General features: G+C 34.3%; 41 protein-coding genes and 2 tRNA genes (1 of these 43 running past the window's edge). 27 read left to right on the top strand and 16 right to left on the bottom strand.

The features are described from left to right. From AAEO59_RS07945 to AAEO59_RS07925, 5 genes are all read right to left on the bottom strand, one after another. A protein-coding gene (locus AAEO59_RS07945) for a helix-turn-helix domain-containing protein (RefSeq protein ID WP_341700199.1) crosses the window boundary here: on the bottom strand, positions 1–28 show its 5' portion. The gene continues 905 nt to the left of window position 1, outside the view; 28 of the gene's 933 nt are visible here — the first part of the coding sequence; the start codon lies at positions 26–28; the stop codon falls past the left edge of the window. 63 nt (positions 29–91) lie between these two features. Continuing rightward, on the bottom strand, positions 92–937 hold the full coding sequence (locus AAEO59_RS07940) for a TorF family putative porin (RefSeq protein ID WP_341700198.1): 846 nt from the start codon (positions 935–937) through the stop codon (positions 92–94). 11 nt (positions 938–948) lie between these two features. Continuing rightward, entirely contained in the window at positions 949–3,033 is a 2,085-nt protein-coding gene (locus AAEO59_RS07935; protein WP_341700197.1) for an ATP-binding protein, read from the bottom strand. A gap of 172 nt (positions 3,034–3,205) precedes the next feature. Then, positions 3,206–6,592, bottom strand: coding sequence for a transcription-repair coupling factor (mfd, locus tag AAEO59_RS07930; RefSeq protein WP_341700196.1), 3,387 nt, complete (start codon positions 6,590–6,592; stop codon positions 3,206–3,208). Continuing rightward, positions 6,573–7,226 carry a hypothetical protein gene (locus AAEO59_RS07925; RefSeq protein WP_341700195.1) on the bottom strand — a complete coding sequence of 218 codons (654 nt, stop codon included), beginning with the start codon at positions 7,224–7,226 and terminating at the stop codon, positions 6,573–6,575. Before AAEO59_RS07925 ends, mfd begins: the two co-directional genes overlap by 20 nt. A 206-nt stretch (positions 7,227–7,432) precedes the next feature. Here AAEO59_RS07925 and AAEO59_RS07920 point away from each other — a divergent pair, with 206 nt between their 5' ends. Then, positions 7,433–7,807, top strand: a complete 375-nt coding sequence (locus AAEO59_RS07920; RefSeq protein WP_341700194.1) for a hypothetical protein — start codon at positions 7,433–7,435, stop codon at positions 7,805–7,807. A gap of 121 nt (positions 7,808–7,928) precedes the next feature. Here the strand turns inward: AAEO59_RS07920 and AAEO59_RS07915 are convergent, their stop codons facing one another. Both AAEO59_RS07915 and AAEO59_RS07910 read right to left on the bottom strand, forming a co-directional pair. Then, positions 7,929–9,803: a M1 family metallopeptidase gene (locus tag AAEO59_RS07915; protein ID WP_341700193.1), complete on the bottom strand. Its 1,875-nt coding sequence runs from the start codon at positions 9,801–9,803 to the stop codon at positions 7,929–7,931. Between the two features lie 67 nt (positions 9,804–9,870). After that, positions 9,871–11,502 carry a S8 family peptidase gene (locus AAEO59_RS07910; protein WP_341700192.1) on the bottom strand — a complete coding sequence of 544 codons (1,632 nt, stop codon included), beginning with the start codon at positions 11,500–11,502 and terminating at the stop codon, positions 9,871–9,873. Between the two features lie 322 nt (positions 11,503–11,824). On the opposite strand from AAEO59_RS07910, the gene AAEO59_RS07905 reads away from it, so the two are divergent. Next, complete coding sequence (locus AAEO59_RS07905; protein WP_341700191.1) at positions 11,825–16,342, top strand: RCC1 domain-containing protein; 4,518 nt, start codon at positions 11,825–11,827, stop codon at positions 16,340–16,342. Between the two features lie 2 nt (positions 16,343–16,344). Beyond that, positions 16,345–17,019, top strand: coding sequence for a glycoside hydrolase family 78 protein (locus tag AAEO59_RS07900; protein ID WP_341700190.1), 675 nt, complete (start codon positions 16,345–16,347; stop codon positions 17,017–17,019). A gap of 87 nt (positions 17,020–17,106) precedes the next feature. Here the strand turns inward: AAEO59_RS07900 and AAEO59_RS07895 are convergent, their stop codons facing one another. Beyond that, complete coding sequence (locus tag AAEO59_RS07895) at positions 17,107–17,964, bottom strand: MBL fold metallo-hydrolase (protein ID WP_341700189.1); 858 nt, start codon at positions 17,962–17,964, stop codon at positions 17,107–17,109. 282 nt (positions 17,965–18,246) lie between these two features. Here AAEO59_RS07895 and AAEO59_RS07890 point away from each other — a divergent pair, with 282 nt between their 5' ends. The 11 genes from AAEO59_RS07890 (at position 18,247) to AAEO59_RS07840 (ending at position 27,022) form a co-directional block, all read left to right on the top strand. Further along, positions 18,247–18,576 carry a HesB/IscA family protein gene (locus AAEO59_RS07890; protein ID WP_341700188.1) on the top strand — a complete coding sequence of 110 codons (330 nt, stop codon included), beginning with the start codon at positions 18,247–18,249 and terminating at the stop codon, positions 18,574–18,576. 146 nt (positions 18,577–18,722) lie between these two features. Continuing rightward, positions 18,723–20,171, top strand: a complete 1,449-nt coding sequence (sufB, locus tag AAEO59_RS07885) for a Fe-S cluster assembly protein SufB (protein ID WP_066327618.1) — start codon at positions 18,723–18,725, stop codon at positions 20,169–20,171. Between the two features lie 34 nt (positions 20,172–20,205). Continuing rightward, entirely contained in the window at positions 20,206–20,958 is a 753-nt protein-coding gene (sufC, locus tag AAEO59_RS07880; protein ID WP_341700187.1) for a Fe-S cluster assembly ATPase SufC, read from the top strand. Between the two features lie 61 nt (positions 20,959–21,019). After that, entirely contained in the window at positions 21,020–22,336 is a 1,317-nt protein-coding gene (gene sufD / locus AAEO59_RS07875) for a Fe-S cluster assembly protein SufD (RefSeq protein ID WP_341700186.1), read from the top strand. Positions 22,337–22,547: 211 nt separating this feature from the next. Further along, on the top strand, positions 22,548–23,762 hold the full coding sequence (locus AAEO59_RS07870) for an aminotransferase class V-fold PLP-dependent enzyme (RefSeq protein ID WP_341700185.1): 1,215 nt from the start codon (positions 22,548–22,550) through the stop codon (positions 23,760–23,762). A gap of 2 nt (positions 23,763–23,764) precedes the next feature. Beyond that, positions 23,765–24,202 (top strand): hypothetical protein, encoded by a 438-nt coding sequence (locus tag AAEO59_RS07865; RefSeq protein WP_341700184.1) that lies wholly within the window; start codon positions 23,765–23,767, stop codon positions 24,200–24,202. Continuing rightward, the gene (locus tag AAEO59_RS07860; protein WP_066327638.1) at positions 24,192–24,611 is read left to right on the top strand and encodes a SufE family protein; all 420 of its coding nucleotides are present in this window, start codon (positions 24,192–24,194) and stop codon (positions 24,609–24,611) included. Before AAEO59_RS07865 ends, AAEO59_RS07860 begins: the two co-directional genes overlap by 11 nt. Positions 24,612–24,695: 84 nt before the next feature. Continuing rightward, positions 24,696–25,109 carry a GxxExxY protein gene (locus AAEO59_RS07855; RefSeq protein WP_341700183.1) on the top strand — a complete coding sequence of 138 codons (414 nt, stop codon included), beginning with the start codon at positions 24,696–24,698 and terminating at the stop codon, positions 25,107–25,109. 54 nt (positions 25,110–25,163) lie between these two features. Then, complete coding sequence (locus AAEO59_RS07850) at positions 25,164–25,487, top strand: SUF system Fe-S cluster assembly protein (protein ID WP_341700182.1); 324 nt, start codon at positions 25,164–25,166, stop codon at positions 25,485–25,487. 93 nt (positions 25,488–25,580) lie between these two features. Continuing rightward, positions 25,581–26,093: a DUF2480 family protein gene (locus AAEO59_RS07845; RefSeq protein WP_341700181.1), complete on the top strand. Its 513-nt coding sequence runs from the start codon at positions 25,581–25,583 to the stop codon at positions 26,091–26,093. 77 nt (positions 26,094–26,170) lie between these two features. Beyond that, positions 26,171–27,022: a DUF3078 domain-containing protein gene (locus tag AAEO59_RS07840; protein ID WP_341700180.1), complete on the top strand. Its 852-nt coding sequence runs from the start codon at positions 26,171–26,173 to the stop codon at positions 27,020–27,022. Between the two features lie 75 nt (positions 27,023–27,097). Here AAEO59_RS07840 and hflX read toward each other — a convergent pair whose 3' ends face one another. Beyond that, positions 27,098–28,327: a GTPase HflX gene (hflX, locus tag AAEO59_RS07835; protein ID WP_341700179.1), complete on the bottom strand. Its 1,230-nt coding sequence runs from the start codon at positions 28,325–28,327 to the stop codon at positions 27,098–27,100. Positions 28,328–28,442: 115 nt separating this feature from the next. After that, the gene (locus tag AAEO59_RS07830; protein WP_341700178.1) at positions 28,443–28,931 is read right to left on the bottom strand and encodes an FKBP-type peptidyl-prolyl cis-trans isomerase; all 489 of its coding nucleotides are present in this window, start codon (positions 28,929–28,931) and stop codon (positions 28,443–28,445) included. Between the two features lie 345 nt (positions 28,932–29,276). Here AAEO59_RS07830 and AAEO59_RS07825 point away from each other — a divergent pair, with 345 nt between their 5' ends. The 3 genes from AAEO59_RS07825 (at position 29,277) to AAEO59_RS07815 (ending at position 37,179) form a co-directional block, all read left to right on the top strand. Beyond that, a complete protein-coding gene (locus AAEO59_RS07825; protein WP_341700177.1) occupies positions 29,277–35,174 on the top strand; it encodes a rhamnogalacturonan lyase family protein in 5,898 nt (1,965 codons plus the stop codon). A 35-nt stretch (positions 35,175–35,209) separates the two neighbouring features. Continuing rightward, positions 35,210–35,905: a hypothetical protein gene (locus tag AAEO59_RS07820; RefSeq protein WP_341700176.1), complete on the top strand. Its 696-nt coding sequence runs from the start codon at positions 35,210–35,212 to the stop codon at positions 35,903–35,905. Between the two features lie 155 nt (positions 35,906–36,060). Beyond that, a complete protein-coding gene (locus AAEO59_RS07815; protein ID WP_341700175.1) occupies positions 36,061–37,179 on the top strand; it encodes a hypothetical protein in 1,119 nt (372 codons plus the stop codon). Here AAEO59_RS07815 and AAEO59_RS07810 read toward each other — a convergent pair. The 5 genes from AAEO59_RS07810 to AAEO59_RS07790 all read right to left on the bottom strand — a co-directional run bounded on the left by AAEO59_RS07810 (position 37,176) and on the right by AAEO59_RS07790 (position 45,636). Further along, positions 37,176–38,516 carry a DUF5689 domain-containing protein gene (locus AAEO59_RS07810; protein ID WP_341700174.1) on the bottom strand — a complete coding sequence of 447 codons (1,341 nt, stop codon included), beginning with the start codon at positions 38,514–38,516 and terminating at the stop codon, positions 37,176–37,178. The genes AAEO59_RS07815 and AAEO59_RS07810 overlap by 4 nt on opposite strands. 18 nt (positions 38,517–38,534) lie before the next feature. Then, the gene (locus AAEO59_RS07805; RefSeq protein ID WP_341700173.1) at positions 38,535–41,372 is read right to left on the bottom strand and encodes a TonB-dependent receptor domain-containing protein; all 2,838 of its coding nucleotides are present in this window, start codon (positions 41,370–41,372) and stop codon (positions 38,535–38,537) included. Between the two features lie 332 nt (positions 41,373–41,704). Further along, positions 41,705–42,919 carry an MFS transporter gene (locus tag AAEO59_RS07800; protein ID WP_341700172.1) on the bottom strand — a complete coding sequence of 405 codons (1,215 nt, stop codon included), beginning with the start codon at positions 42,917–42,919 and terminating at the stop codon, positions 41,705–41,707. 363 nt (positions 42,920–43,282) lie between these two features. Continuing rightward, positions 43,283–44,323: a Gfo/Idh/MocA family oxidoreductase gene (locus tag AAEO59_RS07795; protein WP_341700171.1), complete on the bottom strand. Its 1,041-nt coding sequence runs from the start codon at positions 44,321–44,323 to the stop codon at positions 43,283–43,285. 239 nt (positions 44,324–44,562) lie between these two features. Next, entirely contained in the window at positions 44,563–45,636 is a 1,074-nt protein-coding gene (locus AAEO59_RS07790; protein ID WP_341700170.1) for an NADH:flavin oxidoreductase/NADH oxidase, read from the bottom strand. Positions 45,637–45,787: 151 nt separating this feature from the next. On the opposite strand from AAEO59_RS07790, the gene rseP reads away from it, so the two are divergent. The 3 genes from rseP (at position 45,788) to AAEO59_RS16355 (ending at position 47,683) form a co-directional block, all read left to right on the top strand. Then, positions 45,788–47,131, top strand: coding sequence for an RIP metalloprotease RseP (gene rseP, locus AAEO59_RS07785; RefSeq protein ID WP_341700169.1), 1,344 nt, complete (start codon positions 45,788–45,790; stop codon positions 47,129–47,131). Between the two features lie 134 nt (positions 47,132–47,265). Then, positions 47,266–47,339 (top strand) — tRNA-Asn (locus AAEO59_RS07780). Between the two features lie 59 nt (positions 47,340–47,398). Beyond that, entirely contained in the window at positions 47,399–47,683 is a 285-nt protein-coding gene (locus AAEO59_RS16355; RefSeq protein ID WP_407934926.1) for a GIY-YIG nuclease family protein, read from the top strand. A 203-nt stretch (positions 47,684–47,886) separates the two neighbouring features. Here AAEO59_RS16355 and AAEO59_RS07775 read toward each other — a convergent pair whose 3' ends face one another. After that, entirely contained in the window at positions 47,887–48,459 is a 573-nt protein-coding gene (locus AAEO59_RS07775; RefSeq protein WP_341700168.1) for an RNA polymerase sigma factor, read from the bottom strand. A gap of 153 nt (positions 48,460–48,612) precedes the next feature. On the opposite strand from AAEO59_RS07775, the gene AAEO59_RS07770 reads away from it, so the two are divergent. From AAEO59_RS07770 to AAEO59_RS16350, 7 genes are all read left to right on the top strand, one after another. Continuing rightward, positions 48,613–49,782 carry a FecR family protein gene (locus tag AAEO59_RS07770; protein ID WP_341700167.1) on the top strand — a complete coding sequence of 390 codons (1,170 nt, stop codon included), beginning with the start codon at positions 48,613–48,615 and terminating at the stop codon, positions 49,780–49,782. Positions 49,783–49,976: 194 nt separating this feature from the next. Beyond that, complete coding sequence (locus tag AAEO59_RS07765) at positions 49,977–53,438, top strand: SusC/RagA family TonB-linked outer membrane protein (RefSeq protein WP_341700166.1); 3,462 nt, start codon at positions 49,977–49,979, stop codon at positions 53,436–53,438. A gap of 4 nt (positions 53,439–53,442) precedes the next feature. Next, positions 53,443–54,819 carry a RagB/SusD family nutrient uptake outer membrane protein gene (locus AAEO59_RS07760; protein WP_341700165.1) on the top strand — a complete coding sequence of 459 codons (1,377 nt, stop codon included), beginning with the start codon at positions 53,443–53,445 and terminating at the stop codon, positions 54,817–54,819. Between the two features lie 39 nt (positions 54,820–54,858). Beyond that, positions 54,859–55,989: a TlpA disulfide reductase family protein gene (locus tag AAEO59_RS07755; RefSeq protein ID WP_341700164.1), complete on the top strand. Its 1,131-nt coding sequence runs from the start codon at positions 54,859–54,861 to the stop codon at positions 55,987–55,989. A gap of 28 nt (positions 55,990–56,017) precedes the next feature. Further along, positions 56,018–57,256, top strand: a complete 1,239-nt coding sequence (locus AAEO59_RS07750; protein ID WP_341700163.1) for a thioredoxin family protein — start codon at positions 56,018–56,020, stop codon at positions 57,254–57,256. Positions 57,257–57,450: 194 nt separating this feature from the next. Then, positions 57,451–57,524, top strand: a tRNA-Asn gene (locus AAEO59_RS07745). A gap of 60 nt (positions 57,525–57,584) precedes the next feature. Further along, the coding region (locus AAEO59_RS16350) for a GIY-YIG nuclease family protein (protein ID WP_407934928.1) at positions 57,585–57,671 on the top strand (87 nt) is incomplete at its 3' end.

Genomic DNA, 57,671 nt, shown 5'->3' with positions numbered 1-57,671 from the left:
AAAACTCGTCAATTGATTTTAGCTTCATAAAATACTGATTTGCAAAAATCAAATATACAAATAAAAGAAAACCTAAAAAGATTAAACCAAACTAATATCCAAAACTCACTCCGGCAACTAAGAAGTCTTTACCAAAAAAATCAGTGTTTTTTGTAGCAGCATTATGAACAAAATTTAAAGAAATCGGCATTGAAAACCTACCAAACAAAGGGATTTCTTTAGTTGCTTTCAAGGATAAATTAACCAAAGATGGTTTATCGTAATCAGCAAAAGTATAATAGGCTGCTTTGTTATTTAATACAACTCCCGAAGAGGCCAGCAACTCAATATTTTTAAAGAGAGTTAAAGTATACCCTAACTCTAAATAAGTAGTATAATTATGTTTCGGATTATCATTTCGGTCATATCGGTAATCATTTCCTAAAATAAATGTACTTATCGTGGCATTAAACGGATAACGATATCCTTCAGAAAAATCAAAATACAAAATAGCATCTACCGTTTGAGAACTCGTAGGACCGTAATCAAAAAGTTTATTACTTACTCCTTCTACTTTTGAAACTGAAGGCCAATAATAATCCCAAAGTTGGAATTGCAAAAAGTCATTAATTTGATAACTCAAATACAAATCGACTTCATGGTATCCTTTGTATGATGTTTCATTATCAGGATAAAAATACTCTTTTTTAAAATTAGTTGTAGCCCAAGTACCAACTGCTAATTTGGGAGAAACTGCATATTCTACAGTAGGCTGAATTGCCAGATAATTTCCTCCCCAACACTGTCCACGCCAAAGATAACGACTCATCAAATCAAGATTAAATTCCCACTTTTTACTTTCCGGAATACTATTCTCTTCTTGATTCATTTCCTGAGAAAAGCCCAAAAAAGGCAACAAAAACAATGCTTGAAAAAGGAATTTCTTAATTGTAATCATTAAAGACAGCTTTAATATTTATTAATCAACTCAAATAAACGCTCCCTGTTCAAAGGCTTGGTGATATAATCATCAAATCCGGCTTTTTCAATTTTAGCTTTATCTTCCGAAGACGAATAAGCCGTTTGCGCAATAATATGTAAATGCGGGCGTAAAGGCCTAATGCGTTCAATTGCTTCAAAACCGTTCATAACCGGCATTTTGATGTCCATTAAAACCAAATCAATATTAGAATTATTGACACAAATATCTACCGCCTCCAATCCATTTACCGCTCTAATAATTTCAAAGCCTTTGTCTTTCATCATTTTTTGGAACAATAAAAAATTGATGTTATCGTCTTCAGCTATCAAAATGACTTTATTGTCTGATTTTACAATTTCATTTTCTCGAATTGGTTTAACAACAATAGCCTCTTTTTTAGCATATTTCAAAGGCACTGAAAAATAAAAAGTTGATCCTTCGCCAACTTTAGAATCCAAACTAATTGTTCCTCCCAAAATTTCTATGTAAGCTTTAGAAATAGACAGTCCTAATCCTAATCCACCAACCGCAATGGATTGATCATTTTCTACACGCTTAAATCGGTCAAAAACATGCTTGTGATGCTCTTCATCAATTCCTGATCCTGTGTCTTGTATGGTAAAATGAATACAATTATTTTCTTCATCAATATCATACTTAAAATTCACCATTCCTTCTTCGGTATATTTTATTGCATTGGTCAATAAATTGATGATAACCTGCTTGAGTTTTATTTCATCGGTTATAATATTATAAGCAGCAGGAATTTTACTCTTATGTAATTTAAACTTTAATCGTTTCTTTTTAGGTATCGTAACCTTAATCGTTTCATACAACTCCTCGATACAGGATTCCAGATTTATTTCGGTAAAATTTGGCGCAACCTGATTAGCGTCAATCTTAGACATTTCAATCAAATCATCAATGATAGAGACCAGATTTTGTCCATTTTTTTGAATCACATTTAGATACTCAATGCGCTCAGCATCGTTAAGTTCGGTATTCAGAATAAGTTCCGTAAAACCATTGATAGCATTCATTGGCGTTCTAATCTCATGTGATAAATTAGCCAAGAAAGATGCTTTTAACAAATCCCCTTCCTCTGCCTTGATTTTGGCTTTAATCAACGCAATTTTTTGATTGTTATTTTCTTCAAATAATTTACCTATGTAACTAAACTCTCCAGAGGTTTTTTTCAACTCGGCTATCGCACTCAAACTCCCCCTTTGAAGCGCCCTACGTACCAGATACAACGGGCGATAAACTAATTTTTGTGTGTAATAAATACTAACTACCAAATACACTATAAAAACGGCAATGATGATATATAGAATTCGAATAGTATTCTCGAAATACACATCAAACTTTCTTTCAAAAAGTAATTTACCTATGAGTTTACCTCTGGAATTTTCTAAAGAATAAACGGTACTAACGATATGTCTTTGCTCAGCTTTATTTTCGTCGCTCTTTAAAAAAGTAATTTTGGAAGTTGTAATCTTCTCTAAGTTCTTTATAAATTTTTGATTGATTAAGCGAACTGCAAAAAAGTAACCAAAAGGTTTCGTTTTAACTTTTAAAGGATCATCGGATGGATGAATCGTTGCTCCTGTCACTTCAACAACCCCTTCAGGAATTTTTAAATAGAATTTTGCAACTCTTTTTTTATCCAAAACCGCCATAGCCCGTTTCGGAATAAAATCAATCGTCTTAATAACCGGAGTGGGTGTTCGGGTTATAAAATTTTTATTTTTATCATAAACACCTAAGTAATCTGCACCATAAATTTCTAATTCATTGCTAATAGTCTCATCATACCAAGTTTGATTTCTTGTAGCAATAAAATCAACAAACTCATCCCAGTTAGTATCATTTTTTAAAGCCGTAAGTATAGGCTTTGACTCTAATAGTAATAATTCATTGATTTTACTTTCGAATAATTCAACTGAATTATGATAAGCGGCTCTCTCCGTCTTATCGATATAATACAACAAGACACCATAAAGCATCAAAAAAACTATACTGGAAGAAACAATTAAAAAAAGGATTTTTGGGGACGTTTTTTTTAATGTCATATTTCGTAGTAACTAAACATTTTGTATTACAAAAGCTAAATTTATAAAAAAAACAAAGCAATACTCCTTAAATTCAAATTATTCGTCAAACTACATTGAAATTATTTCTCAACTAAAAAAACCTCCAAATTTTTAATACAAAAACCAAACAAAAAGTTAGGAAAACAACGTTTTAGACTTCTTTTCCACCCAATAGCTCCATCATTTCCAAAGCTCTTCTTGTCGATTTTACATTGTCAAAAGTCAACAACAAACGCAAACCGTTAGGGGTTTGTTTTTCTTTCATTTTACATAGTGAAGGATGTTTTTGAACAAACTGCAAGACTTTATGAAAACGATTCGACTGGTAAAAATCCGATTGCTGGTCGGACACAAAATAACCAATCATCTTGCCTTGTTTCATCACTAGTTTTTCAATCCCCACATGTGTCGCTACCCACTTGATTCGGATGCTGTTCATTAAAGCATTCGCTCTTGGAGGTAACGGACCAAAACGGTCAATTAGTTTGTTTTGGAAAACTTGTAATTCTTCCTCATTTTTAATCGTAGCCAATTCGTTATACAAATTCATTCGCTCCGAGATATTATTGATATATTCATCCGAAAACAACAACTCAAAATCGGTATCAATTTGTAAATCTTTTACGTATTCCTTGGTTTCAATATCATTCTCTACAGGATACAAATCTTTGAATTCGTTTTCTTTCAATTCTTCGATGGCCTCGTTCATGATTTTTTGGTAGGTATCAAAACCTATTTCGTTGATAAAACCACTTTGTTCACCACCTAATAAATCTCCGGCACCACGAATCTCCAAATCCTTCATCGCAATATTAAATCCACTGCCGAGTTCACTAAATTGCTCCAAAGCCTGAATACGTTTTCTGGCTTCTTCGGTCATTGACGAGTAAGGCGGACAGATGAAATAACAGAAAGCTTTCTTATTACTTCGACCGACACGTCCGCGCATTTGATGCAAATCAGACAGACCGAAATTATTGGCATTATTGATAAAAATCGTATTGGCATTAGGCACGTCCAAACCACTTTCGATAATAGTTGTAGCGACCAAAACATCAAATTCGCCATTCATAAAGGCCAGCATCAGCTCTTCAAGCTTTTTCCCATCCATTTGTCCGTGACCAATTCCCACTTTGGCATTTGGCACTAAACGCTGAATCATTCCGGCTACTTCCTTGATATTTTCAATGCGATTATTGATAAAATATACCTGTCCGTTACGTTGAATTTCATAGGAAATCGCATCACGAATCACCTCTTCGTTAAAACCTACCACATTGGTTTCAATAGGATAACGGTTGGGCGGAGGCGTTGTAATTACCGATAAATCACGTGCCGCCATTAACGAAAACTGTAACGTTCTCGGAATTGGCGTAGCTGTCAAAGTCAGCGTATCCACATTGGCAGCAATCGTTTTGAGTTTATCTTTTACATTAACACCAAACTTTTGCTCCTCATCCACAATTAGCAAACCTAAGTCTTTAAAGACTACATTTTTGTTGACCAATTGATGGGTACCAATCACAATATCCAGTTTTCCTTCGGCCAAATCTTTTAGGGTTTCTGCCTTTTGTTTGGCAGTTCTAAAACGGTTCAGATAACCAATTTTAACCGGCATGTCTTTTAATCGTTCTGAAAAAGTACGGTAATGCTGGTACGCCAAAATGGTAGTAGGCACCAAAACCGCCACTTGTTTGCTATTGTCCACCGCTTTGAAAGCCGCACGAATAGCTACCTCGGTTTTTCCAAAACCAACGTCACCACACACCAATCGATCCATTGGGCGATCGCTTTCCATATCGGCTTTGACTTCGGCAGTCGATTTGATTTGGTCCGGAGTATCTTCATAAATAAACGAACTTTCTAATTCGTTTTGCAAATAACTGTCGGGCGCATATTGATAGCCTTTTTCCAAACGTCTTTTGGCATACAACTGAATCAAATTGAAAGCAATATTTTTGACTCTCGCTTTGGTTTTTTGCTTTAAAGCTTTCCAGGCATTCGAACCTAATTTATATATTTTGGGTGGCGTTCCGTCTTTGCCGTTGTATTTGGAAATTTTATGCAGCGAATGAATACTCACATACACAATATCATTATCGGCATAAACCAGCTTAATGGTTTCCTGCGTTTTGCCTTCGACCTGAATTTTTTGCAAACCGCCAAATTTCCCAATTCCGTGGTCAATATGCGTCACATAATCGCCCACAGAAAGCGAAGTCAGTTCTTTTAAAGTAATATTCTGTTTCTTCGAATAGCCATTTTTGATGTTGAATTTATGGTAACGCTCAAAAATCTGATGATCGGTATAACAACAAATTTGATTTTCTTCGTCCACAAATCCCTGATACAAAGGCAAAACAATGGTGTTGTATTGCTTTCGGATATTCTCAGAATTGGCCTCATCCAATGTTTCAAATATATCATGAAAACGTTTGGACTGCGACTCATTCGAACAAAACAAATAATTTTTAAAACCGTTAAAATGATTTTCGCTCAAATTATTCAACAACAAATCAAATTGCTTGTTGAACGATGGCTGTGGCTGAATGTGAAATTCAAATTTCTTGGTGGTTTTAAAAATCGCTTTTGAGTTCAATTCCACAATTGAAAAATCCAATGCACGTTTTATAAATGCCTTTTGATCCAAAAACAATTGTTCCGGAGTGGCATGTTTAATCTCTTTGGATAATTTCTCAAATGCTTCTTCGGCACGGGCAAATTGTTTGTCCAATTGCGCCAATAAATTTTCGGTATTTTGAATACAAATAACCGTTTGTTCAGAGATATAATCCAGAAAACTTTCTCGATTTTCCTGAAACAATTTATTTTCTACATTGGGGATAATCGTAATTTTCTTTTGTTGCTCAATCGACAATTGGGTCGCCACATCAAAAGTTCGGATACTATCCACTTCGTTACCAAAAAACTCTATTCGGTACGGATTGTCATTGGAAAATGAAAAAACATCGACAATTCCCCCTCGAACCGAAAACTCTCCCGGTTCGGTAATAAAATCAACTCTTTTGAATTCGTATTCGAATAAAACTTCGTTGATAAAATCAATCGAAATTTTATCTCCAACGGTTACTTTCAACGTATTTTTATCCAAATCCCTGCGGGTAACCACTTTTTCAAAAAGGGCTTCGGGATAACTCACAATTACCGCCGGTTTTTTGCGCGAATTAATTCGGTTTAAAACCTCAGCACGCAATAACACATTTGCATTATCGGTTTCTTCAATTTGGTACGGACGACGAAAAGAACCCGGATAAAACAATACATCTTCCTCACCTATCATTTGTTCTAAATCGTTCAGGTAATAAGCCGCTTCTTCCTTATCATTCAAAATCAATAAAAAAGGAAGTTCTGCGTTTTTAAAAACCGAACGTATAACAAAAGAAACTGCCGAACCCAGCAAACCGCTCAAATGTAATTTGGCTTGATTTTTTTGTTGTAAGGCAGCTACAATTTGCTTCGTTTTTGGCGAAGTTTCGTAGATGGTATATAAGGCAGCTTTACTCAACTCGGGCATCATTAGGGTTAATAACTGCTCTTGTACTCGCTGGAAGCATAGACGGATTTGGCATCATGGGTCCGTTAGGAATCGCTCTTGCCGTATCCAGTAACATGCGTCTCATTTCGTCTTCACCTTCCTCAACCGGTATCTTACTTTTCTCGGTCAAAATATCCATTTGACGCTGCAAAGTGGCCAATTCTTTATTGATTTCGCCCACTAATTCTACTACTTTTTTATCAGGAATATTATCTAAATGAATGTACATATCCATCAACCGCACCTTAGTAATCAAAACCTGAATACGGCTTTTGATTTGTGGTTTATTGAACAGTTCCGGAATACTTGTATTTAATACCATTACTTTTTTAGCAATAGCATCTGATTTTTGTTGAAAAGCCCCGATGGTTTTCTTTGGTTTTTGATGTAATTCCTGCATGAATAAACGCAATTCATTCCAGGTTTTTATACTTTCTTCAGTAGCCTCATTGATAGGCTCATCGTAAAAATCCCAGCCTTTTTGAATATTTTCAAAAATGATTTTTTTCTTTTTAGCGTCTTTGGCATTTTCCGCCAATCGTTTTTGATTGTTTTCCTGATTACAGGAAGCCATCAAAATCAGCAGACTAAAAATATATACTAGTTTGTTACTCATTGTTATTTTCATTGAACCGCAAAGTTACAAAGTAAAAGCTATTTCGTACACTTCTTTAAGTAAAGAATAACAACGGAAGAATGTAAGAACTTTTTGATTAGATTTGTTTTGAAAATTCTTGCGGGCACAGTCAAAAGCCTAACGATTATGATGCGATAAAACTGCGTAATCGAACTATAATAGCAAATTAAAACTACAAAATTAGGATGAAAAACATATTTGATTATACATATTTCAGAACAGCAAAAAAGCATTTTAAAAGAGATGGGATAGAAGCTTTTACAGCTATCTTAACCATTTCCTTTATTATTTTTCTTTATTGCATACCTTTATATAGTTTTTTACTCGATATTTTGAGTTTTAAACGAACTCATCCATACGATAAATTTCTATTAATTTTTATTGGTTTATTAATTTTTTTTTCAACCAAGAAAAGATATAAAGGAAAATATTTCACATATAGAGACAAATGGATAAATGAAACTAAACGAGAAAAAATATTAGGTGAACTATTAATTGTATTTTTCTTTTTCTCCCCTTTATTAATTATGCTTATAATCCAACAGTTTTGCACTTTTTAATCTACCGACCACTCAAATATGTGCGATTCGTTAGCACAGGCATTTGCCTGTGCCCACAAAAAACAAACCCGACAGTTTTCAAAAAACTGTCGGGTTTCTAGCATAAAGGAAGAAATAAAAATTACTTCACCTCATAAGTATTATTTTGTTGTTTTACATCGGCCATTAAACCGCTTGGGTCTATGGTAATTTTTTTGATAGCGCTTTTAGGTTTTGAAATCGTCAATTCGTATTTTGGATTTGCCCAAGGCCAATCATTCAAGACTGTTCTTTTGATTGATGGATTCGGATTTTCTTTTTCAAAATACATCATTCGCAACGGAATATAGAAACTTTCTACAGTTCCATCAGTATATTCAACTTGTAAGTCAATCGGCATCGGCATGCGACCCATTCGTTCTAAACTCACTAGCGTATTTGCTCCATTTTCAGTAACAGCACTAATTCCGTAATCAATAGTGTTTGTCGTTTGTGTCCAATCGGTTAAATACCAATCCAGTTCTGCTCCCGAAACACGCTCGGCCGTGCGCTTAATATCATTGGGCGTAGGATGTTTGAATTTGAAATCCTGATAATATCTTTTTATGGTTTCGGCTAATTTGTCCTGACCAATTATATAACCCAATTGAGAAAGGAAAATACTTCCTTTAACATAAGACGCAATACTATAAGAACGGTTAAAATCATAACGGTCACCGTGTGTAGTTTGCGGTTGTTCTTTACCCGAATTCACCAAAGAATAATAGGCTTTATAATTTCCTTCAAATGGGTTTGCGGCATTTTTTCCCGTGATTGTATTCACTGCCATATCTTCTACATAGGTCGTAAAACCTTCGTCCATCCAGGGATGTTTGGATTCATTAGAAGCTAAAACATGTTGGAACCAATTATGCCCTAATTCATGCGTGGCCGTTCCAAAAACACCTTCCAAAGTCCCATTTCCTAAAATCAAAGTACACATCGCATATTCCATTCCGCCGTCGCCTCCCTGAATAAAGGAATATTGTTTGTATGGATAATCGCCGATAGTTTTATTGTAAAAATCCATCACCTTAACCATTAACGGCTGCAATTTTTTCCAGTTATCTATAATTTTAGGATTGTTTTTATATAAGAAATGTAAATCGACATTATTAGGTCCTTTGACTACATCGTGCAAATATTCCTTGTCAGCAGCCCAGGTAAAATCGTGTACTTTAGGCGCAATGAAATGCCAGGTGAGTTTTTTAGTTCCTTTTGGATATTTTATCTGAACACCGGCATCCTGATAACCATGACCTATTTTGTTTGGTTTTTGTAAATAACCAGAACCTCCTACAACATAATCTTTATCAATAGTGATTTTTACATCAAAATTTCCCCAAACGCCATGAAATTCTCTGGCAATGTAAGGATCAGCATGCCAACCTTCAAAATCAAATTCGGCTATTTTAGGATACCATTGCGTCATGGAGAGTGCAATTCCTTCGGCATTATTTCTACCCGAACGACGAATTTGCAACGGAACCTGTCCGTCAAAATCTAAAGTAAAAGTAGTTTTTGAATGAGGTAAAATTGGCTTAGCCAAAACGACTTCCAGAATAGTTCCAATAGTTTTTGTAGTGGCAGCAACTCCATTTTGCTTGAAATTAGCAATTTTCAAATAGCCAATCTCTTTAGTATTTAGTTTTTGAATGCGATTTTCTTTGATTTCTTTATCTCCGTCTTTGATTTTTTTGACCATTCGACCATCGGCATCAGCAATATGATCGGCTCTTTCGGCCATTTCGCTTCCCGGCTGAAAAGCGTTTGGATACAAATGATAATACACTTTCCTTAATGTATCGGGGGAATTATTGGTATAGACTAATTCCTGTTTTCCTTTATATTGAAAATGTTCTGTATCCATATTTACTTCCATCTTATAGTCAACAGCTTGTTGCCAGTAAGAAGTGTTTTGGGCAGTTACAAAGATTGCATTTAAAAACAGCAATGCAAGAAGTATAATTTTTCTCATAGGTTTGTTTATAAATAAAAAATGGAAGGACTCATCATCCTTCCATTTGAATGCTATAAATATAGTATTATTTTTTAGACATTTCATTTGCCATTAAAATAGCATTGTAAGCATTAACAATTTTTCCTGTTTTAGATAATTCCTTAAACGGACGAACATCATTTGGATTGCCTCCCACAACTACATTCATATCAATGGCAACACCCGATTCCATCAAAATATGTTTCACCTGAGAAGCCGTTAATTTTGGATAATACGATCTAATTAAAGCGGCTACTCCAGCAACATTTGGCGCAGCCATAGATGTTCCTTGTAGGTATTTATAAGTATTATTTGGAGTAGTAGCATAAATTTGTACTCCTGGAGCAAAAACATCTACATTGATTTTTCCAATATTGGAGAAACGTGCTACGATATTTTTATTGTTTTCGAAATTCAAAGCCCCAATCGTAATTAGATTGTCTGAAAATTCCGTTTTTTTATCCTCGGAATCATTAGGGAAATTATCATAATAATCAATATTTTTTGCATCGTTTCCTGCCGCATGCACGATTAAAACATCTTTTTTTGCTGCATATTTAATAGCATCAAAAACCCAGTTTTTATGAGGAGAAAAACTTTTACCAAAACTTCCGTTGATTACTTTAGCACCATTATCTACAGCATAACGGATAGCTAATGCGATATCTTTGTCGTACTCGTCGCCATCAGGAACGGCACGAACAGTTAAAATTTCAACATTATTACTGGCAATACCATCGCCTCCAAAATCGTTACCTCTGGTTTGAGCTACAATACCAGCAACGTGAGTTCCATGAAGCGCTTCTTCTTTATCAGGTCCTATTACATTACTGTTTCCATACTTAGTATCGGTAATATCATTTGGTTTATCACCCAGAACTTTTCTGTAATCAATATTAAGACTTTCCTTTTCATTCAACAATTCGTTTTGAGCATCGATTTGTTTTTGAATTTCTCCTTTCAAATCGGCGATAGGCATTCCATATGAAAACATTCTTTCTAAAAGCGTTTTGCTTTTTTGAACCAAAGTGTCTTTAGATTCTAATGCTTTAATTTCTTCTACTGAATAAACTTCTTTACCTAACTGCTTTTTAACAACATTATCTGCTTTATTAAGATTAGCAATTAATTTCGAATAATAATTTTGTTGACTTTGAGCATCTATTATTTTTTTATCGTAGATTTTTTTAGCTTCCTGATAAGTCGCTTCATCAACTAAACTCTTGTCTTTTAGAATTCTTTCGTATTCCAAATGTTCTTTAACGATATCACCAAGAAAATTCCACCCATGAATATCATCAACGAAACCGTTTTTGTCATCATCAATTCCGTTAGCAGGAATCTCTTTTTTATTAGTCCAAACAACAGGTTTTAAATCTTCGTGTTCGATATCAACTCCTGAATCTACAATCCCAACAATCACTTTATTTGATTTTCTGTCTTTCAACAATTCGGCGTAAGCTCTATCAACGCTCATTCCTGGAACTGTATCCTTTAGAATATCTAAATGACTCCAACGTTTCAATTGCGACTCTGTTAAATCTTTTTTCTTAGTAACACCTACTGGGGCAGTTATTGCAGAAAACGCACTGTAATTAGGCAGTTTTTTTTGCGCACCACATCCCGCCAATACCAAGGCAGAAATAAGCGAAAAGCCACTAATCTTGATTATATTCATTGCTTGTAATTTTATTATATGTTTTACAAATATGACAAAAGTATGCTTTTTTGTTAATCAAATAACTTCCAGTTAACATTAAATTATGAATTCTCAAAAAAATGATTTATCCTGAACAACATGCTAATAATAATACTGTAGCAAAAACAACCAACTTTCAGAAACCCAACTTGAAAATAAATATCATGAATAACTTTCCAATCCTGATAATTCTAAAATTATTTTCTTAAGAAAAAATTCACAATAGCAATATTTGTTGTAATTTTGTGTAATAAAAAAATTACACTCTGAATAAATTACAACTAGACCCCAATTTTTAAATATGAGAAGAATTTTACTTTTACTTATCATTTTTTCAAACTTACATATAAAAGCACAATGCTGGAAAACAATTTCTGCAGGAGTAAATCATAGTGTTGCTTTAAAATCAGATAATACCATATGGGCATGGGGAAGTAATTTTAATGGACAACTCGGTGATGGAACTACTGTAACTAAAAACAAACCTACACAGATTAACACAACAAATAATTGGCAAATAGTAGTTGCAGGTGACTTTCATACTGCTGCTATAAAAAATGATGGCACCTTATGGGCTTGGGGAGACTTTGGATATAGAGAATTTGAAGTCAGTTCTTCAATAGATAAAACAATTCCAACACAAATTGGTACGGATTCAAATTGGGAAAGTGTTAGCGCAGGAGGTTATCACACTGTAGCGATAAAAACTGATGGAACCTTGTGGGCTTGGGGAGATAATACTTATGGTCAATTAGGTGACGGAACTAAACTTAACAAAACAATTCCAATTCAAATAGGCACAGCTAATAATTGGAAAACAATATCTGCAGGAAAATATCATACGATAGCTATAAAAACTGATGGTACCTTATGGGCTTGGGGAATCAATTCCGCAGGTCAACTAGGTGACGACACCTTCACCGATAGATATAAGCCAACACAAATAGGCACGAATAATAATTGGAAAACAATATCTACAAAAAATCATACAGTTGCAATAAAAACGGACGGCACTTTATGGGGCTGGGGAGCTAATTATTATGGACAATTAGGTATCAGCACCAATACAAATAAAAATACACCTACTCAAATAGGTAGTACCAATAACTGGCAAACGATTGCTGCAGGTGACTATCATACAGTTGCAATAAAAACAGACGGCACTTTATGGACTTGCGGTCAAAACTATTATGGAGAATTAGGTGACAACACTAACATCGATAAGAATGTATTTACACCTATAGACACCATGACTAAATGTAAAATTGCAACCGCAGGAAACAGCTTTACATTAGCAATAAAAACAGACAATACTTTATTTGCATGGGGATCTAACAATACAGGTAAATTGGGTGATGCTACAAATACTAATAAAAAAGTACCAACAGCCATAGCTTGCCCAGAATCACTTACAGTAACGACAAGCCAAACTAACGAAGCTTGTACAGGACTAGGTAAAGCGTCAATAACCTCTGTTACTGGTGGAACTACACCTTATTCTTACCTTTGGTCAAACGGAGCAAAAACAAACACCATTACAAATCTTAAATCAGGTGATTATTCCTGCACGATAAAAGATGCAGATTCTTTATCAGTAACTAAATATTTTACAATTACTGAAACTGGACAACTTTCTCTAACAACAAGCATAACAAATACCTGCAACAACAGTAATACAGGAAGCATGACAATTACTGCAACAGGAGGATCTGGCCCATACCAATACAGAATATATACTGATTACAATATTTCACCTGGATATACTTCCGGCTATCAAACTTCTAATAAATTTTCAAACTTACCGGCAGGAAAATATTACATAGAACTAATTGATAATAATGCTTGTATGATTGTAAATTACGGTCCTGAAATTAAAAACATTACCCCTCCACCAACTGTAAATCCCCAAAGTTTCTACATTAATGCAACAATTGCCGATATACAAATCAATGGCGATAACATTAAATGGTACAAAAACTTAACTGATGTAAATTCTTTAGCAACATCAACCTTACTTGAAACTGCTCAATATTATGCCTCACAAACTATTAATGGGTGCGAGAGTGCTAGAACAGCTGTTGCAATAACTGTCAATTTGCCAAGTGAACAAATTCCTTCCTACGTTCCTACAAACGACTTAATTGCCTATTATCCTTTTAATGGTAATGCAAACGATGAAAGTAGTTACAAATTTAAAAGTATTACGACAAATGTAACTTTATCAACTGACAGATTTAACAATAATAACGCTGCATATTCATTTAATGGAACTAACAGTTCTATTGAATCAAATATTTCTAATTATCCCAAAGAAATAAAATCATACACCGTTACAGGCTGGTTCAAAATTGGAACTCCACAATTATCAAAAGAATATGATTTTTCTTTTTTAAATTTTGGACAAATCGCTTTTAACGATTGGTTGAAAATCAGCTTTTACTTAAAAGGATATCTTAATGCGAAATTCGGTTCAGAAAACTATCAATCTACAGAAAACTATTTCACAAACAACTGGACATTTTTAGCCGTTACTTTTAATTATGACACTAATACTTTCGCACTCTATATAAACAATCAATATAAACTGGGAGGTATTCTAAATGCAGCTAAACAAATCATCTCTCCATCTTTAAGAATTGGAAAAACACAGTCCAATAATAATTATTTTGAAGGCTCTATTGATGATATCGGCATATGGAATCGAGTATTAAGTAGTCAGGAAATATCCGATTTATATAATAGTTATGACCAACTTTTTACGAGAATCCCTGACATCAATTTTGAAAAAAAATTAATTGCTCTAGGCATTGATTCCGGAACACCTGATGGCAAAGTTTTAACTGATAGTATTTCTTCTGTAGAAAATTTAGATGTTTCCAGTGCTGCTATTTCTAATTTAACCGGAATTGAAAACTTCTCAGCTTTAAAAAATTTATTCTGTATGTTTAACAACTTAAGTAGCTTAGATCTGTCTAAAAATATTGCTTTAAGAACTTTAAATTGTGCTCACAATAAACTAAGTAATTTAGATCTTTCGAAAAATATAAATCTGGGTAGTTTAACTTGCTACTCAAATACATTGACTAATCTAAATCTTTCAGAAAATGTTACTTTAAGCAGTTTACTTTGTAGTTCAAACCAATTAAAAAATTTAGATCTTACTAAAAACATTTCATTAAGCAATTTAAAATGTGATTCAAATCAACTCACTATTTTAGATGTTTCCAAAAACACTAATTTAATACGTGTTGATTGTTCAAATAATCAATTAGAAAGTCTTAATTTAAAAAACGGAAATAATCAAAAATTTGATCTCGCTAACTTAGCTTCATCATTTAAAAACAACCCAAATTTAAGTTGTATTCAAGTAGACAATAAAGCCTATTCTGATCAAAACTGGTCGAATATAAAAGACGCAACAACAACTTATTCTGAAAATTGTCCTCCTAAAAACATTTTAATAAGCAGTGAATTTGAGGATAAATTAATTGCATTAGGAATTGATAAAGATGGAAAAAACGGCTCCGTTTTATCTGCTACAATTTTAAACACAACCATTCTTGATCTTTCCAATTCAGGAATCAGTGATTTATCAGGTATTGAATACTTTGTGAATTTAGAAAAGTTAATCTGTAGCGGAAACTCCATAACTTCTCTAAACTTAACCAACAATACACTTTTGAAATATTTAGACTGCTCAAACAATCCATTAAGTGCATTAGATGTTTCAAAAAACACCCTACTTGAAGAACTTTATATTGACGGCCCTACTGTTGTTACAAATAAAACAATCACTGCAAAAAACAATACAATTACCGGATTTGTAAAATTAGACTTGACTAATAATTTGCAATTAAAAAAACTAAGTTGTTCAAACAATCAGATTGTAAGTCTTGACTTGTCTAAAAATAAGCTTCTCACTTTTATCAATTGTTCTAACAACGATTTACAAAGTTTAAATCTAAAAAATGGTTTCAACACCAATTTAGTTACAATCAATTTTAAAAACAATGCTTCATTATATTGCATCCAAGTAGACAATGTTTTATATGCTGACACCAATTGGTCAACTGGTAAAGATTCAAAAACTCAATATGCTGAAGACTGCAATGCTCCACTTACTTTAGCATCAAACAACTTCACCATTGAATCCAAAGGAGAAACTTGTTTGAATGAAAATAACGGAGCTATCAATATTACCGCTAAAGCCAATTATAATTATGTTGCCAATATCAACGGAACCGATTATACTTTGACTAATAATTCTTTGACAGTTGCTAATTTGGCTCCGGCAACTTACACCATCCGAATTACAATTCCGGGACAATATTTTGAACAAAATTTCTCCGTAACGATTCCTAAAGCAGCAACAATTACAGGAAAATCAACTGTTTCTTCGCGATTAGCCTCGGTAGAAATAACGGAAGGAACAGCTCCTTACACTGTTTTTGTTAATGGTAAAGAACAATTTGAAACGAGTTCGGATACTTTTTCGGTTGCAGTGGCCGATGGTGATTTCTTAGAAGTAAAAACAGCTAAAGCCTGTGAGGGAATTTATCTGAAAGAAATTGCAGATGCCCAAGCCTCAATTGTAGCACACCCAAACCCAACCAAAGGAGAATTTACCATTGAAGTTCCTGTTTCACTTAAAAATATCAATGTTGATTTATATACCACCGATTCCAAAATTATTTCTTCGGAAACAAAAAGTGTAACAAATGGTCAAATCAAATTCAACATTGAAAATCAACCTGTAGGCATTTACTATGTAAAAATATATTTGAAAACACCGAAATACTTAAAAATCATAAAAAAATAAAAATGAAGAAATTTATATTTTACAACATCATAGGTATTCTGTCAATTTCTTGCAGTGGTGGAGATGAAACCAACCAAACCGCTCCAATTGCACCCACCTTAGTAGCTCCGGCAAATAATGAATTATGTCTTGATAATGCTGTTGATTTTGAATGGGACTTTGCCACTGAAACAAACAGTACAACCAGCTACCAAATTCAAATTGCCAAAGACAATCAATTTGCTCAAATTGTAAAAACCGTTACTACAGTTTCCGATTTACAAACCATCCAACTCGAAAAAAACACAGCTTACTACTGGAGAATAAAAGCTACTGACAGTCAAAATTCTTTAAGTAGTTTTTCGACTACCTATAAATTCTATACTGCTGGCGAAGCGGTTACTAATCACTTGCCATTTTTACCTGAATTAGTGTTTCCCGCTTCCAATTCAGTTTTAAATACTGCTACTACAAAATTGAGTTGGACAGCAACTGATGTTGATGCAACTGATGTTCTTGTTTATGATGTCTATTTTGGAATTACAACTACTCCCACACAAAAAGTAGCTGAAAATCTCACTACCACTACCTTTGATGTAAACTTAAATTCCGCGAAAGAATATTATTGGAAAGTAGTCGTTAAAGACAATAAAGGAGGAGAAACAACAGGTCAAATTTGGAAATTCAAAACCAACTGAGCATTCTTTAAAACTATAGATTTCATAAAAAAACAACCCATTTTGGAAAATTCAAAATGGGTTGTTTTTTGGCACAAATATTCTACTCTATAAAATTTCTGAACAACTAAAGACTTCCTTAAGTCGCACACCTTTTTCGGTATGTTTCACGGTGATAATCTCGTTGTGTGCATCATGCTCTAAAAACAAATAGTAGTTATTATCGGCAGCGGCGTTCATGAATTTTGTTTTTTCATCCATGGTCAATAGCGGTCTGGTATCATAGCCCATTACATAAGGAATAGGAATGTGTCCTACAGTAGGCAACAAATCAGCACAAAAAACAATGGTTTTCCCTTGGTATTGAATATGCGGAATCATCTGTTTTTCGGTATGTCCATCGACAAAGAAAATCCCAAAATCCAACTCGGATCTTTCCACAAAATCATCTTCGTTTCTTTTTATAAAATGTAGATGACCACTTTCTTGCATCGGTAAAATGTTTTCAGACAAAAAAGAAGCTTTTTCTCGGGAATTAGGTTCAGTAGCCCATCGCCAATGATTTTCATTGGCCCAAAATTTGGCGTTTTTAAACGCAGGTTCAAATCCTGTTCTGTCCTTATTCCATTGAATCGCGCCACCACAGTGATCAAAATGAAGATGAGTCAAAAAAACATCGGTAATATCATCGCGATGAAAACCGTATTTAGCCAATGATGCATCCATAGAATGCGTTCCCCAAAGTGAATAATACCCAAAAAACTTCTCCGATTGCTTATTTCCCATTCCAGTATCAATCAAAATCAATCGGTTCCCATCCTCAATTAACAAACTCCGGGCAGCAATATCAATTAAATTGTTAGCATCGGCTGGATTCGTTTTGTTCCAAATAGTTTTTGGAACTACTCCAAACATAGCACCTCCATCCAGTTTAAAATTTCCTGTTTCAATAGGATATAATTTCATTTTATTCGATTAAAAATTCTACATAAACGCATTTTGCAAGTTATGAAATTCTATTGAGTTGTTTAAAATTTTAGCCGTGAAAGCCTTCAAAACCAAAACTATCATTTTAGGACTTTAGCTATTGATTTTCAATTACAAAGCAAAAAATTAAATATATTCATTCTAAATAAGAATAGAAATAAATAATATCTATTTCTATATTAGTTATAAAAATGTTATCTATTGCGGAATACGTTTTTTATGCCTTATCTTTGCAATTAATTTAGACAAAATCTACATACAATGATACAGGTTTCAGATACTGCCAGAAAAAAAATCATCTCTTTGATGAAAGATGATGGTTTTGATGCCGCCACAGATTATGTAAGAGTAGGCGTTAAAAGTGGTGGCTGCTCGGGCTTATCTTATGATTTAAAGTTCGACAAAAACAAAGGTGAAGATGATAAGATTTTCATAGATAATGACATTACTATTGCTGTTGAAAAAAAATCATTCCTATACTTAGCCGGAACTATTTTAGAATATTCGGGAGGATTAAACGGAAAAGGATTTGTTTTCAATAACCCAAATGCCACCAGAACTTGCGGATGCGGAGAAAGTTTTTCTCTTTAAATCCTGAAAAAAACAAACCTAATTTTAAGAATTTACAAACTCCATAAAAGTGAAATAAATTCTAAAATTTTTAGAATCTAATAAATGATTAAAAACTATTTAAAGAACTTTTAATCTTTAAATTTTTCAATCTTTAAATAAACAAGATGAGTAAATATACAGAAGACGATTTAAAAATCGAACTCGAAAACAAAGAATACGAATACGGATTTTATACCAATCTGGAATCGGAAACTTTTCCTATTGGGTTAAATGAAGACATTGTTCGTGCCATTTCACAAAAAAAAGGAGAACCGCAATGGATGACTGACTGGCGTATTGAGTCTTTCAGAGCATGGGAAGAAATGACAGAACCTGAATGGGCTAACGTAAAATATACTAAACCAGATTTCCAAGCCATTTCTTATTATTCGGCTCCCAAAAAAGTAGATCCAAACAAAACGCTGGACGATGTGGATCCTGAACTTTTAGAGATGTACAAAAAATTAGGAATCTCTCTTGATGAGCAAAAAAAGATGAACAATATAGCGATGGACATCGTTGTAGATTCTGTTTCTGTTGCTACTACTTTTCAAAAAACATTAGCCGAAAAAGGAATTATCTTTATGAGTATTTCTGAGGCTATTAAAGAACACCCTGAATTAGTTCGTAAATATTTGGGAACTGTAGTTCCGCAAAAAGACAATTTTTATGCGGCTTTAAACTCGGCTGTTTTCTCTGACGGATCTTTCTGTTATATTCCAAAAGGAGTACGTTGCCCAATGGAACTTTCAACTTATTTCCGTATCAATCAGGCGGGAACAGGTCAGTTTGAAAGAACCTTAGTTATTGCCGATGAAGGAAGTTATGTTTCTTACCTGGAAGGTTGTACTGCTCCAAGTCGTGACGAAAATCAATTACACGCAGCGGTTGTAGAGTTAATTGCTCTTGACGATGCAGAAATTAAATATTCTACAGTTCAAAACTGGTTCCCTGGAAATAAAGAAGGTAAAGGTGGTGTTTTCAACTTTGTAACCAAAAGAGGTTTATGCGAAACCAACGCTAAAATTTCATGGACTCAGGTAGAAACAGGTTCTGCTGTAACCTGGAAATACCCTTCTTGCGTATTAAAAGGAGACAACTCAGTAGGTGAATTCTATTCGATTGCTGTAACTAATAATTTCCAACAGGCTGATACCGGAACAAAAATGATTCATTTAGGTAAAAACACTAAATCAACTATCATTTCCAAAGGTATTTCAGCAGGAAAATCACAAAACAGCTACAGAGGATTAGTACAGATTTCTCCAAGAGCAGACAATGCCCGAAACTTTTCTCAATGTGACTCGTTATTAATGGGTAACAATTGCGGAGCTCACACTTTCCCTTATATCGAAAGCAAAAGTCCATCGGCTAAAATAGAACACGAAGCTACGACTTCTAAAATTGGTGAAGATCAGGTTTTCTATTGTAACCAACGTGGTATTCCTACTGAAAAAGCCATTGCATTAATCGTAAACGGTTTCAGTAAAGAAGTATTGAACAAGTTACCAATGGAATTTGCCGTAGAAGCTCAAAAATTATTAGAAATCTCATTAGAAGGTTCGGTAGGATAATCATAAATCAAAGTATAAAAAACACATTCGAAAAATGTTAAGTATAAAAAATTTACAAGCCTCTGTAGGTGACAAAGAAATTCTTAAAGGAATAAACCTTGAAGTAAAAGCAGGAGAAGTTCATGCGATAATGGGACCTAATGGAGCAGGAAAAAGTACACTTTCGGCAATTATTGCAGGAAACGAAAACTACGAAGTAACCGAAGGAGAGATCTTATTAGACAACGAAGATATTTCTGAATTAGCTCCTGAAGAAAGAGCACACAAAGGAGTATTCCTTTCTTTTCAATATCCAGTTGAAATCCCTGGAGTTTCGGTTACTAACTTCATGAAAACAGCTATCAACGAAAAACGTAAAGCTAACGGTCAGGAAGAAATGCCGGCTAACGAAATGTTGAAAGTTATTCGTGAAAAATCAGAATTATTAGAAATCGACCGTAAGTTTTTATCTCGTTCTCTTAACGAAGGTTTCTCAGGTGGTGAGAAAAAACGTAACGAGATTTTCCAAATGGCCATGTTAGAACCAAAATTAGCTATTCTTGACGAAACTGATTCTGGACTAGATATCGATGCTCTAAGAATTGTTGCCAATGGTGTTAACAAATTAAAAAGCGATAAAAACGCTGTCATTGTAATTACACACTATCAAAGATTATTAGATTATATCGTTCCTGATTTTGTTCACGTATTACACAACGGAAGAATTGTAAAATCCGGTGACGCTAGTCTTGCCTTAGAATTAGAAGAAAAAGGATACGACTGGATTAAACAAGAACAAGAAGCATAAAATTAGTTAACAGTTAGCAGTTTACAAAACTCACAACTCATAACTTATAACTAAAAAACAAATGGAATTAAAAGATAAATTAATCTCATCCTTCATGGCTTTTGAAGAACGCATTGATGTTCAAACAGAGCTTCATGAGGTAAGAACATCCGCTTTAAAAAACTTCGAAGAAAAAGGTTTCCCAACTAAAAAAGAGGAAGCCTGGAAATACACTTCGCTAAATGCCATTCTAAAGAATGACTTTACTGTATTTCCTAAAAAAGACAGCGCTATTGAATTTAAAGAAGTAAAAAAATACTTTCTGCACGAAATTGATACCTACAAAGTTGTATTTATCGATGGTATTTTCAGTTCGCATCTTTCTTCAACAACTCACGACGGAATCGATGTTTGCTTAATGTCTTCGGCATTAACAAAACCAAAATACAAAATGGTTATTGACAACTATTTTAATAAAATCGCTAACAAAGAAGATAGTCTTACTTCATTGAACACGGCTTTTGCCTGCGAAGGTGCTTACATCAACATCCCAAAAAGCAAAGTTGCCGACAAACCTATTGAAATCATGTATTTCTCTACAGGTAACGAAGCTGCTTTAATGGTTCAGCCTAGAAACTTGGTTATTGTGGGTGAAAATTCACACGTTCAAATTATTGAGCGTCATCAAAGCTTAAGCGGAAATCCGGTATTGACCAATTCAGTTACGGAGATTTTTGCTCAAAAACGTGCTATTGTGGATTATTATAAAATCCAAAACGACGAGCTTGAAGCCAACTTAATTGACAACACTTATGTGTCGCAACAAAAAGAAAGTCACGTGTATGTTCACACTTTCTCTTTTGGTGGAAACCTAACCAGAAACAATCTGAATTTCTATCATTTTGGAGAAAGATTAACTAGCACATTAAACGGGATTACCATTATTGGCGAAAAACAACACGTTGATCATTATACTTTAGTGAATCATGCGCAGCCAAACTGTGAGAGCTTCCAGGATTACAAAGGAATTTACAACGATCGTGCTACCGGAGTTTTCAACGGTAAAGTATTTGTAGATAAAATTGCTCAAAAAACCAATGCTTTTCAACAAAGCAACAACATTATCCTGAGCGACAAAGCTACCATCAATGCTAAACCACAATTGGAAATTTTTGCCGATGATGTAAAATGTTCTCATGGTTGTACCGTAGGACAATTAGACGATACCGCTTTATTTTATATGCAACAAAGAGGTATTCCTAAAAAAGAAGCCAAAGCTTTATTGATGTATGCCTTTTCTAATTCGGTTATTGAAAACATCAAAATCCCTGAATTAAAACAAAGAATCACTAAGATTATTGCAAATAAATTAGGCGTTAAATTGGGATTTGATATCTAATTAAATCCGGTATTAACAAAATCAACACAAAGGGCACAAGTTTATTTATAGAACATTGTGCCCTTTTCATTTTTATTTTCCAAAACCAAAAAAACTGTGGTTAGTTCTCCATAAATTAAACTGATACTACAATCAATCAAAACAAATAATTGCAGTTAAAAACAATTTTAGTTTTAGTACTTTTGTAAAATAGATTTTTTCTAAATAAGTTATGTTAGACATTCAAAAAATAAGAGCCGATTTTCCGATTCTGAATCAAAAAGTAAACGGAAAACCTTTAGTATATTTCGACAACGGAGCCACTTCTCAAAAACCTCAGGTAGTTATTGATGCTATTTCAAAATATTATCAGGAAATAAACGCTAATATTCACCGTGGTGTTCACACATTAAGTCAATTAGCAACTGATGCTTACGAGATTGCCCGTGGCAAAGTACAAAATCACATTAATGCCAAACACGCTCATGAGGTACTTTTTACTTCAGGAACTACTTTCGGGATTAATTTGGTTGCCATTGGTTTTGCTGCGATTTTAAAACCAGGGGACGAAGTGATTGTTTCGCATTTAGAACATCATAGTAATATTGTGCCTTGGCAAATGCTTTGCGAAAAAACCGGAGCTACCTTAAAGGTAATTCCTATGAATGAAAACGGCGAATTGATTATGGCCGAATATGACAAATTACTTTCGGATAAAACTAAAATCGTTGCAGTAAATCATATTTCTAATGCATTGGGAACTATCAATCCTATCAAATACATGATTGATAAAGCGCACGAAGTGGGTGCTGCAATCCTGATTGACGGAGCGCAATCAGTTCCGCATTTAAAACCGGATGTTCAGGAATTGGATTGTGATTTCTATGCATTTTCAGGTCATAAAATGTGTGGTCCTACAGGAACCGGAATTTTATACGGAAAAGAAGCCTGGTTAAACAAGTTGCCTCCTTATCAAGGCGGTGGTGAAATGATTAAGGAAGTTTCATTTGAGAAAACTACCTATGCCGAATTACCTCATAAATTTGAAGCCGGAACACCGCACATTGCAGGAGGAATTGTTTTAGGAACAGCTATCGATTATATGAATGAGATCGGTTTTGAAAACATTCAAAAACAAGAATTAGAATTGTTAGCCTATGCTACCGAAAAACTTTCAGAAATTGAAGGTTTACGCATTTATGGAAATTCTAAGAATAAAACATCGGTAATTTCGTTTAATATAGAAGGAATTCATCCTTATGACATTGGTACTATTATTGACAAATTAGGAATTGCAGTAAGAACAGGTCACCACTGTGCGCAACCGATCATGAATTTCTTTGGAATTCCGGGAACCATAAGAGCTTCATTTTCTTTTTACAATACAAAAGAAGAAATCGACGCCTTAGTTGAAGCTGTTAAAAAGGCCCAATTAATGCTATCCTAGACATGAAAATACTATCATTATTATTCCTGACACTTTTTATGAGCAAAGGCTGTGATGGAGATGCTCAAAGAAAAATTGAAGCCGCTCAATTGATTTACAGCGCTAACTCCAGAGGATTTCATCAGGAAATAATAATCGAAAATCATTATGCCAACATAAAAAATGATAGAAAAGGAAAACCAACTCAAACAAAAATTTCTGATGTCGACTGGAAAGAACTCATAAGGCTTTTTAAAGAAGTAGATTTAGATAAAATCAAAGATCTAAAATCTCCTACTGAAAAACGTTTTTACGATGGTGCGGCAATAGCGAATTTGAAAATAAATTACGAAGGTAAAAACTATGAATCACAAAGTTTTGACCATGGTTTTCCTCCTGATGGAATAAAAAAAATAGTGACTAAAATAAATTCATTTGCAAAACAAAACAATGAAAATTAAAGACATACAAGAAGAAATTGTGGACGAATTCTCGATGTTTGACGACTGGATGCAGCGTTATGAATACATCATCGAATTAGGAAAAAATCTTCCGTTAATCAAAGAAGAATTTAAAGTAGACGAAAACCTAATTAAAGGTTGTCAATCTAAAGTTTGGCTACAAGGAGAAAAAAATGACGATAAAATAATTTTCACCGCCGATAGCGATGCGATCTTAACCAAAGGAATCATTGCGATTTTAATTCGTGTGTTTTCAAATCAGACTCCAAAAGACATCATTGATGCCAACATGGATTTTATAGACGAAATAGGATTAAAAGAACATTTATCACCTACAAGAGCCAATGGCTTGGTTTCGATGATTAAGAATATCAAAATGTATGCTTTGGCATTTAATGTGAAAAATTAATTTTTTGTAACCATATAAGCCATATAAGTTCATTGAAGAAAGTTTAATACTATCTTTATAATGCTACAAAATAATATATGCTTTATGGTAACAAGAAAAAAATTAAAAGATTTAGTCTATAGAATAAATGGTGCAGCAATTGAAGTCCATAAACATTTAGTTCCTGGACTTTTAGAAAGCATTTATCACAAATGCATGATTAAAGAACTATCTCTTCGGGGAATTAATTTTAAATCTGAATTAACGATACCTATTGAGTACAAAGGTTTAGAACTGGAATCCGATTTGAGGTGTGATTTATTTATCGATGATTGTTTAGTTTTAAAACTTAAGGCAGTTGACAAAATAGCACCAATACATAAAGCACAATTGATAACTTATATGAATCTTTTAGAAGCACCGATGGGTTTATTAATTAATTTTAATGTAACGAACATTTTTCACGAAGGACAACAAACACTACTAAGTGATTTTTATAGACGATTAGAGGAAGAATAATAAAAAACTTTAATGAACCTATATGTCTTATATGGTTCAAAAACAAATAAAAAAATGGAACAAGAAATAGATACAAACCAATTAGGAGAAGAGATTGTAAAAAAATTAAAAACCATTTACGATCCGGAAATTCCTGTAGATATTTACGAATTAGGATTAATTTATGACGTAATGGTAAATACAGATTATGAAGTAAAAATCTTGATGACACTTACTTCTCCAAACTGTCCGGTTGCTGAGAGTTTACCAAGAGAAGTTGAAGAAAAAATTAAATCCATAGCTGGTGTAAAAGGTGCCGAGGTAGAAATCACTTTTGACCCACCATGGAGTAAAGACTTAATGAGCGAAGAAGCTAAATTAGAATTAGGAATGCTTTAAAAAAAAGTGTGCAGTGTGCAGGTTTTAGTATGCAGTTAGTAACTGACCACTAAAAAACTGAACACTGATTACTGATTACTGAACACTGAAAAAATGGAAGAAATAATTAACAAAGTGGCTAATAGTGCCTTGGAAGTATTCGACTTAGAAGATTACTATCCAAAGGGTATTCGTACGCAAATTGATATTTCGCAATGGTTACTGGAAGGATTTTTATTAAAAGAAAAAGACTTTAGAGAACAATTAAAAAATCATGATTGGTCGCAATATCAGGATCAATATGTTGCTATCCATTGCAGTACCGATGCTATCGTTCCGGCATGGGCATCTATTTTAGTTACCATACAATTAGCTCCTTTTGCAAAAAAAATTATAGATGGAAATATTCAGGATATCGATGTGGCTCTTTATGAAGAATTATTATCTAAACTGGACTACACCGTTTATGATAATAAATCGGTAATTATCAAAGGTTGCTCTAAAAAACCAGTACCTATGCGTGCTTATGTTTTAGTGGCTCATTATTTACAACCATACGCCAGAAGCATTATGTATGGCGAAGCCTGTTCGGCAGTACCTTTATACAAAGCACCAAAAAAAGTTTAAAACTTATATTTATTGAATGAAATGCTACTTTTCCAGTAGCATTTTTTTTATATTTACTATTCAAAACTTCCTTAAATATGAAAACCCTACTTCAATTATTCGTATTTACATTTTTTATTTTTTCACTAAAAGCCCAAGAAACAATAAAAGACACTACCAAAATTTGGACAAAAAAAGGCAATATGTCCCTACTATTAAGTCAATCAGCATACAACAAGCAATGGCTGGGTGGCGGAACTTCTAATGTTGCTGGAAATTTTAATTTAAACTACGACTTCAATTATAAAAAAGGAAACGTAGTCTGGGATAACAAGTTTATTCTGGCTTACGGATTGAGTAAAATAAAAGGCAATGAAAGAACCGCAAAAACGGATGACCGCATCGAATTGAATTCACTTTGGGGAAAAAATTCTACAATTAAAAATTGGTACTATTCCATGTATTTCAATTTCAAATCACAAATGGATACAGGGCTAGACAAAAATGATGTGAAAATTTCTCATTTTTTCTCTCCGGCTTATTTCCAATTTGGCCCAGGTATTTTATACAAAAGAGACAATAATTTAAGTGTCAATATTGCTCCTGCTGCAGGAAAACTAATTTTAGTTCACAAACATTTTACTGACTTAGGTTCTTCTTTTGGAGTTTTACAAGGTGACAATTCCCGTTTTGAATTGGGTGCCAGTATTTCGACCTATTATAAAGTTAGCCCTATAACTAATGTCTCCATTGAAAATATTCTGAATTTGTATTCCAACTATTTAGAAGACCCACAAAATGTGGATATTAACTACCAAATGAATGTAGTCATGAAAATCAACAAATACCTTTCAGCTAATATCAACATGCAAACCATCTACGATGACAATGCCATCAAAGCTTTTCAGGTAAGAGAAATATTTGGCTTAGGAGTTAATTATGGGTTTTAAATTTCATGAATATCATAAAAAAATCCCTTTTTAGATTTAAATCTAAAAAGGGATTTTTTTATCCTTCATATTATCTTATTCGTCTTCTTTTTCAAAAGCATCCTTATAATCCGGATACAGGAATTTATTGTATGGAAAACGAGTAATGTGAATTTGCCTTACAGCCTCGTACACTCTTTCTCTGAATTCTTCAAAATTCTGCTTATTAGTAGCCGAAATAAACAAAGCATTTTGTTCCCCAACTCTACTCATCCAGGTCGATTTCCACTCTTCAAGCGTATAGTGTTTTTTGGTTTTTTCGGTCATTAAATCATCTTCATCGATTGTCAGGTGACGGTAAGCATCAATTTTATTGAAAACCATCAAAGTAGGTTTATCACTGGCTTTTATATCCACTAAAATCTGATTTACTGAAGCAATATGATCCTCAAAATCCGGATGCGAAATATCTACTACATGCAATAACAAATCGGCTTCACGAACCTCATCCAGCGTACTTTTGAAAGATTCTACTAATTGCGTAGGCAACTTACGAATGAATCCAACGGTATCAGAAAGCAAAAATGGTAAATTCTTGATTACCACTTTTCGAACCGTAGTATCCAAGGTAGCAAACAATTTGTTTTCGACAAAAACATCGCTTTTCCCAATAGCATTCATCAAAGTCGATTTTCCTACATTGGTATAACCCACTAAAGCCACACGAACCATAGCGCCACGATTACTGCGTTGCACGCCCATTTGCTTGTCGATAGTTTTGATTTTATCTTTCAACAATGAGATTCGGTCACGTACAATACGACGGTCGGTTTCAATCTCCGTTTCCCCCGGACCACGCATCCCGATACCTCCTTTTTGACGTTCTAAGTGCGTCCATAATCCGGAAAGTCGTGGCAATAAATATTGGCATTGTGCCAGTTCAACCTGAGTACGAGCATAAGACGTTTCGGCTCTTTGCGCAAAAATGTCCAAAATCAAATTGGTTCTGTCCAAAATTTTACAATCGATAATTTTGGAAATATTCTTTTGTTGCGATGGCGTTAATTCGTCGTCAAAAATAATGGTGGAAATTCCATTTTCTTTTACATAATAATGAATCTCCTCAATTTTTCCTGAACCTAAAAAGGTCTTCGGATTGGGTTTGTCCATTTTTTGCGAAAAACGCTTCACCACCTGTCCGCCTGCTGTAAAAGTCAAAAACTCCAATTCATCAAGATACTCATTGAGTTTCTCTTCACTCTGGTTTTGAGTTACAATACCTACAATGACTGATTTTTCAAAATTGATTACTTCTTTTTCTAACATAATATCTAATAAGCTGCAAATTTAATCATTTGCTAAATAGAAATGTGCTTTATAATTTCTTAAAAATCATTAAAGAACAGGAGTCGTTTTCTTTATAAATCTTTTTAGAAAAGATTTAATTAACAGAAATTAATTTTACTTCAAAAATCAACACTGAACCACCAGGAATACTTCCATAATCACTTCCTCCGTATCCAAGTTTAGCCGGAATAACTAAAATAGCACTTCCGCCTTCTTTTAAATATGAAATCCCTTCAGTCCATCCTTTTACAACCTGACCTAAACCAAAAGAAATTCCTTTTTCGTCACTTTGATCAAAAACTTTTCCATCCATAAAGTATCCTTTGTAAGCAACAGTCACATTAGAAGCCGGAGTAGCTTGCTTTCCTGTTCCCGGATTATTGATTACATAATATAATCCTGACTCTGTTTTAGTTCCTTTTAATCCTTTTTTAGCAACATAGTCTTCAATTTCTTTTTCATTTTTAGCGATGTAAGGAATTTCACTTGGAGCTACACTCTTACTTTCGCTAGTTTCACCATTCTCTTTTTTACAAGAAATAAAAAGGGTCATAATCAATAATGCCGATAATAAATGTTTCATAATTAAATTATTTTTTAAAAGCCAAATATAGTAAAATCAAGTTTTCTTTTTATAAATTATGTTTTTCAAATAAAATTCAAATTTAAGTTTCAACCCCATTAAACATGGACCATTCTTAAAAAATACTACTTTTAAAACCATAATAGTTAGATTTTCAAAATGGTTATTTTCCTACATAAACCCAACTAACCTGTTTTTATTTCAGGACACCACAAGATACCACAGGATACTGATTTACACCTACCTAATTAAATTTACCCCGACTATTAACCAATTTAACCAAAACCATTTATGAACAGAAAAACTACTTTTTCTTGTCATTGGCTGCACCTTAAAGTCAGCTTGATGATATGTTTTTTCTTCATTTGCATTTCAATCAATGCCCAACAATGGAGTATTTTAGGAAATGAAGAACAAATTTCAGCAGTAGCATCTTCCAATACCAGCATTGCTGTAATAAAAAACGGGACTACCTTTACACCTTATGTCGTATTTACAGAAAGTGGAGTACCAAAAGTAAAAAAACGATTATCAGACGGTACTTGGATTCAAGTAGGTTCAGAACTAAACTCAAGTGCTTCTTATACAAAAATTTACACAGATGCTATTGGTGATTTATATGTAACATATATAGACCTTTCATCAGGTTCTAAATTGGCGCTAAAAAAATTAGATTATGCTACCGAAACCTGGGGAACCATAAACCCTGATGACCCTAATTCACTTTATATTTCCTCAGGAAATGCAAATGGAATGAGTTCGGTAGGCCAATACAGTTCAACTGCCCGTTGTTCTTTAGCATTTGATTCTTTCAACACACCCTATATAGCCTATCTTGAAGGTAGTGGTAGTACGGGGATGGCTCCTACAGTAAAAAAATATAATGGAACTTCTTGGGTAACTGTAGGTACAGGTGCTGTGTCTACTGATTATGCAGCCGCACCTGGATTAGCTATTGACGCTACCGACAAACTGTGGATGGTATATTGTAAATTATCAGCTTATAATTCAACAACCGGAGTTATGGCATTATATAATTTTAATGGAAATAACTGGACATTAATAAACAATAATCCCGTTACATCTGGTATCCGACATACTAACATCGCAATCAAAGACAATAACAATATTGCAATCGCCTATTTTAATACTGCTAATACAAATAGAGCAACAGTTATTTTGTATGATAAATCTACAGATACCTGGGGAACTGCAGCAACACTTGCATCTAGAGATTCCCCAAATATTAGTTTGATAAATGACTCCTTAGGAAATCTCTATTGTTCATTTATTGATTACACCTCATCAACAACCGTTTATCCAACCAGAGTTCGGTTTCTGGCAGCCGGTAGTACTACATGGACAGAGTTAAAAGACCCAAATGTAACCAGAGGTGTTGACGAACCTACAGGATCGCCAGCTATCGCAATAGGTAATGCTCCTTATCCTTATGTAATTTATACGAAATCAAATTCTAACAGCATTACAACACCTATTGTTAGGTTGTATGTTCCGCCACCGCCACCAGCAGAACTTACAACTAACAACCCTAATACTATAACGACTACCTCTGTTGTTTCAGGAGGTAATATCACTTCAGATGGAGGAGTAGCAGTAACCGAAAGAGGTGTAGTTTACAGCAATAGTAATTCCAGTCCAACAATTAATGATGGAAAAGTGGTTGATGCTAATGCTGGTTTAGGCAATTATAGTGTGACACTATCAGGATTAACTCCCGGAACTTTCTATTATGCCAGAGCTTATGCAGTTAATGGCGGAGTTGCCTCCTATGGAAATACGGTAAGGATAAGTACTTTGCAAATCCCAGATGCAGTTGTTAGTACTCCAAAACAGATGGAATACTTAACAAGAGGTCTTGTAGCTATCCAAAAATCTTCTAGCTCAGTGTTTTTAAGTTGGCGTTTCTTAGGAGATGATCCTTCGGGCATAGCATTTAATGTGTATCGAAATGGAGTAAAGGTAAATGGCTCCCCAATTACAACTTCAACCAATTATACAGATATCACTAGTACATCGAATAATAATTACAGCATTACAACCATTTTAAACGGAGTAGAAAGCGAACAAACAATCCCTGTAAACGTATGGGCATTGAACACTTTTAATACTAGTGGTCATCACAACAAATTATATATTCCTTTACAAATTCCTACAGGTGGTACTCTACCAGACGGACAAACGTATACTTATACCGCCAATGATGCCTCGGTAGGTGATGTTGATGGTGATGGTACTTATGAGATTATCCTAAAATGGGATCCAACTATTGTCAATGACAATGCCGGCGGCTATAGTGGAAAACAAATATTTGATTGCTACAAACTTGATGGGACGAGATTATGGCGTATCGACCTTGGCATCAACGTAAATGCCGGACCTCATTACAATCAGTTTATGGTCTATGACTTTGATGGTGACGGAAAAGCAGAAATAATTTTAAAAACGGCCGATGGAACTGTTGATGGACAAGGAAATGTAATTGGTAACGCTTCCGTTGATTATCGCAATACTTCAGGATGGGTACAATCTGGACCTGAATTCTTAACGGTTTTCAACGGATTAACCGGTGCTGCTATGGCATCAACGACATACCAGCCTTCCCGTGACAATGTATCAGACTGGGGAGACAGTTACGGAAACCGTCAGGATCGTTTTGTGTCGGCTGTTGCCTATCTTGATGGTGCCAGACCGAGCTTAATTGTAGCTCGTGGTTATTACAATAGATTAGTTCGTGCGGCTTACAACTGGCGAAACGGACAATTAACAATGTTATGGAAATTTGACAGTAAAGACCCAAATCATCCGGAATACAATTCCTATTCCGGACAAGGAAATCACCAAATGACCATTGGAGATGTGGATGGTGATGGTAAAGACGAAGTGATTAATGGCTCAAGTGCCATAAATGATGATGGAAAACCGCTTTGGACTTACGGGTTGGGACATGGAGATGCACTTCATATGACTGATATGGATTTAGACAAACCTGGACAGGAAATCTGGATTAACCTAGAAGCACCGGGTTCTTATGACGGAATGGGACTAAGACAATATGAAGCTAAAACAGGAAGAACTAATTGGGGGATTGCCACTACAGGTGACGTAGGTCGTTCAATGGCCGCCGATTTAGATCCTTATTTTAAAGGATACGAAATGTGGGGTTCTTCAGGTGATGGTACTTATGATGCAAAAGGAAACCTTATAAGTACTAACAGACCATCATACAACTTTGGAATCTGGTGGGATGGTGATTTAGGACGTGAATTATTTGATAGAAGTTACATAGACAAATGGAATCCTAGTAGTAAAAGTGCTGGTCGTTTGTATACTATTTACAATGATTATCCAGTTTCAACTAACAACAGTACCAAAAGCAATCCTTGCTTGCAAGCTGATATTTTGGGTGATTGGAGAGAAGAGTTAATTATGCGTAAATCGGATAATACTGAATTGGTGATTTTCACTACAGACACACCAACAGATTACCGAATTCCAACCTTAATGCATGATCCGCAATACCGTACTGCTATCGCTTGGCAAAATTCGGCATATAACCAACCTCCCTATCCTAGCTATTACATTGGTTACGATATGGACGTAAATAATATACCAACAGCAAAAATTTCAATCGCAGGTCATTCAACTACCGGGGTAACATCAATTTTAAGAAAAACACCTTCAGCGGCATCAACTAATGCTTCATCCGTCACTTACAATGTTACCTTTTCAGCAAATGTAAACGGGATAGATAGCAGTGACTTTAGTATCACAGCTACAGGCAACGCTACCGGAACAATTGCATTGGTAACAACAATTACATCTTCTTCTTATGATGTGACGGTTAATAACATAAGCGGAAATGGAACTTTACGTTTGGATTTAAATACTAGTGGTACCGGAATTAGTGACGATTCGAGTAATGCAATCAAAAGTGGTTTTACCTCCGGTGAAATTTACACCATAGACAACACATTACCTACTTTGAGTACAGTTACTATAACATCTAACAATACGACTAGCGCATTGGCCAAAACTGGAAATACTGTGACTTTAAACTTTACAGCCTCTGAAGCAATAAGTGCTCCAGTAGTAACTATTGCCGGACATAATGTAACTGCTACTAATGCAAGCGGAAATAATTACACTGCGACTTATGTATTAACAAATACAGATAGTGAAGGAATTATTCCATTCAATATCCAATTTTCAGATGTAGTTGGAAATGCAGGAACAGCTGTAAGCACAACAACTGATGCTAAAACAGTAACTTTTGACAGAACAGCTCCTACTTTGTCTGCAGTAACATTTACCTCAAATAACGCCAACAATGCCGTTGCAAAAACAGGAAGTATTGTAACAATTAATTTTACAGCCTCAGAAGCTATTAGCAGTCCAACAGTAACTATCGCAGGTCATAGTGTAACAACTTCTAATACTTCAGGAAACAATTATAGCGCTGCCTATACAATGACAACTTCTGATACAGAAGGCACCATTCCATTTACGATTGATGTTGCTGACTTGGCTGGAAATACAGCTGCTCAGGTAACAACTGCCGCTAGTACAATTAACTTTACCAAAAATATTACTAGTCTTACAACTGTTACTATTGCATCAAACAACACAACTCCTACTGTGGCAAAAACAGGAGATATCGTTACCTTAAATTTTACAGCTTCAACTACAATATCCAATGTTATTGTTTCCATTGCCGGACATAGTGTAACTGCAACAAATGTGAGTGGAAACAGCTATATTGCTACTTTCACAATGACAAGTACAGACAGCGAGGGAGTAATTCCGTTTTCGATTACTTTTAAAGATGCTGCCGGAGATGCAATGCCTACTGTTTCTGCTTCTACTGATGGCAAAACAGTAATTTTTGATAAAACAAATCCAACACTTTCAACTGTTACAATAGTATCCAATAATGCGACTACAACCTTAGCCAAAACTGCTAATGTGGTAACATTGAACTTTACTGCTTCTGAAAGTATTTCTGTTACAAGTGTAAGCACAGCGGGTCATACCATAACAGCTTCTAACACAAGTGGAAATAATTACAGTACTTCCTACACCATGACTAGCTCAGATTCAGAAGGTATTGTTCCATTTGCCATTCAATTTAAAGATTTGGCAGGAAACATAGGAACAACAGTATCTACAACTACAGATACTAAAACGGTAACTTTTGATCGTACACTACCAACATTGTCTATGGTGACTTTTGTTTCCAATAATACTAATACTAAAATAGCCAAAGAAGGAGATGTAGTTACCTTAAACTTTACTGCTTCTGAAGCAATCAGTTTGCCAACAATTACAATAGCTGGACACGCTGTAAGCGCTACCAATATTTCTGGCAACAATTACAAAGCTACCTATACAATGGTTGCTGCAGATGCAGAAGGGGTTATTCCTTTTACGATCAATTTTGCAGATCTAGCTGGAAATGCAGGAACACAAGTTTCTACTGCAAGTAGCACGGTGACTTTCAAACATACTACTCCAAAAATGAAAGTTTATGTTGAAACACCAACTTGTCCAGGCAAAGCCAATGGAAAGATTATTATTGGTTCCGATTTAAACAATTACACCTATAACCTTACTATTACAGGAAATGGTATAAATATAGCTTTAACAAATCAAACTATTACTTCAACCATAAATTGGGAGAGATCCGATTTTGCTGCTGGAACCTACTTGGTTACTATTGCCATTCCTTCCATTAGTTTCCAAGAGTCCTATAATGTTGTTGTCAAAGAACTTTCAACCATTTCTGCAAAAAGAGACACGACAGACAAAACTGTTAGTTACACTGTTTCAGGAAGTAATGAATACACGGTAACGGTTAACGGAGTATCCAACACCTATATCACAGGTACAACTGATAGTGCTAGCATTCAAATTGATGGTAGTTTACTTCAGGCTAATAATACCGTTGTAATTGCAACCGATAGTGAATGTCAGGGCGCTGTTCAGGATATTTTTGCGATGAGTCCATCAATCACCATTCAGCCAAATCCAACCTCTGATATCGTTTATATCCAAGGAGTGAGCAAAGGATTAATTCAAGTGTACTCAAATAATGGTGCTTTATTACAGGAAGCCAATGCTGAAAAAACCAACAGTATTAATTTAAGGGGTTATGCCACTGGATTGTATTTGATAAAAATCACACAGGGGACAACGGTTGAAACATTTAAAGTTATTTTGAAATAACAACTTAATTTTAAGCAATACTAAATTTAAGAATTATGAAAATTATACATATAAAAACAACTTTCCTTTTGATCGGATTAGGACTTTTGGTTTCCTGCGGTGGAGGTGGAGGTGGAAGCGATACTCCGCCAGTAAATTTACCGGCAACTCCATCCTTATCGCTACCAGCAAATGGTGAACCTTGCAGCAGTTATACAGCCGTTACAAATAACACAGCTAAAGCCGAAATCAGCTTTAGCTGGGCTTCGGCTGCTTATGCCACTTCTTACACAATAGTAGTAACTCAAGCCGGAACGGTTGTAGCCAATCAAACTGTAACAACCAACAGCTTGAAAGTAGTTTTGGACAAAGGAAAAACTTATTCTTGGACCGTTACCGCCAAGAACAATGATGGCGAAAAATCCAGTGCTACTTATTCTTTTACTACACCTGGAAACCCAATTGGAAATTATGTACCTTATGCAGCGGTTATCAACTTTAGTGTCAACAGTTCAAACAGTATGGCATCTTTATCTTGGGTTGGTAAAGACGAAGATGCTGCAACCAGCGAATTAAAGTACGATATCGAAATCAAAAAAGACAATGTAGTCATACAAACCCTGACCAATCAAACAGTCACTTCAATTGCTGATTTTGTTGCTGTTTTGAATTCGACTTATCAAATTAAGGTGAACACAATTGATAAATACGGTTCCTATTCTAGTTCTATTGTGACCTATACCTATCAATAAAAGTAAGTGCTATTGGCTGACGCAAACTAAAAATAAGATCCAAATTTAAAAGAATAAGATAATTAGACTATTTTTGTTTGAGCCTGTTCTTACACTGCAAATAAACAAGTCGGCTCGTTTCATGGGATAACGAGCCGCCCTTTTTTTAGATAATAATGAAAAACAAATTGCTCTTTTTGGTATTTATAACTGTGTTTTTTAGCTCCTCATTTACGAAATCGGGAGAGCTATCAGCCCATATTGATAAATACATTTTCCTGAAGGGAAAAGTGGCAGAGAGAACCATCATCATCAAAATCAAATGTTACGACGAATCCACCGTTCGTTACCTAAATTATTATTTTGAAGAGGATAAAAAAGACCATTATCTCGAAGGAAACTTGGTAGGAAATGCATGGCAATACACAACTATAGACCAAGAAACAACAGAACGAAACTTGGTTATTAGAGAAGAAACCGATGGCAGCTGGAAAGGTTATTGGCGTGAAGGTTCCAATAAAAAAATTAATCTCATCCTCTATCCATTAACGGTTAATCCGGATTTAAAATATTACAATTATTCCCAAAATAAAGCACTAGATCCTTATGATGCCAACAAAATTGCTATCGTTGAATTAGAAAAAACAAAAACAGAAAAAATAGCTAAACATCTCGTTTTTGATTGGTATACAGAAAAAGAATCAGGTATTAGCCTTTTTAGATTACAGAGCGAAAACAATAAAATCAATTTGGACAGTATCAATACTGCTCTAGAGGTTTTACAACTTTCTTATATCCATAACTATTACCACTTTAACCCCAATGTACAAAGCTCAACCATTCACACTGATGTGTTGTGTGCCAATGAAAGCTTAATCAGTTTCAGGATTGTATTTAATACCATTTTCAAAACACAAGATCCCTTAAAGAGTCAGCAATTCTTCACCTTAGATCTACATAGTGGTCAACAGATTGACTTAGAAAGTTTACTGTGGTTTGACGGTACGAACCCTAAACCGAAAAAAAATGATGTTTATGGCACTTATCAATATCGAAAGAAAATTTTTGCTCCCAAAATATTTTCAATTTTAAGTCAGCTTTATCCTCAACAAATGCAAAGCAGTGATTGCAATTTGAATAAAGAAGATACTTGGGCTATTCCTAATTTTGCATTAACAAAAAAAGGGATTTTGCTGAGTTTTTCGCAATCTACCCTCTGTAATTTTTTGGATTGGGCCTTGATTCCTTATGATCAATTAAAACCTTATCTTCAAAAAAAATATACTCTAAACTAATCCCCATAAACCTGCACATCATCTACCATAAAAGCACCATCTAAAGCAGTGTCTTTTCCAGAACCAATGTATTTGAATGCAACATTGATTTTACCGGTATAGCCTGACAAATCAATCGCTCCCGAACCTATAAATTCATTCCAGGGCGAACTTTGATTTGGTATTCTTGCAGCAATTTTAGTCCAATTTGCAGTAGCATAATGCAATCCATCAAAATTAGTAGAAATATAAACTTCAAGTGTATTTAAGGAAGAATCTACATCCAGATTATGTTGGGCAGTTCTAAACGAAAGGCTTTCATTAGTATGCAAATCCATATCAATTTTTGGCGAAATTAACCAAACAATATTCGAGACTACCTTAGTTCCCGTAATCGCAAATTCGGCATAGCCATTCGTGGAGGAAACTCCGCCTTTCCAAACAATGGCTCCGGCTTCTATAATATTACTCCAACCCGGCAAACTTAAATTGGTCCCATCTGATACCGATTGAAAATCTTCCACAAAAAAAGGAATATTTCGTTTTCCAGACATTTGAACATCAGTTTCTCTTCTCGCAACTAACTGATAATCGGTGGCATATTTGGTCAAAACGCCTCGCACTTTTCCGCTTCCGTTGGGCACCATACTTTTTGAAAAATCGGCAAAACTACTGGTTCTGAAAATAAGTTGATTACCATTTTTATCTACCAAATTCCAATTAGTCGCACCACCCACATCATTCGTTTCCTCATAATAATGTCGCCCGATAGCTGGCTCGGTAAATTGTACATCATTCAATTCTATTAAAGTATTCAATTGACTATCATTGATTTCGCCTAAACCAATCGAACGAACCAATTGCTCCTCTTTTACATTAGTACAGGAAGCGTTCAATACCTTTTTATAATCATTTTGCGAAAGTCGTCCCACACCTCCCTGATTGTACGGACTCACATACAAGCTTCCTATTCGCAAACCTCCATAATACAAATCAGTATACTGATCTTTTAATTTTACATACACCTTATTTCCTATCCGATAATCAACATACAAATTAGTCGCATCAACCGGAACACTAAACCCTATGGAAGGAGTTGTAGCTGTTGCCAAAGTTTGAAACGAAATCGTCTTAAAAAAATTCCCGTTTTCATCACTCGAAACCACATAAGCTTCTATCACATCGTCATAAGGATATTGAGCTACAATTTCGGTTGCTATTTGCTGAATATCACTAACTTTTTTGTTCACTTCAAAATCAGGCTGATTGCAACTTAGCTTCGGAATTTCCGTTGCATCATTGGCACAAGCTCCCAAAACCAACATTATTAATAAAAATCGAAAAGTAAAATTCTTCATAATAACCACAATTTTAAATTAGAAACTGAAGTAGAGATTCACAAAATAAGTCCTGCCGTATCCATAAAAATATTTGTTCCCAAAGGAAGGTGTTCCGCTGGAAACATCCTGATTGAGTTGTCTGAAATTGGCATTTCGGGCTTGTTCATAACCTCCTGTTTTGTATTTACTGTCAAGCAAATTATTGATACTCGCAAATAACCCTATATTTTTTCCTCTGATACGCCAAGATTTTCCACCTATTAGATGGAGTAAAACAACAGGATTGAATTTCTCCTGTTTCAATAACTCAGTGGCTCTTTCTTCAGTCGCTTCCGGAAACGGAAAACCGCTGGCAGGATTCGTATAAAACCTATTCGTTCTGGATATAGGCGAAACATCAATATAATTATCGGTCAGATAATTGATATTCGAGCCAATCCACCAATACTTAGGATCGCGGTATTCTAAACCCAGACTATAGGCCTGATGGGGCATTCCAGCCTGTTTGTAATTTTTTAAAAGTGCGGTACCAAAATCATAGGACGGATTAGTATTTTCTACTGTAGCCACCGCATCGTTGTTAATGCTCACATTTGGATTGCTGTCATAGGTAAATCGTCCGTAAGCAGCCGAAAATGTAGCTTTAAAAGTAGGATTGATTTGGTATTCCAAACTCAATTCGGCTCCAAGATTTTTTCGGTTTAGATGCGTCAACGTCTGACTAACAAAAGCATTCGTATTCGTATAACCTGCTTCATTGTCAAAAATTCCTTCGGCGTAAAAAAAGCTAATTTTTGTAGCAGCTTTTATTGTCGAATAATAGGCGGTTACTCTGGTTTTCAGTTTTGGAGTTCTAAAAATATAAGTTGCATCAAGACTGTTGAGTGTTTCACTTTCCAGGTCGTTAACTATGGTATTATTCAATCGTGCATTAGCAAAACTGTTTCTCAAATTAGGCGCCTTAGTCAAATGAGCCGCATTAAAATACAACGATTGTTTACCAGAAATTTTAAACAGCATTCCGCCTTTGAAACCGAAATTCTCAAAATTCAGTTTTGGGCTTTCGCCAAAAGAAATCGTCGGATAAATTCCGTCTTTATACAAGCCGTTTCGCTGATAATTGGTTTTAGAAAAAGACTGCGCCAGATAAAAATCAATTTTATCATAGGAAAACTTAAACTGTGTAAACGCCTCCAAAACCTGAGCCGAAAGCTTATAATTGTAACCATAAGAATCGCCTGTTTTTACCTGACGATTGGGATTATTCAAATCCGATTGCGCCTGAGTTCCTCTGTAAAAACCATCGATATCTTCAAAAAAAGCACCGCCTAACAAATCCAGTAATTTTTGATAATTATGCGATTGCAGATTGCGATATGCAATACCAGCATTAACAATTAGATTTTCACAGAGTTGCGAATTAAAATTAGAATTCACTGCAATAGTTTTATCATCATTTCGGTCTTCGTACAACACATAATGACTTTGGGCCCCTTCATAACCTATGATATTAGAATTAGCATCGACAACTGGATTTTGATTAGCACGGTACATCGCTTCCCAATCGATTTGAGGATTTGCTAAAAAAGCAATTCTGTTTTTCTCGGCATTAGCATAATCAGGAGTAAAATCACCTGAGAATTCTCCGTTATCGGCAGCATACATCGAACTGTAATAACTAGGCAATTTTCTAAAATAAGTGGGATCAGGACTATTGGCATTTTGATAGTCAATATTGCTGTTGCCTATTTTTCCAAATTGATACATCAATCCCGAATTCAAATTACTGTGATCGTTTATTTTAAAATAATGATTCAGCATGATAAGGGGTTCTTCAACCGTTTTAACTCTGGAATTTCTGATTTTCCCATTTTGGTAACCCCAATAGGAATTATAAGTTTCACTGGTTAAATGAGTAACTTCGGCAGTGTTAGGCGAATTTTTGCCACGTTCGTTTGGCGTATAAAATCCGGTAATATTAATCGAATGTTGGTCGTTCCATTTCTTTTCGACACTTAAAAAAAGAGAATTAGCATCATACGTTGTGCCGTCAAAATAACCTTCCTGAGCATAACGCTTTCCAGCCGAAACAACGTAAGCCCAACCCGAATTACTCATCCCCGAAGCATAAGTAGCCATGATGCGCGCTTTATAATTGGTATTAGTTCCCGCAAAACTGATTCGGCTTCCGGATCGATAAACAGAAGCCCGGGTATTGATTTGCTGGGTTCCCAAAATCCCTCCAAAAGTATAATCAGAAGGAGTAGTTCCTATCGAAAATTCCTGATTTCGTGTGGCATCGTTGAGTCCGCCCCAGTTGTTCCATTGCGGTCTTCCGTCATAGATTTTGTTCATTGCCATTCCGTTTATCATCGTTACAGCATTTTCGCTGTCTAAACCACGGATTCTAAAACGGGCCTGTCCCCAATTGAAAGCAGCGGCCTGTTGAAAAGCATCTTTAGAAGATTGCAATATTCCCGAGGTGTTTTCGGAGCTGCTGTTGTCCTCGGTTAAATCGTCTTCGAAAAGCTGAATTACCGCCCCCTGTTGGTCAGTAACCTGATCGGATTCCAACAAAATTGTTCCTAAATCCAATGCCAAAGTATTTTGTAAACGCACCGGAAACAAGGCCTCTTTGTACCCTTGACTATGAAAAAGCACTAAATAATCGGCAGATGGAATGGCTTCAAAAACAACAATTCCCTCCGAATTAGTAAGCTGTGTATAATTAGTATTCTGAAAAGAAACCACAACCGAAACTAAAGGTTTTAGTGTTTTAGTATCTAAAACCTTAGCTGAAATCCGAGCTTGATTTTGTGCCAATGTTACTGCGGTAATCCCTATTGAAAAAAACAAAACAAAAAGACATTTCATGAGCCCAACAAAAATTTAAACAAAGATTTTACAATAAAAACTTTGTATCATTAGACAATTAAAAAATGAAACTACTGATACTTAAAACACTTCAAAAAATGTTTTAGTAAACGTCAAATTTGTTTTTTGGAAACAATATATTTTATCTGAAAGTAGTGGTATTAAACAAATTATAAAAATTCATTTAGCACTTTCGACGAATTAAAAGTAAGAAAAAAATTATTTAAAAAATACTTTGTCAAATATTTTTTAAATAAAAAACCTTAACTGTGATTTCTATTTGATAATCACAGTTAAGGTTGCTATAGTTATTGTTAAAATATCTTAGAATACTATTGAATCACTTTAATCCTTGGCACTAAAAAGGCAATAAGGATTCCGAAGATTCCAATAAAAGCGAATGAGAATCGCAGTCCAAATAATTCAGCAATATAGCCAATAACCGGTGGTCCCATTAAAAATCCCAGGAAACTCACACTGGAAACTGCTGTTAAAGCTTCTCCCGGCGGAATTGTTGGGTGTTTTCCGGCCAAACTATACAAAGTAGGCACAATAGTTGAAACTCCTAATCCTACCAACATAAAACCAATAGTTGAAGGAATTAAATAGGGAAAAAATACCGCAGTAAATAATCCTGCAGAAATTAAGGCTCCTCCTGTTTGAATTATACGTTTTCGTCCAAATTTATTAATCATACCGTCACCTAAAAAACGTCCGGTAGCCATCATAATCATGAAAGAGGTATAACCTAAAATAATCAAAGGCCCTGGTACCTGAACAATATCTTTAAAATAAATTCCGCTCCAATCAAACATGATTCCTTCGCTGGCCATTGAACCAAAACCAATAATTCCTAACCAAATTAAAGCAGTATCCGGTTTAGAGAACAGTTTTTTCTTTTCGGGAGCTTTTCGTTTTTCTTTGGCTTTAATCAAAAATTTATAATTCAACGCAATTAAAATCCAAGTGATTATCCCAACAACTATAAAATGCTGATGCGGTGTCAAATCTAATGCCATCATCCCTAGTCCTACCAAAGCTCCTGTAAAACCGGCAAAACTCCATACTCCGTGAAATGAAGCCATAATGGTTCTTTTAAATAGTTGCTCAGTGTACACACCTTGTGTATTTACGGCAATATTGTTCATATTACCAAACATTCCAAACAAATACAACCCTAAAGCCAGTTGCCAGGCATTAGTTGCCAATCCCAAATTGGTCATACAAAAAGCATACATACTTAAGGAAAGAATAACCAGACGGTGACTGCCATAACGGGTAACTAATTTTCCTGAAAAAGCCATCATGGTCAATTGTCCAACAGGCAATGCGAATAAAATTGATCCTAAATCGGCATCGCTAAGGTGTAAAGCAACACGAATATCCGGAATTCTACTTGCCCAGGTAGCAAAACACAATCCCATTCCGAAATAAAAAGAAGCCACAGCAAGACGCACTCTGTTCAAATAAGAAAGTTTTGCATTTCGAAAACTTTTTTTAATTTTTCCTTGAGCTCTAAAGCTTCCTATAAAATTTAATCGTAACAAAGGCTGTGTTTTTAAGGTTTGAAGCTGCAAAAATACGAAAAGGAATTTTGGCACTTTGTTAACGAATTTATAACATGCTTGAATACAACGTTATCGTTTATAAGTTTATGCTTAGATGGAACATTTATTTAATCTGTGAATCTACGGGCAGCGTCAGGAGGTTAAGCTTTTTTGTCGTCACTTCGAGTGATTTTAAATAATAACGCGAAAGCTTTATTATTTAAAATTGTATCGAGAAGCCTTATTTAAACTAGAGTTCTCGATACAAATTTTCCGAAAAAGCTATTCGCATTTTCTGAAAATTTACTCGAACAGACGGATCCTTAACTTTTAAAGGACAATAAATTTATTATTATAAAACATTTACAACTCAACAACTCTTTTTTCAGCATTACTTTGAATTGCGGCATCAATAATACGCATCACATTAACGCCATCCTGGGCGGTAACAGGTTCTTCCGTATCATTTGCAATAGCATGATAGACTCCGTCAAAAAAATCATAATAATTCCCTTGAAGTGTTGGGATTTTTCCATGCATAATTCTGCCGTCAATTTCAGTATGTAAAAAACCTTCTTTATCCAGAGGTTCGGTTCCCCAATCGGTTAAGTTAGGTTTTTTCATCAATTTCAATTCATCTTCCTGAATATCGCCACGGTATTTTAAAAACGAGCCTTTTTTTCCATGGACAACATAAGCCGGATTTGCTTCGCGTACAAAAAAACCAGCTTTCAATCGCACTCTGATTTCAGGATAAAACAATACTATATCGATCCAGTCATCTACCACCGAATTTTCTCTCGTGGTTCTAATATCAGCAAAAACCGACTTTGGCAAACCAAACAAATACAAAGCCTGATCGATAATATGCGGACCTAAATCTTTCAGAACACCTGAACCTGAATTTACTGTTTCTTTATGTACTTTAGGACTCAACAACGGATTGTATCGGTCAAAATGAAATTCGGCTTCCACAATTTCACCCAAAACTCCATCTAACAAAATTTGGCGTACCGTTTTTAAATCACTGTCCCATCTTCTGTTTTGGAACACGGCCAGTTTTAAACCTTTGGCTTTCGCCAAAGCTGCTAATTCTTCGGCTTCGGCCAAAGTAGCGGTAAAGGCTTTTTCTACTATGGCATGTTTACCGGCTTCTAAAACACGTTTGGCATATTCAAAATGCGTATCAATTGGCGTATTGACCACAACTAATTCGGCTTCTGAGTTTAAAACTTCATCAATAGTTGCATAGCTTTTAACATGTGGATAATCTTCCTGAATTAATTTCTTGCTTCGTTCCCAAGAACCTAATAATTCAAATCCAGGATGTAATTCTAAAAAGGGTGCCTGAAATACTTTCCCCGACATCCCATAAGAAAGTAAGGCTGCTTTTATTTTTTTCATAGTTTTTTATTTGTAAAACATTAAAAATTATTTTTTTTACCATTAAGATATTAAGAAAAATTAAGCTTAATGCTTAAAAACTTAATGTCTTAATGGTTTTTATTTTTTGTAAACTTTGCGAAAAACTTTGTGTACTTTCCGTTAAAAATTTTTGCCACAGATTACACGGATACAACAGATGAACACTGATTTTTTATAATTCTTATTGTTCTTTGCGAAAAACTTTGTGTACTTTGCGATTAAACCTTTTTCGCTCGCTCATATTGTTTTGGCCAGACTACTTCCGTTTCTAATGCTCTCGCAAAATCCAATCCCAGATTAGGATTTCGCAATGATTCTCTGGCGAATAAAACCAAATCAGCTTTTCCGCTTTGCAAAATTGCCTCTGCCTGAGTTGCTTCAGTTATCAAACCAACGGCTCCGGTTAAAATCCCAATTTCCGTTTTTATTTTTTCAGCAAAAGGAACCTGATAGCCCGGCTCCAACGGAATTTTTTGGTGCGAAACCAAACCTCCCGAAGAAACATCGATTAAATCCACTCCTTTTTCTTTTAAAATTTCAGAAAATTGAATGGATTCTTCGATATTCCAGCCTCCTTCTGCCCAATCGGTAGCTGAGATTCGAACAAATAAAGGTAAATCTTTCGGCCATTCGCATTGTACTGCTTCGAGAACTTCCATTGTAAAACGGATTCGGTTTTCAAAACTACCTCCGTATTCATCGGTTCTGCTATTCGATAAAGGCGATAAAAACTGATGATTCAAATAACCATGAGCGGCATGAATTTCCAATACTTCATAACCCGCCTCGACAGCTCTTTTGGTTGCCGATTTAAAATCGGAAATTAATTTTTGTATTTCTTGTTTATCTAAGGCTTCCGGAAGAAAAGCTTCGGAATCATGGTAAGGAATCGCAGATGGAGCTACAGTTTGCCAACCGCCTTCTGAAGACTGGAGTTTTTTATTGCCTTTCCAGGGCGACGAAACACTGGCTTTTCGTCCGGCATGCGCTAATTGAATGCCCGGAACTGCATTTTGACTTTTGATAAAAGCCGTAATAGATTTCAGTTTTTCGATATGTTCGTCTTTCCAAATCCCTAAATCTTCGGGTGAAATTCGGCCGTCGGGAGCGACGGCCGTCGCTTCCTGAATAATCAATCCAGCTCCGCCACTGGCACGGCTGCCTAAATGTACCAAATGCCAATCGTTAGCAAAACCATCAACGGAGGAATATTGGCACATTGGAGAAATAACAATTCTGTTTTTTAGCGTAATACTTTTTATCGATATTGGAGAAAATAATAAAGATGCCATACTATTTATTTTTTGAGAAACGTAAAGTTACGCTTCAAAGCGCAAAATGAAAATTATTAACAAACATTTATTACCCAAGCTAATTTTAAATTTTTGCCACTAAAACAGAAAATGTTACTTTAGCCGAAAATAAAAGAACCGAAATTAAAAAATGGAAATAATTATCAAGCTTTCTCAATTTTTATTGAGCTTATCATTACTGATTATCTTACACGAATTAGGGCATTTTATTCCTGCCAAATTATTCAAAACCAGAGTTGAAAAATTCTATTTATTTTTTGATGTTAAATTTTCATTGTTAAAAAAGAAAATCGGAGAAACTGAATACGGAATTGGTTGGCTTCCGCTTGGAGGATATGTAAAAATCTCCGGAATGATTGACGAGAGCATGGACAAAGAACAAATGGCTCAACCGCAACAGCCTTGGGAATTTCGCTCGAAACCAGCTTGGCAACGTTTGATCATTATGCTTGGTGGAGTTACAGTAAACTTTATTTTGGCTTTCATCATTTACATTGGGATGGCATTTGCCTACGGCGATACTTACATTGCTATGGACGATTTGAAAGACGGACTTTTAATTGAAAACCCTGTAATGATTAAGGCAGGTTTTAAAACCGGTGATAAAGTATATGCTGTTGATGGTGTAAAAATCAATAAGTTTGATAATGAAATCGACCTAAAAATAGCAATGTCCAAAGAAGTCCTTATCGAAAGAAACGGAGTTGAAAAAACCATAAAATTGCCGACAAATTTTATTGATCAACTAACTAAAAATGGGAAATCACCAATTGTTTCTATTAGAATGCCTTTTGTTATTGGTGCAATTGCCGAAGATTCTAAAAACACGAATTTGCAACCCAAAGACATTGTACTTTCATTAAACGGTCAAAAAACAAAATATTTTGACGAAGCCAAATCTATTTTAGACAAAAATAAAGGAAAAACAATTTCAGCTGTTGTTTTACGTAACCAAAAAGAAACAGCCATCCAAGTTATAGTAAATAGTGAGGGAAAATTAGGCGTTAAAATAGGCGGTTTAGCAATGGATTCCTTAGAAAAATTAGGATACTACAAGGTTAGCACTCAAAACTATGGTTTCTTCGAATCTATACCTGTGGGAATTCAAAAAGGAAAAGACCAACTTATCAATTATGGAAAACAATTAAAAATGATTTTCAATCCTAGCACTGGAGCATATAAAGGAGTAGGTGGATTTGCCGCTATTTATAATATTTTCCCAAATACATGGAGCTGGGAAGTATTTTGGGGTATCACTGCTCTGTTGTCAATTATGCTTGGCGTAATGAACTTATTACCTATTCCGGCATTAGATGGCGGACATGTGATGTTTTTATTATACGAAATTGTTTCCGGTAAAAAACCAAGTGATAAATTCTTAGAGAATGCCCAAATGGTTGGTTTTGTATTACTTATCACACTATTATTATTTGCTAACGGAAACGACATTTATAAAGCTATTGTAGGCAGGTAAAAAAAATCGATTTTTTTTCATTTTTTGTTTGTCACATTCAAAAAACCTCTTATATTTGCATCCGCTAAGAACAAGCTAACACAGCTTGAAAATAGCCAACAAAAACGTTCCTTACGCATATTAAATATACAGTTTCCTCCTTAGCTCAGTTGGTTAGAGCATCTGACTGTTAATCAGAGGGTCCTTGGTTCGAGCCCAAGAGGGGGAGCTTTTATTTCAAAGCCTTTACAGCAATGTAGAGGCTTTTTTTGTTTAATATCTTATCCTATGCATTTTGTTTATATTATTTATTCTTCAAAAATAGACTCTTACTATATTGGTGAAACTTCAAATTTCCAACTTCGGTTAGAATGGCATAACTCTGGAATATTTGAAAATTCACATACTAAGATAGCAAATGACTGGACTTTGTTTCATTTAATTGATTGTGTTGATATAACCCAAGCAAGGAAAATCGAGAGACACATAAAAAATATGAAGAGCAAAACATATATTTTGAATCTCAAAAAATATCCTAAAATCATTGAAAAATTACTCTTGAAATATTGTTAATCAAAAGGTCCTTGTCCCGATAGCTATCGGGACGAGCCCAAGAGGGGGAGCTTTTATTTCCAAAAGCCATTCAAGTAATTGAGTGGCTTTTTTTGTTCACAAAAATCCATGTCGATATTTTTACTAAATTAAAACCACTTTACTTTATTAATAAAAAAGAATTTGGAAATCATACCTTTGAAAAATCACAAAAAATGATTTTGCTAGAAAAGTTTATTGTCAAAAAAAATAAACAAAACATTATTGTATTTCTCACCTAGTTGAGCACGAATAATCTGAAAAGCTTTGGCAATTTGATTTTCAACAGTTTTAATAGAAATATTTTGATACTCAGCAATCTCAGTGTAACTCAATCCTTCCATTTTACTCATTTTAAAAATAGCTTTGCATTTAGGAGGTAAATTTTCTATCTGATTTTTTACAATTTGGATTAATTTTTCTGTTTCGTTGAAATCAAAATCCTGAACTATATTATTAAGTTTAGCGACATGTTTCTCTTCTAAGGGAGTCAAAATTCTGTACTCCCGGTAGCGATCAATAAATTCATTATAGACAGACTTGTATAAATAATTTTTTATTTGATAATCAGAAGAGAGTTGGTCACGTTTTAGCCATAGTTTCAACATCACATTTTGGACAATATCTTCAGCCTTATAGCAATCTTTGGTGAATGTTTCTGCATAAACACATAATCTTGTGTAATAATTATCCATTAGATAACTATAAGCCTCTTCATTCCCTTCTCTTAGTTTTTCTACAAGATTTTCATTTTCCAAAATCTAATGTATTTAATGTCCCCACAAACATAATTTTTTTTTTTCAAAAAAAATGGGGGTATTGTCAATATCGCACGTATTAAGGGTAAAATTGTTAAAAACAATAGAGAATTTTCATCGTATCTCTTCAAACGATAAAAAAAATACTAAGGAATGGAGAAAAAAATAAAAAAAGCTCACATTAAATTTTTAATGAACGAACTGGAACCCATTGACTTCAAACAATTAGAAGATTGGCTATCCAAAGAGGGCAATAATGAAAAATTTGAAGAATATATTAAGGTCAACTATCTTATCGATTTAAGTAAAAATTTATATGATAAAGAAAAAGCAAAAGAGCTTTATTTCAATAAAATTAAAGAAGAAAAAACGAGATTAAAAAGAAGAAAATTAATTTCGAGAATGAGTTATGCAGCAGCAGCACTTTTTATCGGAGTTCTAACTATTAGTTATGTTTTTAAATTCGGTATTTTTTCATTTGAAGAAGAAAGATTAGAGCCTATCATTGTAAACAATCAAATTACTCCAGGCTCTAACAAAGCTATTCTGACTCTGGAAAACGGAAAAGAAGTAGCATTAACAAATGACGATTCCTATGTTTCACAAAATGCAGAAAGCGATGGAAAAAGTTTAGTTTACAAAAAACCATCAAATTCAAAACCCGATTTAGTATACAATTATTTAACCATTCCCCGAGGCGGTCAATTTTTACTTGAGATGATAGACGGCACTAAGATTTGGCTCAATTCTGAAACAAAACTAAAATTCCCTGTTAATTTAAAAGAAGGTGAAAGTCGTAAAGTAGAACTATTATACGGAGAAATTTATCTGGAAGTTTCTCCAAGCAGTAAACATAATGGAGCTGACTTTGTAGTGACAAACAATGTCCAAGAAATAAAGGTATTAGGCACAAAATTCAACGTCAAAGCCTATCAAGATGAAAACAAAGTATTTACTACACTCGCTGAAGGCAAAGTGGCTATTAATTATAATGGAGTACAAAAGTTGTTATCACCTGATCAGCAGTCCGTTGCCTATAAAAATAATGAAAACATTATTATCAAGAACATCAACTCTCGCAAAGAGATAGCCTGGGTTAATGGTGAATTTATATTAGAACACAAAAGCCTCTATGAAATCATGAAAGTATTAGCACGATGGTACGATATGGATGTTGTTTTTACTAATAAAAATTCCGGCAATATTCGTTTTGTAGGTGTTTTAGGCAAAGACCAGGATATTATCACAATTTTAAATACAATCAAAAGCTTTGGAGCCATAAAAAATTACGAAATCCATAACAAAACGATAACCCTAAAATAAAAAAGATATGAAGTAAATAGAGCAATACATCAGGAAGAAAAGGGAACAAAGCGTAAACATTGTCGAGGTGTAATCAACTTTGTCCCCAATAATTTGAATTAATTAAACAATGTCTAACTAACACAAACAAATGTATGAAAATTAAACCACTTATTTTTCGCTCAATCATGCTGGAGCGGTTTTTATTAATTATCATGAGAACATTTATTTTCTTATTATGTACTACAGTTTTTGGTTTTAACCCTAAAACCACTTTTGCTCAGGAGCGCATAAACATTGACCGAGACAAAGAAATTACCGTAGATCAGGTTTTTGAACTAATTATGGATCAAACAGAATATCGTTTTTTGTATCCAGAACATTTGTTTAATGATGCTCCAAAAATTAAATTAAAACGTGGTTCAATTCGCATTGACAAACTACTCAATGAGAATGTTAATAATGAAAATTTCAATATCATTTTAATAAATGATAACACGCTCTTAATAAAAAAAAGGGATCATAAGGAAGTTATCAAACTTAGCGGAAAAGTAACTGACAAAGCCGGCGTATCCATACCTGGAGTTACAGTTACCGTGAAAGGCACAACCATAATAACAATAACGGATATTGATGGTAATTTTTCTATAGTCGCTGCTGCTCCTGAAAACATTATCGTTTTTACATCAGTAGGCTACAAGAAAAAAGAAATAGTTGTTGGTAATCAAAAGAAACTTCAAATTACTCTCGAGGAAGACATATCGGAACTAAATGAAGTTCAGCTAATTACCACGGGGTATCAAAAAATAAATCCTGAACACAGTACTGGTAGTATTGCTTCAATTGGAGCAAAAGAATATAACAGTCGTATTAATACAACCGATTTTCTAACAGGACTACAAAATAAACTTCCGGGTGTTTTGATTAATAATGATGTTCAGTTTGAAGGAAATAATTTATTTCAAATCAGAGGAATTTCGACAATTAATGGAAACCGAAGTCCGCTTATTGTAATTGATGGATACCCCTCTGAACTTTCGTTAGAATCTATTAATCCAAATGACATCGAATCTGTAACTGTTTTAAAAGATGCTGCCGCTGCAACAATTTACGGAGTACGCGCTTCTAATGGGGTTATTATTATTGAAAGAAAAGAAGCTAAAAAAGGGAAATTAAATGTTAATTATCGTTCCACATTTAGCTTAGTCCCTAAAACAGATTATAGCCGATACCGTTGGGATGAAGATGTATCTTCTAAAATGACTGATTTTTTGGTTGAGAGAAATAAATCTTCAGCTGCTTCATTATACTCTTTCATGAGTTCTCCAGTTTTTGGATATCTTTTTAACTATCCACAACCAGTAAGGATTTTAGCCGAACAAGCTTCTGGATTAATAACAGAAACTGAAGCTCAAAATCAATACGCAGCATTAAAATCATACAACAATACCGAAGATTATTCAAGGTTATTTTTGCGCAATGCAGCAACTCAAACTTACAACCTAGATTTTTCAGGAGGAAGTAATGATATATTATACCACCTTACAACTAATTATAGTCATAATAATCTGGAACAGATTACCAATGATAACAACCGTTTTCGTCTTTCATCCAGAACCATTTTTAAATTTTCAAATCGATTCAAATTAAACTTAAATATGGATTTTCAGGAAGCTAAAAGAAACAGCACACCTACTCCTACCATAAGTTCTGTTTATCCATTCGAACGTTTTCTGGATGATGAAGGTAATCCGGAAGCCATTTTTAGTGGTTCTGTTGTTAATCCTTATTACAACAAAGTCTTAACCGATTTAGGATTATTAGATAACCTCTATTATCCTTTAGTTGATATGAAAGAAATTAAAAATACAAGCCGTGAAGTTTCAAATAGTATTGTAGCTAATTTTAATTATGATTTAAAAAAAGGGTTTAATTTAAGTTTTGGAGGAATTTATCAATCAGCAAATAACAATAGCGAACATTTAGCAAGTGGAGAATCTTCAGAAGTTCATCAATATGTAAACCGCTATGCTAAAGCAGGAACTAATGGTTTTGTTTATAATGTTCCTAAAGGAAGTTTTTTAAAAGAAACCAATGGAAAAACATCTGGTTATACTGTTAGAGCCCAACTGAATTATAATAAAAAAATTGCCGAAAATCATTCCATAAATATGATTTTAGGAGGTGAAATAAGAAACATTATTAATAAATCATCTACCGCATCTTATTTTGGTTATAATGACCAAACACTTCTACAGCAGCCAATTAATTATTACACAATAACTAATGCTTTTACTCCTTCCTATGCCAATAACAATCCTGCTATTTCATATGCTGGTTTATTTGGAAAAACCTATACTGAAGACCGTTTTGTGTCAGCCTATTCTAATTTAGTTTATTCATTTCAGGACAAATACTCTGCAACGGGAAGTATTCGTATAGACCAATCTAATCTGTTTGGAACTGATCCTAAATACCGCTATAAACCATTGTGGTCACTAGGTTTAGCTTGGAATTTAAATAAAGAAAACTTTTTAGAGGATGTTACTTGGTTAAAATCTTTAAAATTAAGAGCTGCTATAGGTTTTAATGGAAATATTGCTAAAAATTCTCTACCACAAATTATTGCTTCCAGCAGTTATAGTTCTGATTATTCGACTATCGAGCAACTCTCACTTTCTTCACCGGCTAATAGTAAATTGAGATGGGAACAAACTTATAATACAAATTTAGGTCTTGATTTTAGAATTTTTAAAAGCATCAACGGAAGTATAGAATACTACATTAAAAAAAGTACCGATGTACTGGCTACTAATCAAATTGATCCTACCCGAGGAGTCTCTTCTGCCTTGGTGAATGAGAGTGCACTTAGAAATAGTGGTCTGGAATTTACAACTCATGCAGATTGGATAACCCGAAGACATTTTAACTGGAACTCAGGATTTGTTTTTTCCTATAACACCAGTAAAATTTTAGATGTTTATAATAATGCCATTAAACCTAGCAGTGCATCTTATTCATTTACTAACGGGAATACAAATTATCTGGAAGGTTATCCTATAGGAACTGTTTTCAATTATCGTTATGCTGGCTTAGATCCTGTAAATGGAAAAACGTTAATATATGGCAAAGACAATGTACTTAAACATTTTGATGAAAATCAGGAAGGATTAGCTGATGTAATTAACAGAGGTACAATTATACCTAAATACAACATCGGGTTAAGTAATCGAGTTGATGTAGGCAGTTTTTATTTTTATACTATGTTTAACTTTTATGGAGGGTTCGTAACAAAAATTCCAGTACCTAATCCTACTGCCGTAAGACCTTTGGAAGGAGCCTTTAATTATTGGAAACAAGCAGGAGACGAAACAATACCAGGAGTATTACCTGCTTTGACTGAACTTTCATCAGGCTATGCAACTTATATTTCAGCATTAGACAAATTCACCATAGACGGATCCTATTTTACCATTGGAGATATTACTGCTAGTTATAGTTTTAAAAACACAAATTTGGTAAAAGAGACAGGAATATCAAATTTAGAATTAAGCTTTCAAGCCTCTAATGTTTACACCTTTGCTTTAAACAAGCAAAACTACAGTAAAGCCATGGGAAGTTATGAGAAGAATTATATTACTCCTACTTATACTTTTGCTCTTAACCTTAAATTTTAAAACGATGAAAAAACATAAATATATCAAATCGATTCTGGTAATATTTCTTTTATTACCATTTCTGTCCTGTGATAATTATCTGGATATTGAGCCTAAGGGTAAACAACTGCTAGAATCAGTGCGTGATTATAATCTCTGGTTAGACAATCAGTCTTTAAGACAATCCTCTATCTATGGATTAATTTATTTTTCAGATGTACTGGACATGCCTACTATTGACGATCTGATAGATAATTATTCTGAGTATTCCTATACCTGGGCTCCTCAATTAGCTTCAGATCCTTTTACCAGTTCACCTATATGGGCCTCAGCATATAATTCAATTTACTACTATAATGCTGTAATCAATCAAATAGATGATGCAATTGAGGGAACCCAAGAAGAAAAAAACAAACTAAAAGCAGAAGCTTTATTAGGCAGAGCTTTAGTCTATCTGGATCTTACCAATTTATATGGAAAAATGTATAATGAAACTACTGCCGCTACAGATTTAGCTGTTCCTTTTGTAACTTCAATCGACATTACTGACCCTACCCCTAATCGCAGTACCGTTGAGAAAATGTATGATCATATTATTGGAGATATCAATTCAGCAATTCCTTATCTTCCTGCTGACAATAGTCAAAATCGTTTTAGAGGAAGTGTTGCAGCAGCTTACGCATTACTTGCCCGTACTTATTTGTATATGGGCAAATATGATTTAGCAGCTCAAAATGCCCAATTGGCTTTAGATAAAGGGCCAAATGAAATTTTACAACATACCACTTCTTCAACATTCAAAGATTTAAAAGTAAGACCTGATGCTATTTATTCAAGAGTTGGAGGATCGCTATATTATGGCTCTGTATCTCCTACACTAGATTTGTTGCGTTCTTATAATCGCTATGATCAGCGTTTACCATTACATTACACCACTTTAGGCGATTATAGTTTTACAGTAAGAGGTAGAACAAAATATTCTCCTTATGGAACTGTTGCAAGTTCTACCGCCTATCCTAATTGGGGAATTGATGTTGCCGAAATGCGATTAATTTTAGCTGAAGTAGCTGCTCGTAACAACGAGACCGTTATCGCTTGTGATCATCTTGATTTACTCAGAAAAAAACGTTTTGCTACAGCCAATTATCAGAGATTTGATTCTAACGATTCAGAAGCAGTGCTTGCAAAAATTATTCAGGAACGTATTTTAGAATTCCCTTTTTGTGGATTACGTTGGTTTGACATGAAACGATTAGCAGCTCAGGGCAAAATGACCACAGTAAACAGATACAATGGTCTGGGAAATATAATTGCTACTCTGCAGCCAAATAGCGACAGATACACGCTACAGATTCCTATTCAGGTTATGATGTATAATCCAGAATGGGAACAAAATCCTTAATCCAAAACAAAAAATAAATCAAAATTAAAAGACATAAAAATGAAAAAAAGCATACTAATTATATTAATGATCCCATTAGTATTATTTTCTCAAAAGAAACCCTATGAAATTCAAGGAAAAATAGCCATAAAAGACTCAACAACTCAGGCAATTCTTGTTTGCAACGACCTTGATTTTACCGTTAATCAAACCGTTAACATTATCGATGGAAAATTTGAATTCAAAGGCGAAGGAATTGAAGATCCCAGAAAAATTCAATTGTTTGTAAAACGTAAAAACATGCCATTCATTAGCCGAAAGGAAATGTTAATCTTCTATTTGGAACCTGGAATTAATAAAATTGAAAGCAAGACAGCTTCTATCAAAGATGCCGAAGTTTTAGATTCAAAAACAAACGCTGAAGCTTCCATATTAGAAACAGCTTTACAACCATTTACAAATAAAAAAGAAGCACTTAAAAAAGAGTATACAAAACTTGTTGCAGAAACAGTTAAAGACAGTGTAGCAATAGCTAAAACTGATCAGGCACTAGAAGCGACAGACGAGGATATGAAAAAGATTTATCTTGATTTCATAAAGAATAACCCAAACAGTTATATCAGTTTATATGCTTTAAAAAAATATAATATGATTCCCAATTATGCAGATGTAGCTCCTTTATACAAATCCCTTACTGATGCAGTTAAAAACACAAAACTAGGTAAAGAATATGAGAACTATTTACTACAATTAAAAGTTGTAAAAGTAGGAAATAAAGCCCCCGACTTCACACAACAGGATACTGAAGGTAAAGATGTTAAATTATCTGATTATAAAGGAAAATATGTTTTATTGGATTTTTGGGCTTCCTGGTGTGGTCCTTGCCGAAAAGAAAATCCCAATTTAAAAAAGGCTTATTCTCAGTATCATTCCAAAGGCTTAGAAATTTTAGGTATTTCAATTGACGTTGAAGCCTTTAAAGAAAATTGGTTAGGAGCCATAAAAGCTGACGGACTTACATGGAAACAGGTTTCTGATTTAAAAAATAACAATGTTGCCGCTGAATTATATGGAATAAAGGCAATCCCACAAAATTTTCTAATAAACCCTGCAGGAGTAATAGTAGCCAAAAACATAAAAGGGGAAGCCTTAAACGAGACATTGATGAAAATTTTTGATAAAAAATCCTAATTAAAAACAATCTAATTTTTACACTATTATGAAACAAAGAATTTTGACCATAATACTAATGTTGTCAGTAATGACAATTTATGCCAATGGAATTGTTTTTACCCAAGGAAAATGGAACGAAATTAAAGCAAAAGCAAAAAAAGAAAACAAACTGATATTTATAGATTGCTATACATCCTGGTGTGGTCCATGTAAAAAAATGGAAAAAGAAATCTTCTCTTTAAAAGCAGTTGGCGAGATTTTCAATGCAAATTATGTTAATTATAAAATGGACATGGAAAAAGGCGAAGGAATTGACTTAGCCAAACAATATCATATAGGAGCCTACCCTACTTTTTTATGGCTTAATTATAAAGGCGAAATAATACATCGAGTGGTAGGCTATTTCAATGAAAAACAGTTTTTAGAGCAATCTACAAAAGCAATTAACGGAGGTAATTATGATCAGGTTTTGGAAACAAATTATCTGAAAAACAAAAGCAATCCAGCAATTGTAAAGGAATATTTGGATTATTTGAAACAAACCGCTGATTACAGATCTATTGATGTTACAAAAGTATACTTATCTATTATTCCAGAACAGGAATATACTTCTGTTTATGTATTCCAATTATTGAATAAAAATTTAAATGATCCTTTTAACAAAGTCTTTAATTATGTACTAGACAATCGTCAAACATTCGACGAAAAATTTCAAAAAGCAAATGTTGAATTAATGATCACAAATGTGTATGAAAAATATGCCCGCTCTTTATCCAATCAAGTTTTAAAAGGAAATAGTTTTGACAAGCTTGCCTATGAGAATTTTGTAAAACTAATGAAAAAAAGTCAGTACAAAGACCAAGAAGATTTATCAGACAAGATACTTATAAAAACATTAGAATATAAAAAAGATTGGCTAGCTTACGCAGATAAAATAAATTCTAAAATCCTTATTAAAGGGTATCAGAATATATTCTACAGAGACTATCAAGAATGGATTAAACCTATTCTATTAAGTAACTGTAATGAACCTCAAGTTTTAAAAAGCACATTACAATGGATTGACTACTCTATTGAAATCAATACCATTTTTGACATGAAATATATCAAAAAAGACTGGGAAAATAAAATATCGATTTTAGAAAAAATGAAGAATAAAGAGACTGAATTGCTTAATGCTAAAACTGAATTAACCCTACTAAATTATCTGGAGGACAAACAAAAATTAGCTTTAAAATTATCAGCCGAAAAAAAAGAAATGCTTAAATCGATGCTCAAACTTTAAATTTACAAAAGAGGTTGTCCTTGCTTTTCGGACAGCCTCTTTTTTTTAATACCCAGTAAATATTCACACGAATTAACAACTATTTTATTTGCTACATTCAAAAAACCTCTTATATTTGCATCCGCTAAGAACAAGCTCACACAGCTAAAATTTAGCACACAAATACGTTCCTTACGCATATTAAATATACAGTTTCCTCCTTAGCTCAGTTGGTTAGAGCATCTGACTGTTAATCAGAGGGTCCTTGGTTCGAGCCCAAGAGGGGGAGCTTTTATTTCAAAGCCTTTACAGCAATGTAGAGGCTTTTTTTTGTTTAATATCTTATCCTATGCATTTTGTTTATATTATTTATTCTTCAAAAATAGACTCTTACTATATTGGTGAAACTTCAAATTTCCAACTTCGGTTAGAATGG

This window comes from Flavobacterium flavipallidum (genome assembly GCF_038289905.1).
In the GTDB taxonomy this organism is placed as follows: Bacteria; Bacteroidota; Bacteroidia; order Flavobacteriales; family Flavobacteriaceae; genus Flavobacterium; species Flavobacterium flavipallidum.
This window is presented reverse-complemented; position numbering and strand designations above follow the sequence as displayed.

Bases quoted from the DNA above. Each gene is read 5' to 3' on its own strand.
- AAEO59_RS07935 (WP_341700197.1), bottom strand. From the start codon at position 3,033: ATGACATTAAAAAAAACGTCCCCAAAAATCCTTTTTTTAATTGTTTCT.
- hflX (WP_341700179.1), bottom strand. From the start codon at position 28,327: ATGTTAGAAAAAGAAGTAATCAATTTTGAAAAATCAGTCATTGTAGGT.
- AAEO59_RS07820 (WP_341700176.1), top strand. From the start codon at position 35,210: ATGAAAATTATACATATAAAAACAACTTTCCTTTTGATCGGATTAGGA.
- AAEO59_RS07915 (WP_341700193.1), bottom strand. From the start codon at position 9,803: ATGAGAAAAATTATACTTCTTGCATTGCTGTTTTTAAATGCAATCTTT.
- AAEO59_RS07845 (WP_341700181.1), top strand. From the start codon at position 25,581: ATGGAAGAAATAATTAACAAAGTGGCTAATAGTGCCTTGGAAGTATTC.
- AAEO59_RS07815 (WP_341700175.1), top strand. From the start codon at position 36,061: ATGAAAAACAAATTGCTCTTTTTGGTATTTATAACTGTGTTTTTTAGC.
- AAEO59_RS07905 (WP_341700191.1), top strand. From the start codon at position 11,825: ATGAGAAGAATTTTACTTTTACTTATCATTTTTTCAAACTTACATATA.
- AAEO59_RS07925 (WP_341700195.1), bottom strand. From the start codon at position 7,226: ATGAGTAACAAACTAGTATATATTTTTAGTCTGCTGATTTTGATGGCT.
- AAEO59_RS16355 (WP_407934926.1), top strand. From the start codon at position 47,399: ATGCATTTTGTTTATATTATTTATTCTTCAAAAATAGACTCTTACTAT.
- AAEO59_RS07755 (WP_341700164.1), top strand. From the start codon at position 54,859: ATGAAAAAAAGCATACTAATTATATTAATGATCCCATTAGTATTATTT.
- AAEO59_RS07920 (WP_341700194.1), top strand. From the start codon at position 7,433: ATGAAAAACATATTTGATTATACATATTTCAGAACAGCAAAAAAGCAT.
- rseP (WP_341700169.1), top strand. From the start codon at position 45,788: ATGGAAATAATTATCAAGCTTTCTCAATTTTTATTGAGCTTATCATTA.
- AAEO59_RS07900 (WP_341700190.1), top strand. From the start codon at position 16,345: ATGAAGAAATTTATATTTTACAACATCATAGGTATTCTGTCAATTTCT.
- AAEO59_RS07750 (WP_341700163.1), top strand. From the start codon at position 56,018: ATGAAACAAAGAATTTTGACCATAATACTAATGTTGTCAGTAATGACA.
- AAEO59_RS07850 (WP_341700182.1), top strand. From the start codon at position 25,164: ATGGAACAAGAAATAGATACAAACCAATTAGGAGAAGAGATTGTAAAA.
- AAEO59_RS07770 (WP_341700167.1), top strand. From the start codon at position 48,613: ATGGAGAAAAAAATAAAAAAAGCTCACATTAAATTTTTAATGAACGAA.
- AAEO59_RS07870 (WP_341700185.1), top strand. From the start codon at position 22,548: ATGTTAGACATTCAAAAAATAAGAGCCGATTTTCCGATTCTGAATCAA.
- AAEO59_RS07940 (WP_341700198.1), bottom strand. From the start codon at position 937: ATGATTACAATTAAGAAATTCCTTTTTCAAGCATTGTTTTTGTTGCCT.
- sufB (WP_066327618.1), top strand. From the start codon at position 18,723: ATGAGTAAATATACAGAAGACGATTTAAAAATCGAACTCGAAAACAAA.
- AAEO59_RS07810 (WP_341700174.1), bottom strand. From the start codon at position 38,516: ATGAAGAATTTTACTTTTCGATTTTTATTAATAATGTTGGTTTTGGGA.
- sufD (WP_341700186.1), top strand. From the start codon at position 21,020: ATGGAATTAAAAGATAAATTAATCTCATCCTTCATGGCTTTTGAAGAA.
- mfd (WP_341700196.1), bottom strand. From the start codon at position 6,592: ATGATGCCCGAGTTGAGTAAAGCTGCCTTATATACCATCTACGAAACT.
- AAEO59_RS07760 (WP_341700165.1), top strand. From the start codon at position 53,443: ATGAAAAAACATAAATATATCAAATCGATTCTGGTAATATTTCTTTTA.
- AAEO59_RS07790 (WP_341700170.1), bottom strand. From the start codon at position 45,636: ATGGCATCTTTATTATTTTCTCCAATATCGATAAAAAGTATTACGCTA.
- AAEO59_RS07865 (WP_341700184.1), top strand. From the start codon at position 23,765: ATGAAAATACTATCATTATTATTCCTGACACTTTTTATGAGCAAAGGC.
- AAEO59_RS07840 (WP_341700180.1), top strand. From the start codon at position 26,171: ATGAAAACCCTACTTCAATTATTCGTATTTACATTTTTTATTTTTTCA.
- sufC (WP_341700187.1), top strand. From the start codon at position 20,206: ATGTTAAGTATAAAAAATTTACAAGCCTCTGTAGGTGACAAAGAAATT.
- AAEO59_RS07855 (WP_341700183.1), top strand. From the start codon at position 24,696: ATGGTAACAAGAAAAAAATTAAAAGATTTAGTCTATAGAATAAATGGT.
- AAEO59_RS07860 (WP_066327638.1), top strand. From the start codon at position 24,192: ATGAAAATTAAAGACATACAAGAAGAAATTGTGGACGAATTCTCGATG.
- AAEO59_RS07765 (WP_341700166.1), top strand. From the start codon at position 49,977: ATGAGAACATTTATTTTCTTATTATGTACTACAGTTTTTGGTTTTAAC.
- AAEO59_RS07895 (WP_341700189.1), bottom strand. From the start codon at position 17,964: ATGAAATTATATCCTATTGAAACAGGAAATTTTAAACTGGATGGAGGT.
- AAEO59_RS07825 (WP_341700177.1), top strand. From the start codon at position 29,277: ATGATATGTTTTTTCTTCATTTGCATTTCAATCAATGCCCAACAATGG.
- AAEO59_RS07910 (WP_341700192.1), bottom strand. From the start codon at position 11,502: ATGAATATAATCAAGATTAGTGGCTTTTCGCTTATTTCTGCCTTGGTA.
- AAEO59_RS07890 (WP_341700188.1), top strand. From the start codon at position 18,247: ATGATACAGGTTTCAGATACTGCCAGAAAAAAAATCATCTCTTTGATG.
- AAEO59_RS07830 (WP_341700178.1), bottom strand. From the start codon at position 28,931: ATGAAACATTTATTATCGGCATTATTGATTATGACCCTTTTTATTTCT.
- AAEO59_RS07795 (WP_341700171.1), bottom strand. From the start codon at position 44,323: ATGAAAAAAATAAAAGCAGCCTTACTTTCTTATGGGATGTCGGGGAAA.
- AAEO59_RS07805 (WP_341700173.1), bottom strand. From the start codon at position 41,372: ATGAAATGTCTTTTTGTTTTGTTTTTTTCAATAGGGATTACCGCAGTA.